Source organism: Streptomyces cellostaticus (genome assembly GCF_023630175.1).
In the GTDB taxonomy this organism is placed as follows: domain Bacteria; phylum Actinomycetota; class Actinomycetes; order Streptomycetales; family Streptomycetaceae; genus Streptomyces; species Streptomyces cellostaticus_A.
On the sequence record NZ_JALLIN010000053.1, the window covers coordinates 1 to 47,623 of the forward strand.

Genomic DNA, 47,623 nt, shown 5'->3' on the forward strand with positions numbered 1-47,623 from the left:
TCAAGGGGGACCCGGCATTGAGCCAGTCGGAGCAGGATGCGTTACCCGATTCAGTCATCCAGCAGGGCCACGACTCCATCGCACGAGCCCTGGCCCCTCTCGTGGGAGGGGACGCCCGCCAGCAGCCCCACCCCTACATCGCACGCCATCTTGCCGAGCACGCCGCTCTCGCGGGAGTCCTCGACGACGACCACCTGCCGCCCCCATTGCTGCCCTGGGTCGCCGGCGCCGCCGTTCGCCGACTGCTGCATCTGCCCCACCGCGGAGGGGACAACCGCTGGTGGCTGCGAGCCTGGGCGGCCATCGAGCCCTACATAGCGCATGCTGACCTCCCCTCGCGTTGCTCGAGCCTGCACCTCGCCCACACGACCATGCGTTTTCCCGGCCTGCCCGCGTCAGCCGTACCCCGCACCGCCCACACCTTCGACGGCTCACAACTTCGCGTGCTCTGGTCGCGCTGGGCTCCTCCCGACAACGTTCTGGCCACCCTGAACCAGAGCTGCCTTGCGCTGGCCGCATCACACCGAGGCGAGGGCGAACTGATCGCCCTAGGAGCAGAAACCGGCACCATCGACCTGCTCGATGCCTCCACCGGGGGAGTTGTCGGAGACCGCATCCGCGCTCATGACGGAGCCGTTCGCTGCCTCACCTGGATCTGGGACGACGACCACAAGACCTTGGTCTCGGGCAGCACCGACGGCAGTGTTTGCATCTGGGATGCCGGCAGCCGTCTTCTCAACCACCGACTCATCCAAACCACCTGGATCGCCGCACTGGCCTGTTGCCGCACGCCGGCCGGGGAGCTGACCGTATTCTGCATCACCGGCCAGGGTGATCTCACGTACTGGAAGGACGACGGCGAGGGCATGCGCCCGCTGGCCCTGCTGAGGCCGCATCCGGCTGAGCCCTCAGCGTTCGCTGCCCTCGTGACATGCACTGCCGACGGTCAAGACGTCCTGGTCTGCGCAGGTGGCACACTCACCATCCGCAACGCTGCGACAAACCACCATCTGGCCGAACATCCGCTGCACGCGGGAGTGCGGACCCTCACCGGCACCTCCGTTCCCGGGCAGATCGCAGCCGGCCACCACGACGGCAGCGTCACGGTGTGGACCCTGCCGGCTGCGGCGGACAAGCACCTGCCCGCCAGCGAAGAGCCGATCATCGCCCTGGCAGGGCTGGACTGCGACGGCGTGCAGCTGATGGCCGTAGGGCGCGGGAACACGATCGACCTGTGGAACCTCGGCACCTGCACCAGAGCCGGCTCCCTCACCGGCCATGCTGACACCGTCGTCGCCCTGCACTCAGTCCACGGCCCCCAGCCGACCATCCTGATCTCCTGCAGCAACGACAACACCATGCGCCACTGGACCGCAGAAGCCGTGCGCAACGCGCTCAAGGGCGCCACACCAGCCCCCGCGGCACTCGCCGCGGCGTCCATGGCCGCCCCGGGCACCGAACTGCGACTGGCCATCGCCTATCCGGCCCTTCTCCAGATCTGGCGCCCCCGCACCGGCACCAGCGAAGCAACCCTCACGCTTCCCGCCGCAGAGGCTGCCACCGCTCTCACCTGGCATCCGGACACCGACACACCTCAACTGCTCTGGTCCGCATCCGACTGCACCGTCCGCGTGTGGCAGCCACTCGCCGCGGACACCGACCCGATCGTGTTCGCCGGCCACCAGCAGACCATCCGACGTATGGCGACCTGCACCCACAACGGTGCCTGCCTGCTCATCAGCAGCGACGACTACACCGTTCGGCTATGGGACATGACAACACGCCAGCCCCTGCACATCTGGCAGCACCCCTATCGCATCAGCTCCATCACCGCCACCACGGGCCGCGACGACGCCCTCTGGATCGCCACCGGCAGCGCGGACGACCATGTCCGAATGTGGCATCCCGCACACAACGAACCCCATCGCGCTTTCCCCTGCCACCAAGGCGTCATCAACGCCGTGGCCATCGACGCGGACAATCCGCACGGCCCGCACCTGGCCACCGCAGGTGATGCCACCCTGCGCCTGTGGAGCCTCGACGACCATACGCCCATCGGCCCGCACCTGTGCGGCCACACCGACGTCATCAACGCCGTCGCCGCATGGACAAGCCCCCGACCCCGCCCCCGCGCCTACCTCGCCAGCGCCTCACGCGACGGAACCGTACGAATCTGGGACGCCACTTCCGGCCGATGCGTCCTCCAACTCGCCGTAGGAAACCATGTCCACACCCTGACCGCGCATCCCCACCCGCACGAGCCGGTCACCACGCTCACCCTGACCGGCGAAGCAGGCGTCGTTGCTGTCGAGCTCCGCATGGATGGGTGGTGAAGTCGAAGCTGCGCGCCCCTCAAATGCCGTAACGCGCCTCCAGTCATATGCCAGATCACGTCACACGGCACCAACCCAGCATCCAGAATGATCGTCCGGCAAAGGCCAAACGGGGAAAGCCCTGCCGCGGCAGACGCGCACATCCCGGGACCACGCCACCACCCAACGAGCACACACCCGGGCCTGCCCACACACCACAACGCGCGGCCCGGCCACACGGCGGGCACAGCCTCCAGCACCATGGGCCCGCCCCTAAGGAGCGGCGCATGGAGCAGGAGACGTACTTAGGAGCGCGGCTCATCCCAGCACCCGAGCGCGGCGTCTGGCGCCTGGGCAAGGCCAAGGATCCGCTCAAGTACAACCAGATCACGGCGGACGACGCCGATCGCACCAGTGGCAACCGCTGGAGCCTCGTCGGCCACGGGACTCTCTACTGCGCCTCAGAGTTCGAAGGCTGCTTCGCCGAAGCCCTTGCCCCCTTCCGTGTCCACCCCGAACTACGCAACGTCATCCAGGACGACTGGCACGAGCCCTACTACATGCCCCCAAGCCACCTGCCTCTGGACTGGCGCACGCGCCACACCCTGGTCAGGCTCATGCCCGACAAAGCCGCTCGATTTCTCGACATCGACGACAACGACACCCTCAACAGCCTCCACCAAGAACTCGAACCCGTCATGGCCCGATTCGACGTCGACAAACTCACGCACGAACACGTCCAAGGGCGCGACCGGCGGATCACGCGCAGCATCGCCGCCTGGGCGCACGAACAACGCACACTCCGCCGGGCACCCCTAATCCAGGGCATCGCCTACCGATCCCGCTTCGCTGCTCGTCAGTGCTGGGCCATCTTCGAGAGCACCCACTTGGAGGAGGTGGAGACCCAGCCCATCTGGCCCGAGACCGAGGGCCTGCGTACCGTCGCCGACGAATACGGGCTCACCATCCGATGACCAACAGCAAACCCACGCCAATCCCTACGGAAAACCGCGTAGCCCGAACGAACGAACCTGCAGTGCCCGACGACGCCACAGGCGCCGGTCGGGGAAGTAAAGGAGCACGTCAGACACCAACTGAGTGCCGAGCGGACGCCGTTGTCGTGCTGCGGGCCCTGTGCTTTGAAGCGAATCGGTGGAGAAGGCAGTGGGAAATCGGTACCGTAAAGCCACGCTAACAGGAAGGGGCCAGCGTGGATGCTCAGGCCGGCGGCTTACTGCCCAGGTCCGCCCCACCCACAGGCGACCCGCGGGAGCAACGCAGCGCTGGCCTCGTCCTGCCGTGCCTCTCCTGCCTCCAGGGCCCGCCTCCCGACCAACGCCAGTCGGGAAGCCAAGCACGCCGGCTCCCTGTTCGGTGTCCCCAGCCGCAACACGGGACGCAGCCACGCCCACGCCTCGGCCCTGACCCGACCGACGCCCCACGAGAACGACCGACCCGCTCTCCATCCACCCGCCGTCTGACCAGCGACCGCGTAGCCCCAGCCGGCGCCCCGTCACGACACCAGGGAGAAGACACCATGCCAGCCACCAAGCCCAGAAGCGACGAAGCCGCGACCAAGGCTCACCTCGTCACCGTGCGCATGTCCGTCGCCGACATCGCCAGATTCCTGCAGGACAACCTCGGTCAGCGGCTCACCGCTCGCATCGCCAACCTCAGCGATCACCGGCAGGTCGGCAAATGGGCATCAGGAGAAAACGCACCCAGGCCCGAAGCGGAAGAACGCCTCCGCGCAGCGCTCCAGGTCTTCCAACTCATCCAGGATGCAGAAAGCCTCTATACAGCCCGAGCTTGGCTGATCGGCATGAACCCCCAACTCGACGACAAGGCACCCCTCGGCGTGATCGCCGAGGGGCACTACCGCGACGTCATGATTGCAGCACGCGCATACGTCGACGGGGGTTGAGTCGTTCCCGGAGCCCCGCTCCCGGCACGGGTGCCGCTACAGAGGTCGGCAGCGCGGCCTCCCGGCTCCTGAGCGCGAACGACGTGGCCCGATCCGGTGACCGAGGCCGAGATCTTCGTCGACCGGACCGGCATCTTCGGGGAGCGTCCGCACTCGGGTCCCGGCGTGTTCGCCGTCGTGGCGGACTCGCCGCACGGCTGGCAGCCGTGCTCTTCGATCCGAGCCCGGGCACCTTCTCCTGCGGCCCAGAAGCACCTGCGCACCTTCCCGCGGACATGCGTCCGGAAGCCGTATTGATCGACATGACCGGTGAAGCGGTCGAGGCCGCGCTGATCGGACCACCGTTTCCCTGAAGCGCCGGGGCACCACCGACACGTACCCGGCGCGGACACGGGCGGCTCCTGCGCAGGGATGCTCTGTGCATTTTCGTCGACGGGACGGTTCTCGGCCCGGGAAGGCGAGGGCGGAAGAGTCCCGCCCCTACCCCACCCGCCCGGGCTGCTCTGCCCCCTGGTGGCCGGGGAGGCTCAGATGTTGCTCAGACCGCTTGCCCGGCCTCTGCCGCGATGGTCGGATCACCACGTGTTCGAGCGGCACCAGCCGTTCACCGCAAGGGGGACTCGTGGAACGTGACCGCCGAAGTCTGCCAGTGAGCGCCATGCGCGCAAAAGCCAGGACGGCAGCCGCGTACGCCGTCGCCGGCATGGTCCATCTCATGACAGCCGCGCTGTTCATCGGCAGTGTGCTGCTGATCGTCATCGGATGGCGCACGGTTGTTCAGCCGATGATGGGCCTGGCGCTTCTGGGCCTGGCTCTTGCCATGCGTCCGCGGAGCGGACACCTGAATCCCGACCTGCCCACGCTGCGAGAGGCAGACGCCCCGGCGTTGTTCGACCTGTTGGGCGGCATAGCCGGCACGTGCGGGGTGCGGCCCCCCGATTCGGTCCAGCTCACTCCGGAGTTCTCGGTCACCGTCACCCACTACGGGTTCCCCCGGAAGCGCTGCCTTGTTGTCGGCCTCCTGCTCTGGGCCGCCTACCCGCCCCAGCAACGCGTTGCCGCCGTGGCCCATGCGCTGGCCCACGGAGCTCCTCGCAACATCCGTTCCCGTGCGTTCGTCGCCACGGCCCTCGAGTCACTGACCGCCGGGTCGTGGACCATGCGAACCAACGACACCGCGTACATCTCCTGGAATGCCGATGCTCTCGCCTTCGGCGCGGACCATGTAGCGGCCGGAGCACGGAGCTTCAACATCCGGGGCAGGATCAGCGAGTGGGTGCTGTGGATCCCGAGGGCGGCCATGGCCGCGACAGCGCGCCTGCTGCTCTGGCTCACGCTGCCGGCCGCTCGGGGTGCACTGTTGGAGGCGGACGACGCGGCAGCCCGTACGGCGTCCCGCGAGGCCGCTGTCGCCGCGCTGAACGACCAGGACCTTGCTCGCCCCATCTGCGTGGAAGCGCATCGCCTGGTGATCGAGACGAAGACGCTCGCCCCCCGACGACCCACCGCAGTCCCTCAGCAGGACTTCTGGGAGAAACTCGCCCGTCAGGCGGCACGTCTGCGCGAACAACGGGGCCGTGATGCCACCCGTGGTTCTCTCGATGCTTCGCGCATGGCTCGGTTGAGCGCTGCGCCGACGCACCGGGCGGCGATCGCTCTGGACGAGCCCGGCTTGACTCGGATGGCCGAAGAGCTTCGCCTGCCCGAGAAGGCGGTGGTGGACAAGATGATGCGTGACGGCGTGGCGGAGGCACAGCAGCCCATTGCGCTGCGTTGACGGGGTCGTTCGAGCGGCAGGAGCCCGCGGTCCTCGGTACGGTGCGGCTGGTGCTGAGGCATTCATCGGCCATGGGAGTGGCCAGGAGCGCCGCCCGGGACTCCTTCCGGCTGGCGGCCCACGGCACCGAGGCAGTGGCATGCCGCGATCGGTGATCCCGGCCTCGCCTCGCTGCGGCATCCGCACGCGATGGCCACCGTAGGCCCCGGGCAGTCTCCGCGTGGGCGGAGTGGATGCCACTACGGTAACGCCCATGGCTGGCAACGGATTCTGGACCGTCCCCGCAGACCGTATGACGACCGGTGGTGGGACGCGCTACGAACTCACCGTCGTGCGGCCTCCGGTGACCGTCGATGCCGGGGACCTGCCGCCCAACGACGCCGCGGCGGCTCTGGAGTTCGCTCTCTCCCTTGACGTGATCGATGAGGTGCTGGAGGACCTCGGGTCGCGTCAGGGCAGTGACAGGCTCACCGTGCGCACGCGTGCCGACCTGGACATCGTGCGGGTGGGGGTGTGGGGGAACGTCATGTCGGTGTCGGATCCCGGCTATGCGGACGACGGCAATGACACCCCGATGCTGTATCAGGCCGAGCGCTTGCGTGAACGCTTCCCCGACGCACTCGTCGTGGGTCGAGTGGAGGTGCACTGCGGGGCCGAGCACACCGAGGACCTCGTGATGCTGCCGGGCGGCCCCATGTTCCACGCGTGCGGCTGGCCGGGCGATGAGCCGTTCCTCGTGTCGGGTGATCCGGCCGCCGTCATGGCGGCCTGCGGTGTCACCGCCGGGCGGCTGGAGGACCTGGACGTTCTCTTCGACCTGGACGACGACCCGAACCAGAACGACTGGGGGGCGCTGGCGACGGCGTGCCTGGGCGAGGCGGACCCGTGGGGGCGGTCGGCTCTCTTCTCGTCGTCGCTGCGGGTGAGGCACTCCGACGCGGCGACCAGCCGTATGGAGTCCTTGTTCTTCACCCGCTGACATACCGTCAACTCCCTCTGTGCCGTCGGGGTGCGCCGCGCGGACTCGGCCTTAACTGCTCTTAATTTGACGGCAGTTGGGGCTAGGGTGGCAGCGCGGCGCGTACATGCCACGGGGGCCCCATGGCGTCGCCCACACCCCTGGCCCCACCAGAGGGAAGACCACACTTTTGAATACAGCACTGCGCATACCCGAGCGGTGGCGCCTGGCGGGCCGCGTCCTGGCCGCGTTCGGGATCGCCTCGGCGGTCACCGTGACCGGCCTGCCAGGCGTCGACCTCACCGGCACCGCAGTCGCCGCCGGCCCGGCCGTCACCACCAAGATCCGTCCCGGTGCGAAGCGCTGCGACGAACGCAACCTGGGCAAGACCTACGGCACCACGCCGCGCGACTCCGGGTTCCCCAACGACCCACTGGGCGGTAACTTCAACGCCTCGTCCAGCCTGCCGAAGAACTTCAACTACAAGCTCCCCGGACGAGCGTACGACGGGCTCGGGCCCCCGACGGCGGCGGACAGGGCCAAGGCCATGTCCAAGTTCCCCAACGACACGGAGAAGAACTACAAGGCATGGCAGAGGGACGCCGACGCGTCCGGTGACCCCGCTGACCGGGCCATGGAGATCTATGCCCGGTTCTTCAACAACAACGAGGGCCTGACCTTCGACCACTGGTTCGAGAACAGGTACATCCGCAATCAGACCAACAACTCCAAGGGTTCCGCTTTCGAGCGCCAGCTGGTCAAGGACTTCCGTCTCATCGGCCCGGACTGGTTGTGCGAGGTCACCGTCGACCTCATCGACGCTCAGGGCAATGTGGTCGACTCGCGCCGCTACGACGCCTACAACAGGAAGTCCAAGGAGTTCAACGAGTTCAAGTCCAACAGCGAGCTGACGAACAAGCAGCTCGGCAAGGACCGCAAGATCGCCCGCCTGATGCCGGACCACAAGTTCCGCTTCACCGGCGCCAAGCCGTTCACCGGCGGCCAGAGGAAGAAGATCGACGACTTCAACCAGTACGTCTCCCGGCTGCGTCCCGGCGCCGTCAACCCGGTCCGCGGCAATCAGCGCCTGTACAACTCGATCCCGCAGACCACCCCGATCCGCGGCTACTCCCGCCACGACCGGTGGTTCGCCCCCGGGTGCCAGGGCGCCGGCACCACCACCCTCGCCTCCCTCGGCTCCGCATCCACCTGCGGAACCCGCGGCCCGCTGAACGAGCGCGTCAACAACTCCGGCCGCACCCTGAACGAAGCCAAACAGATCCAGGCCGGAGCACGCCGCTTCGACCCGCGCGGCACCCTCCCACGCGGCGGCCCGGGCGGCGTCGACTTCACCACCATGGAGCTCCGGTACGTCGGCGGCCTCGGCAAGGGCAAGGGCATGCAGTACTCCATGCGCGCCGACCAGATGCCCGACCCGGACGCCAACCCCGGCTACGGCGGTCGGACCCGCATGAACCTGTCCTCCGACGCCCTGTTCACCTGGCTGGCGCTCACCCCGGACAAGTTCTGGGTGAACCTGAACCCCGACCAGCCGGACAAGGTCATGGACGCCACGTTCGGCAGGACCGACGCCGGCCGCGTCCTCCTCGAAGCCGACCTCATGATGAAGCACGACTTCGCCGAGGCCCTCAACCCGGACAAGCACGTGGAGGGCAAGCGGTACTGGGACACCGCACCCCGGCGCAACGGCATCCCCTGCTTCCCGGGTACCCGCTTCTGGATCGAGCCCGAGCCCGCCAAGGTACGCGAGCAGGACGGCGGCATCTACATCCTCGACTCGCCGATGAAGGTCTCCGACCAGTGGCTCGACGTCGACTACCACGTGCCCGGCTCGACCGAGTGCACCGACCTGACCAAGGCCGAGAAGACCGCGATCGAGGACAGCGTCCGCCGCCACGTGATCCCGCTCATCCAGGACCGCGTGAACAAGGACCCCAAGTACGCCGACCTGCGCGCCGTCTACAACGCCCGCGTCGCCGCCGAGTACATCCGCCAGCAGGACGCGAAGTCCCCCAACGACTTCCACGGGATCATCAACTCGAACGACGTGTCCGCCTGGCCGCTGCGAGCCCCGAACCGGAACTGGAGCCGCGAGCAGGTCTGGAACCGGTACATGGACTCGATCAAGAAGGGCATCGAGTGGTTCGAGCTGAAGTACGGCGGCAAGGTCTACCAGCAGGGCGTCGGCGGCGTCGACTTCTCCAAGCAGCCCAAGCGGAACATCACCCGCGCCCGCTTCAACGTCGAGAACCGCGACCTGGACAACACCACCCGCAACTCCATCACGTCGGATGACACGTCCTACCGGGACACCGACACCCTCTACCTCGGGGGCGGCCCGGCCAAGGCCGCCGGCAGTGACCCGGGCGGCGACCCCACTCCGACGCCGACCCACACCGGCGGCGGCAAGCCCACCGGCAAGCCGACCGGCCCGGTCACCCCGCAGCCGACCCCGAGCGGCGGCGGACAGGCGCCAGCCACCTCCGCGCCGAACACGCCCGATCCGGACGGCGACCTCGCCCACACCGGCAACACCGCCCCCATCGGCCTGATCACCGGCAGTTCCGCCGCCCTCGTCGCAGCCGGAGGCACCCTGTGGTGGTGGATGCGCCGCCGCCGCACCACAGGCTGAGATCCATCACCGGCGTCCCAGCGAGCCGGCCTCGCGAAGGGGCGCCCTCCGGCTGCACGGGACGCCGCCCGTGAATCCGCCCCGCCGGATCTCATCCAGCGGGGCGGATCGGGCGTCAGTGCGCCTGTGCCTTCTGCGGTGCCGCCTCGCTCGGCCGCACGACCACGAACCCCTCGCCCTGCAGCATCAGTTGCACCGCCTCGCCCGAACCGCCGCGCAGCATCGAGCCGAGGGACTGCGAGCGGTGCAGCGACGTCTGCAGGTGCGCGGTCCAGCCGACCACCGCGTCGGTGTCGACGTACACCGGGTGCTGCGCCGACACGGGTATCACCAGCGGGTTGCCCTCGCAGACCAGGCCGAGCCGGCCCTGTCCACTGAACACGCTGTTGAACAGGCCGCCGCCGGCGATGCCCGAGCCCTTGACGGTCCTGATCTCGTACGACAGCGAGGCGTCGAAGCACAGCACGTTGCGGCCGTTGACGGTGAACCGGTCGCCCGGCTCGACCTCGACGACGAAGCAGTTCTGCGCCTCGTGCGCGAACCAGGCCTCGCCCTGGCCGCGCACGGCCATCAGCGGCAGCCCCTCGCCGGTGACCGCTCGCTTGAGCATCCCGCCGACACCCTGGCCCTTGCGCTCGAACCGGAGGCTGCCGCGGTGGGCGATCATCGCGCCCTGACGGGCGTGCATCTCGCCGTTCACCGCGTACCTGATGCACTTGGCGTTCTCGACGGTCATGCCGGCCTCGACGGCCGGCCGCACCACGTGCTCACTGGAAAAGAGGGAACCCTTCATGCGGGGCATGGTGGCCCGGACGCACTCGTTCCGCCAAGATCACGTCACGCGTCCGCCCGGTCACCCGATCCCCGCGCCGGGTCCTTTCACTGCCTCAGGTCCCGCTGCCCGGCGGCCGGGGCGCGCAGCGCCTTGCCCGTGCCCCTGCCGCAGAACGCCGACTCCAGCGTGCCCGCGAGCGCGCCGAGCACCTTGGCGTTGTTGGAGGTGTTGGCGGCGGCCGTCAGGGTCCGCCTGCCGTCCTTCGAGGCGAACGCGTAGGTGTAGAAGCCCTGGACGGCGCCCGTGTGCCCGTACACCGAGACGCCGCAGGACAGCTCGCGCCGGCGCAGCCCGAGCCCGTACGACGTGGTGGCGTCGACCCGGGTGAAGCGCTCCATCTCCGCGAGCCGGGCGGCGGAGAGCAGCCTGCCGCGCAGCAGCGCGGAGTAGAACGTGTTCAGGTCCCTGGCGCTGGAGATGAGCGCGCCGGCGCTCTGCGCCCAGGACACGGTCTGCTCGGTCGCGTCGACCAGGGCCGCGCCGGCGTCGTCCGGGGTGAGGTAGCCGTGGGCGTGCCTGCCGGGGATCCTCGTGTCCGGGTGCACGTAGAACGTGTCGCGCAGCCCGAGCGGAGTGATCAGCCGCTTCTCGTAGGCGCCGCGCACGGAACCTCCGGTGAGCTTCTCGATGAGCAGGCCGGCGACGACGTAGTTGGTGTTCGAGTACGCGTAGGCGGCGCCGGGCGCGTTGGTGCGGGGCTTCCTCAGCGACAGGGCGATCAGGTCGCGGTAGCCGAAGACCTTGTCGCGGACCGCCTCGAAGCCGGACACACTCCTGGCGAACATGTCGGTGGTGTAGTCGTACAGGCCGCTGCGGTGGCTCAGCACGTGCCGGACGGTGATCCGGTCGTCCGGCAGCAGCTTCGGCAGGTACCGGTTGACCGGGGCGTCCAGGTCCAGCTTGTGCTCGTCGGCCAGTTGCAGCAGCACGACGGCCGAGAAGGACTTGGTGACGCTGCCGATGCGGAACCGGTCGGCGGTGCTGATGCCCTGCCGGGTGCTGCGGTCGGCGAAGCCCCGGGTCACCAGGTACGCGTCGGCCCCGTCGTCGACGCGTACCAGCGCGCCCGGGGCGCCCCGGTCGAGCACCGAGCGCAGTACCGCGTCCAGGCCCCCGACGTCGGGTGCGGGCAGTGCGGCCGCCCCCCTGGCGTCCGCCTGCGGGGTCGCGGCCCGCGCCGGGACCGTGAGCAGCGACAGGACGGCCGCTGCGAGTACCGCACCCCTGCCCACCCTTGCTGAGACCATCCGGCTCCACTCCTGTCCTCGCGATCGGCGATGCGACATCGGTCACATTCCGGCCTGGAACCTAGGGGATTCCGGCAACGTCTCCACAGCCGACACACAGTTGGCCATCACGCGATCACTCTCCGGCAGGCATTTGCAAAGAATTGCCATAGAAGAGCGCGAAATGGATCATTCCGGCTTTACGTGTGCATGACTGATCCATAAGGGTTGTCCCCGGGGCCCGACCAGCCCCCGTGGCGCTCAACTCCGCCACGCATTGGGGCGGTTGGGACATCCTCCGCCTTCGAACGAAGGAACCCTGATCAGATTGCGTAGACCGCACATACGCACCGCGGCGATCGCCGTCGCGGTGGCGACCGCTGCCACGGGGCTGGCCGGTACGGCCTTCGCGGGTCCCTCCACCGGTGGGGAGCACTCCACCGCCTTCGGCACCGCAGCGACCACCGCGGCGGTGGTGAAGGCGGCGCGGGCCGCCGCCTTCGCGCACACCGCGGCGACGGGCGTCGCGCAGGGCGACGAACTCCACGTCCAGGACGTGCTCCTCGACCCCGAGGGCGGGCGCCACGTGCGTTTCGTCCGCTCCCACGACGGGATGCCGGTGCTCGGCGGCGACCTCGTCGTCCACCTGGACCGGCGGCTGGCCTACACGGGCGCCACCAGCGCGGCCACCCACGCCGTCAAGCCCACGGCCGCCAAGCCCGAGCTGACGGCCACTCAGGCCGCGGCCGAGGCCGCCCGCGCCGCCAAGGGCGAGGCCGGCGACGCCGAACTGGTGGTGGACGCCCGCGGTGGCTCCGCCGCCCTCGCCTACCAGGTCACCGTCACCGACGAGGACAGCGCCAGCACCGTCGTCGTCGACGCGGTCACCGGCAAGGTGCGCAGCAACACGCCCGTCGCCGACGAGTTCCTGTCGCCCCGGCTGCTCGCCACGATGCGCAGGAGCGGCCAGACCGCCGACCCGGCCACCGGTGCCGGCTCCGGCTCCGGCACCGGAGCCGCCCTGCCCGGCCCGGGCCTCTCCGGCGCCGTGCGCTACCCCGCGGCGGCCAAGGGCACCGGCAAGACCCTCTTCGTGGGCAAGGTCGGTCTCACCACCACGGCCACCTCGCGCCACCACTACCAGCTCAAGGACCCGCACCGGTACGGCACCGAGACCCGGGACGCCAAGGGCAAGTACACCGAGTCCTTCGGCGCGGGCGCGAAGTTCACCAACACCACGGACGTCTGGGGCAACGGCAAGACCTCCAGCCGGGCCAGCGCCGCCGCCGACGCCCAGTACGGCATCACCAAGACGCTGGACTTCTACAAGAAGACCTTCAAGCGCAAGGGCATAGCCAACAACTCCAAGGCCGCCCGCGGAATGGTCCACTGGGGCAAGAAGGTCGCCAACGCCTTCTGGGACCCGAACTGCAACTGCATGCTCTACGGCGACGGCGACGGCCAGATGTTCAAGAAGCCGCTCGTCGTCCTCGACGTCACCGGTCACGAGCTGACCCACGGCGTGGTCGAGGCGACCGCCGACCTGCAGCCGACCTACGTCGACGCCGACGGCAACCAGTACGGCGAGCCCGGCTCGCTGAACGAGTCGCTCGCCGACATCTTCGGCTCCAACGTCGAGTTCTACGCCAAGAACGCCAAGGACACGCCGGACTACCTGATCGGCGAGAAGCTGGGCCTGGAGCAGAAGTTCCTGCGCCGTCTCGACCACCCGTCGCTCGACAAGCTCGAGGGCACCATCGACTACTGGTCGCAGGACACGTACGACACCGAGGTGCACGCCGGTTCCGGTGTCTCCTCGCACGCCTACTACCTCCTCGCGGAGGGCAGCGGCGCGAAGACGATCGGCGGCGTCAAGTACAACTCGCCGACCTACCGGAACGCGTCGACCGTCAAGGGCATCGGCCGCACCAAGGCCACGGCGATCTTCTACCGGGCGCTGACCCGCTACATGGTCTCCACCACCGACTTCCACGGAGCGCGCGTCGCGACGCTGAAGGCGGCCAAGGACCTGTACGGCTCGTCCAGCACCGAGTACAAGACGGTGAACAACGCCTGGGCCGCGGTCAACGTGACCGCCGCCAACACCCCGGCCGCCCGCCACTGACGGACGTCCGTACCCGGCACCACCGGATGCCCCGCCCCGCGCGGGGCATCCGCACGTCCGGGCGCTCCCGCCCGCCGAGGTGGCGCGTCGGCGGCCGCGGCGGGACGATGACGTCCGTGGCGCACACTGACACGTTCCGGACGCTCCGCCCCGGGCGCAGCGGGTCCACCGCGGCGAGGGGGCCCCGATGACCGGCCGGTCCGCCCGGGTCCGCCGCCTGGCCGCGGCGGTGCTGATCACCCTCGCCTGCCAAGGGGCACCCGTGCGCGCCGCGGCCGGGCCCCCCGCAGCCGGCGGCCGGGCCGGCCAGGTCGTCACCTGGGCGGCCGGCGCCGACCGCCTCGGCGAGGGCGCCGCCGACCGCGGCTACCGGCTCGTCGTGCACACCAGCGTGGCCGGCAGCGCACTGCGCGTCCGCCTGTCCAACGCCTTCGGCGACCGCCCCCTGACCGTGGACAGCGTCCACGTCGGGCTGCGGCGCACGGGCGCGGCGCTCGTACCGGGCAGCGACCGGCCGCTCACCTTCGGCGGCGCCCGCTCGGTCACCCTGCCCGCCGGGACGGTCGCATGGAGCGACCCGCGGCCCGGAACCGTCCCGGCCGGGGCCGACCTCGCCGTCAGCCTGCACACCCCCGACGCGGCCGGCCCGGCCACCGGGCACGAGCTGGCGATGCAGACCTCGTACATCGGCCAGGGCGACCACACGGCCGAGACCAGCGGGGCGAACTGGACCCGGCCGACGGGCTCCTGGTGGTACCTGGACGCCGTCTCCGTGCGCCCGGCCGACCCCGCGACCGGGGCCGTGGTGGTGCTCGGAGACTCCCTCACCGACGGCTGGCAGTCCACCGCGGGGCTCGACCGGCGCTGGCCCGACTTCCTCGCCCGGCGCCTGCACGCGGCCCCGACGGCCGTCAAGGCGGTGGCCAACGAGGGCATGTCCGGCAACAAGGTGCTCAGCGACGACGCCGGGACCGGAGCCCTGCACCGGCTGCAGCGGGACGTCCTGACCCAGCCCGGGGCACGCACCGTCCTGCTGTTCGAGGGGGTCAACGACCTCAAGGCCCACACCGGGGTCACCGCGGCCGACCTGATAGCCGGCTACCGCACGATCGTCCGGCAGGCCCACGCGGCCGGGCTGTGCGTCGTCGGCGCGACCATCGCCCCGTTCGAGGGCTGGTCCGAATGGGACCCCGCCGCCGAGGCCGTACGCCAGGAGGTCAACCGGTTCGTCCGCACCGGCGGCGAGTTCGACGCGGCCGTCGACTTCGACCGCGTCCTGCGCAGCCCGCAACTGCCCCGCCGCCTGCTGTCCGACTTCGACAACGGCGATCACCTGCACCTCGGCGACGCGGGCATGCGGGCCATGGCCGAAGCCGTCGACCCGCACGTCCTCGACTGCGCGCGCTGACCGCGGGCCGGTCGCCCCTCCCGCCGTACCGGGCTCAGCGCAGGGTGTCGGCCCAGTCCGCCGGCACCCGCCCAGCCGGTCCCGGCACCGGCTGGTCGTCCGGGTGCCCGGCCGGCGGCGCGAGTTCGGGACCTTCGGTGTACAGCTCGCCCGTCTCGAAGTTCCAGAACCAGCCCTCGCCCGGCTCGAAGCTGCGGATCACCGGATGCCCGGTCGACTCGTAGTGGGCGGTGGCGTGCTTGGCGGGGGAGTCGTCGCAGCAGCCGATGTGACCGCAGGCCGCGCACCTGCGCAGGTGGAACCACCACCCGCCGGCCGCGTCGCACTCCACACAGCCCGCTCCGCTCGGCGGGACGCTCGGGTCGATGGCGGGCTCGCCGCTCATGCTGCCTCCTCGGGGTTCGTCAGGGCGGACCGCTCCTCGGGTGTCCCGGCGGTGAGTGGCAGCAGCACCTGGAAACGGGTGTCGCCGGGCTCCGACTCGACGCGCAGGGTGCCGTGGTGCTTGTTCACCACGATCCGCCAGGAGATGTCCAGACCGAGCCCGGTGCCCTGGCCGACCGGCTTGGTGGTGAAGAACGGGTCGAAGATCCGGCTCCTGATCTCCGGCGGCACCCCGGGCCCGGTGTCCCGGAACTCCACCAGCGCCTGCTCGCCCTCCAGCGCGGTCCGCACGGTCAGGGTGCCCTGTCCGCCCGCGTCGTTCATGGCGGACACCGCGTTGTCGATGAGGTTGGTCCACACCTGGTTCAGCTCGGCCGGGTAGCCGGGGATGTCCGGCAGCGCGGGTTCGTACTCCTTGACGACCTCGATGCGCGGACCGATCTTGCCGGACAGCATCAGCAGCGTGCTGTCGAGGAGTTCGTGCACACCGACGACCCGGTAGGGCGCCCGGTCGAGCTGCGAGTACTGCTTGGCGGCGTCCACGAGGTGCGAGATCCGGGTGGTGGAGTCCTCGATCTCGTCCATCAGCAGCTCGGTCTCGACGGTGTAGTTGAGCCAGCCCACCGCCCCGGGCAGGATCTCCGCGTCCACGGCGGCCGCGACCTGCTCCAGCCAGTCCACGTCGAGACCGGCCTGGACGAAGGTGGGCGCGAGCTGCCAGCCGTGGTCGAGGCCGTGGTCCTCCAGCCAGTCGGTGAGCGCGTCCTCGCGGTCCGAGGCCTCCAGCGGGCTGAGCGCCGGCGCCTTGGCGACGCGCTCGGCGGTGCGCTCCTGGATCTCGATCAGACTCGCCAGCGCGTCGCGGGAGAACGGGCCTTCGGCGATCACCGCGAGCTTGTGCCGCATCTTCGCGACCCGCTCCCGCAGCGTCGAGGTGGCCCGGACGGCGGCCGCGGCGGGATTGTTCAGCTCGTGCGTGAGCCCGGCCGACAGCGAGCCGAGGGCCAGCAGCCGTTCCCGCTGGCCGATGGCCGCCTGGGTGCTCTTCGCACCGAAGAACAGCCCTTCCAGCAGGTGCGTGGCCATCGGGAACCACTCGCTCATGACCTCGGCGAAGGTGTCCGCCGGCAGGACGAAGAAGCGCGTCGGCTCCGTCACCCGCATCGAGTTGTTGTACACCTGCCGCACCCGGTCACCCAGGTAGGCCTGCATGGCGCCCGCGTACACCCCGCGCTGCGAGGTACGGGACACCTCCACGTCGTCGCCGGCCACCCGCCGCGAGAGCACGACCGTGCCCTCGACCATCACGTAGAAACAGGTGGCGGGGTCGCCCTCGGTGTACACCGGGCCGGGCTCGAACAGCTCCACCCGGCCCTCGCTGCACAGCCGCCCGAGCTGGTCGGGGGACAGCTTCTCGAACAGGAACAGGGAGCCGATCTCCTGCGGGCTGCACGGCACCGGCTGCCCGCTCACGACTGCTCCAGATACCGGTGGACGAGCATGACGGCCATGGCTCCCTCTCCGACGGCGGACGCGACCCGCTTGGCGGACTCGGCGCGGGCGTCGCCCGCCACGAACACGCCGGGGACGCTGGTCTCCAGGTGGTACGGCGGCCGGTCCAGCTCCCAGCCGGCCGGTGGCCGCCCGTCGGCGGTCAGATCGGGTCCGGCCAGGATGAACCCCCGCTCGTCGCGCAGCACCGTCCCGCCTAGCCAGTCGGTCAGCGGGGCGGCGCCGATGAACACGAACATCCACTGGGCGTCGACGCGTTCGGTCTCCCCGCTGGCCATGTGGCGCAACGTCAGCTCCTCCAGCCGGCCCGAGCCGTGCGCCGCGTCCACGACCGTGCGGCCGCGCACCGAGATGTTCGGTGCCTCGCCGATCTGCTGGATCAGGTAGTGCGACATCGACGCGGACAGATCGGGCCCTCGCACCAGCAGCGTCACCGACTTGGCGAACCGGGACAGGTACATCGCCGCCTGCCCCGCCGAGTTGGCGCCGCCGACGATGTACACGTCGTGCCCCTGGCAGGAGGATGCCTCGGTCAGCGCGGAGCCGTAGAACACCCCGCAGCCGGTCAGGTCGGTGCAGCCCTCGGCCTGCAACTGCCGGTACTGCACGCCCGTGGCCAGGATGACGCTGTGCGCGGCGATCGCCGAGCCGTCCGCGAACCGCACCACGCGGGCCGCCCCGTTGATCTCCAGCCCCGTCACCTCGCGCGTGGTGAGGATCTCGGCGCCGAACTTGGCCGCCTGCCGCCGTGCCCGTTCGGTGAGCTGTGCGCCGGAGACCCCGTCGGGGAAGCCCAGGTAGTTCTCGATCCGGGAGCTCTGGCCGGCCTGCCCGCCGGTCGCGGACCGCTCCACGAGCACGGTCCGCAGGCCCTCCGAGGCCCCGTACACGGCGGCGCCGAGACCGGCCGGACCGCCGCCGATCACCACCAGGTCGTAGAAGTCGGCCGTCGGTGTCGTCGCCAGGCCCACCCGCGCGGCCAGCTCGGGCGCCTCGGGCTCCACCAGGGCCGTCCCGTCGGGGGTGATCACCAGGGGCAGCCGCTGCCCGTCCTGCCCGGCCGCGGTCAGCAGCCGCCGCCCCTCGGGCTCCTCCACCGAGTACCAGCGGTACGGCACCTGGTTGCGGGCCAGGAACTCCCGCACGTCGGAGGACCGGGCCGACCAGCGGTGCCCCACGACCTTGGTGCTGGCCACCGGCCTGCGGGCGCTGGTCCGCCACGCCTGGAGCAGGTCGTCCAGCACCGGGTAGAGCTTCTCCTCCGGCGGGTCCCACGGCTTGAGCAGATAGTGGTCGAGGTCGACGACGTTGATCGCGTCGATCGCCGCGTTGGTGTCCGCGTACGCGGTCAGCAGCACGCGCCGGGCCCCCGGATACACGTCCAGGGCCTGCTCCAGGAAGTCGATGCCGTTCATCTGGGGCATCCGGTAGTCGGCCAGGATCACCGCCACCAGGTCCCCGCGCAGCTTCAGTTCGCGCAGTGCCTCCAGCGCCGACGCGCCGGACTCCGCGCGCACGATCCGGTACGACTCGCCGTAGCGCCGTCGGAGATCACGGGCGACGGCGCGGGAGACCCCCGGGTCGTCGTCCACGGTCAGGATGACGGTCCGCGCTGCGTCGGCGGCCTGTGCCATGCCTCTCCCACCCCGAGCGGTCGGCTGCGCGGTACGGCGCCGCCAGGGTCGCCGCACCGACTCCCGCCCATCGTATGTTCGATCGCCCGGATCCGCCCCGCCGTGCTGCGACGTCGCCCGCCCTGGGGGACCGCTCCTTGATCTCCTCCTCCGTGGGTAGGGGGAGGGCATGATCAGCCCGTGGGGGAGACTGGCCCCGCGAACGCGGACGACGAGGAGGACCGAGGCATGACACGCCCGATCACGGCAGGGGTGGACGGTACGGAGGAGAGCCTGGCCGCGCTGGGCTGGGCGGCCAGGGAGGCGGTGCGCCGGGGGCTGCCGCTGCGCGTGGTGCACGCCTGGCACTACGCCGAGGCGATCGCCGCGGCCGACCGGGACACCCAGCGCGGCTGGGTGTCCGAGGGGGTGCGGGAGGCCGTGCGCACCGTCTCGGCCGGACACCCCGGGCTCGAGGTGGACGTGGACGTGCTCGACGAGGGCGATGTCGCGGAGGCGCTGACCGGTGCGGCCGCCGAGGCCGAGCTGCTGGTGCTGGGCTCGCGCGGGCACGGCCGGGTGATGGGCTTCCTGCTGGGCTCGGTCGGCCAGCAGGTGGTCGCCGAGACGACCCGGCCCGTGGTCCTCGTGCGGGCCGGCGAGCGCGCCGCGGCGGAGGCCGGCGGGCGGGACATCGTGGTCGGCCAGCACGGCGGCCCGGAGGACAGCGCGGCCGCGCTGCGGTTCGCGTTCGAGACGGCGGCCGTGCGCGGTGCCACCGTCCGGGCGGTGCGCGCCTGGACACTGCCGCCGGTCTTCGCCTACAGCCCGGGCTCGCTGAAGCTCCTGGACGAGGCGGGCGGTCTGGAGCCGTACGAGAAGCAGGCCCTCGCCGACGCGCTGGCCCCGTGGCGGGAACGCTTCCCGGAGGTACCCGTCGCCGAGCACATCGAGATGGGCAGTGCCGCGCAGGTGCTGCTCTCGGTGGCCGGCCGGGCCCAGCTCATGGTCGTCGGCCGGCGGGCCCGCCGCACCGCCGTGGGGGCCCGGATCGGCTCGGTCGCCCACGGGATGATGTACCACGCCGGATGCCCGGTGGCCGTGGTGCCCCACGAGTGACCTACTGGGGCGGCGTCGGCTCCAGGGTCGTACGGGCCTTCGGCAGGACGTTGTCGATGTAGTCGGCGACGGCGGTGTCCAGGCCGATGTCGTGCTGGACCCGTTCCGAAAGGTACCAGCGGTGCTCCAGCAGCTCGTGGTAGATCTCGGCCGGGTCCATGGAGCCGCGCAGCCCGGGCGGCACGGCGCGCACGGTCGGCCGGAACACGTCCCGCACCCAGCGGTGGGCGAGCACCTCCGGGCGGGCCGCGAGGGGGTCACCGGGCGCGTGGTCGTCCTGGCCGGCCATCCAGCTCTCCAGGTCGTTGAGCAGCCGCCGTGCCTGGTTCTCCTCGGCGTCGAGGCCGGTCAGCCGCAGCAACTGCCGCTGGTGGTGGCCGGCGTCGACGACCTTGGGCACGAAGGTGACCGTGTCGCCGTTGGCGGAGTGCCCGATCTGCATCTCGGCCACGTCGAAGCCGAGGTCGTTCAGGCGGCGTATACGGCGTTCCATGTAGTGGTACTTGCCCGCCGGGTAGACCGAGGTGCGGGTCAGCTCCTGCCACAGGCCGGCGTAGCGGGTGCAGATCTCGTGCCCGAACTCGACGGGGTCGACGGAGGGGTGCAGCGCCCCGGACGCCTCCAGGTCCAGCAGCTCGCCGCTGATGTTCACCCGCGCCAGGTCGAGGTCGTGGTCCCGCTGCCCCGGGCTCAGCCGGGGGTGCAGCTCGCCGGTCTCCGCGTCCACCAGGTACGCGGCGTAGGCGCCCGCGTCCCGCCGGAAGAGGGTGTTGGACAGCGAGCAGTCGCCCCAGGCGAAACCGCTCAGGTGCAGCCTGACCAGCAGCACCGCGAGGGCGTCCATCAGCCGGTGCATGGTCGCCGGGCGCATGGTGGTCTCGAACATCGAACGGTACGGCATCGAACCGCGCAGATGCCGGGTGATCAGCACCGGTTCCAGCGGGGCGCCCGCCCGGTCGGCGCGGCCGGTGACCACGGCGAGCGGGTCGACGGCCGGGATGCCCAGCCGGTCGAGGTCCCGCAGCAGCCCGTACTCGCGCAGCGCGGGCCGTTCGGCCAGCTCCTTGACGGCGATCACCTCGTCGCCGGCGCGCGCGTAGCGCACGACGTGCCGGGAGATGCCCCGGGGGAGTGGGACGAGGACTTCCTCGGGCCACTTCTCCAGGGCCACGTCCCAGGGCAGTTCGAGCAGGAGCGCGGGGTGCTCCGGGTTCGTGGCGCTGATCTGCAATGCCATGGGACGAACCCTAAGGGCTGTCCCGCGGTCTCCGGCGGGCGCACGAAGAAGGCTGCCGCGCCGCGCCGCGCCGCCGGATCGCCGGACACGTCCAGCATGAGGGCGACCCCGCGCCCTGCGACGCATCGCATCCGACGCCGTGCGACGCCGTGCGCTGATCGACCGGGGACCACGGGACGGTCCTCAGGCCCGCCCCGGGGGGCCGTCGCCGCCGTGGCCCGGCGCAGGTGTCACCGCACCCCCTGGGGTCGGAACTGGACGCTGATCCGCGGACCCGCCGCGTGGGCGGTCTTGGGCACGCAGTGCTCCCAGGTCCGCTGGCAGGAGCCGCCCATCACGATCAGGTCGCCGTGCCCGAGCGGCCGCCGGACGGCGGGGCCGCCGCCTCCCACGGGACGCAGCAGCAGGTCCCGGGGCGCGCCGACGGACAGGATCGCGACCATCGTGTCCTGACGGGCACCGCGCCCGATCCGGTCGCCGTGCCAGGCGACGCTGTCCCGGCCGTCGCGGTAGAAGCACAGTCCGGCGGTGGTGAACGGCTCGCCCAGCTCTCCGGCGTAGCGGGCGGACAGAGCGTCGCGCGCCTCGGTGAGGACGGGGTGCGGCAGCGGGTCGTGCGCCGCGTAGAACGCGAGCAGCCGCGGGACGGCCACCACGTTGTCGTACATCTTGCGGCGCTCGGCCCGCCAGGGGACGTCCGCGGCCAGTTCCTCGAACAGGGCGTCCGCGCCGCTCAGCCAGCCCGGCAGCACGTCGATCCAGGCGCCGGAGCCCAGCTCGGTCCGGCGCGACCCGTCGAGCGGGCCGAGCCGCAGCTCGTCGGTCTGGTCGAACAGGGAGCCCTGGAGGTGCGTGGCCATGGACCCAGCCTACTCCGTAATCGAAAATATGTTCCCCACGATGGGCCCGGTCGCCGGTACCGGGGTCGCCGGCACCGCCCGGAGGCTTTCGATACATCGATGTATCGGATACATTGCCGTATCGAAGGAGGGCCAGCCATGACGGCCAAGGACGACACGGCCCCGCGCGTGACCAGGCGGCGGGCCCGGACCCGGGCGAATCTGCTCGACGCCGCCTTCGCGGTCTTCGCCGCCAAGGGTTTCGGGCGGGTCTCCATCGAGGAGGTCTGCGAGGCCGCCGGCTACAGCCGGGGTGCCTTCTACTCCAACTTCGCCACCCTGGACGAGCTGTTCTTCGCCCTCTACCGGGAGCGGGCCGACCTCATCGCCGGCCAGGTGGCCGACGCGCTCGCGCAGGACGGGCCCGACCTGGACGTCCCGGCCTCCGTCGACCGGGTGACCGAGGTCCTGCTGCTCGACGTGGACTGGCTGCTCGTCAAGACGGACTTCCTGGTGCACGCGGCCCGCGACCCGGACGTCGCCCGCACCCTCCTCGACCACCGGGCCCGGCTGCGCGGGGCCGTCGCCGACCGCCTCGGCCGGGCCCGCGGCCACACCGAACTGCCCGCCGTGCTCGGCGGTGCCGAGGGGGCCGCCCGCGCGGTCGTCGCGGCCTACGACGGCGTCACGACCCAGCTCCTGCTGGACAGGGACGTCGACGCCGCCCGCGGCTGGCTGAAGCAACTGCTCACCGCCCTGCTGACCGACGGCAGCGGCACCCCGCAATGAGTCGCGTACGGAAGGACACGGAGCCCATGGCCGCCATGGACGCGGACGTCATCGTCGTCGGAGCGGGCCTCGCCGGCCTGGTGGCGGCGCACGAACTCAACCGCCGGGGCCGCACGGTGGCCCTGGTCGACCAGGAGAACGCCGCCAATCTGGGCGGCCAGGCGTTCTGGTCCTTCGGCGGGCTCTTCCTCGTCGACTCGCCCGAGCAGCGCCGGCTCGGCATCAAGGACTCCCTCGACCTCGCCTGGAACGACTGGCAGGGCAGCGCGGGGTTCGACCGGCTCGCCGACGAGGACTCCTGGGCGGTGCGCTGGGCCCGCGCCTACGTCGAGTGGGCGGCCGGTGAGAAGCGCTCCTGGCTGCGCGGGCACGGCATCGAACTGCTGCCCACCGTCGGCTGGGCCGAGCGCGGCGACCTCAGGGCCGGCGGCCACGGCAACTCCGTACCCCGCTTCCACATCGCTTGGGGCACCGGCACCGGCGTGGTCGAGCCCTTCGTGGAGTACGCCCGGCAGGCGGCCCGGGACGGGCTGCTCACCTTCCACCACCGCCACCGGGTCGACGAACTGGTCGTCGAGGACGGCGCGGCGCGCGGAGTGCGGGGCACCGTCCTCGTCGCGGACGACTCACCGCGCGGGGCCGCCTCCAGCCGCGAGCGCGCCGGCGACTTCGAGCTCACCGCCCGGGCCGTGGTCGTCACCAGCGGCGGCATCGGCGCCGACCACGACATCGTCCGCCGCCACTGGCCCGAACGGCTCGGCACACCCCCGGCCGAGATGGTCACCGGCGTCCCCGCCCACGTCGACGGCCGGATGCTCGACATCAGCGCCGAGGCCGGCGTGCGCCTGGTCAACCGGGACCGCATGTGGCACTACACCGAGGGCCTGCAGAACTGGGACCCGGTCTGGCCCGGCCACGGCATCCGCATCCTGCCGGGGCCGTCCTCCATCTGGCTCGACGCCCTCGGGCGCCGGCTGCCCGACCCGTGCCTGCCCGGCTACGACACCCTCGGCACGCTCGCCCACCTGCGCACCACCGAGGACATCGCCCGCCACGACCACTCCTGGTTCATCCTCACCCGGAAGATCATCGAGAAGGAGTTCGCGCTCTCCGGGTCCGAGCAGAACCCGGACATCACCGCCAAGGACCGCAAGGCCGTGCTGCGCGACCGGCTGCTGGGCAGGGGCGCCCCGGCCCCGGTGCGGGCCTTCCTCGACAAGGGCGCGGACTTCGTCACCGCGGGCACCCTGGAACAACTGGTCGAGAGGATGAACGCCCTCACCGCCGAGCCGCTGCTGGACGCCGCCGAGGTGCGCCGCCAGATCGAGGCCCGCGACCTGCAGATGGCCAACCCCTACAGCAAGGACTCCCAGGTCCAGGGCATTCGCAACGCCCGCCGCTACATCGGTGACCGGCTCGGCCGGGTCGCCTCCCCGCACCGCATCCTCGACCCGGAGGCGGGCCCGCTGATCGGCGTCCGGCTGCGCGTGCTGACCCGCAAGACGCTCGGCGGCATCCAGACCGACCTCGACTCCCGGGCCCTCGGCGCCGACGGCACCCCCATCGAGGGGCTGTACGCGGCGGGCGAGGTGGCGGGTTTCGGCGGCGGTGGTGTCCACGGCTACAACGCCCTGGAGGGCACCTTCCTCGGCGGCTGCCTCTTCTCGGGCCGTGCGGCGGGACGGGCGGCGGCGCGGCAGACGGGCTGACGGCGCGGCGGACGGGCCGGCGGCCCCCCGGGCGGACCCGGCGGGCCGCCGCTCAGTCCCGCACCAGCTCCGCCAGTACGGAGGCGTGGCTCTGCTCCGGCGTCCTGGACGCGGTGAGCAGCGTCACCCGGCCCTCGCGCACCGACTCGCGCAGCCCGTCGAGGAGTCCGGCGGCCTCCGGAGCGGCGAGTTCGGTCTCGTAGCGGTGACGGAACCCCTCGAAGGAGCCCTCCGGGCCGTGGAACCACGTGCGCAGTTCGTTGGACGGAGTGAGCGCCTTCGGCCACTCGTCCACCCGGGCCGCGTCCTTGGACACCCCGCGCGGCCACAGCCGGTCCACCAGGACCCGCAGTCCGTCGTCCGCCTCCGGCGGCTCGTAGATACGGCGCACGCGCACGCTCACGGTCGGGGCCCCTCTCGGGTCGCGGACGGTGCGGCGAGCCTACTGCGGCGCACACGGCCCATCAGGCGGCGACGCGGCGTGACTTGACCGGAAAGAGGGCGAAACCGGATCGACCGCGCGCCTACGCTTCTGGCGAAACGATCATTCGCCACCCCCCCCGAGGAGCGCCCGTGACACCACCGCGCAGACAGGTCCCCAGCCGACGTACCGCGGTCCTGCGCCGCGAGGCGGTCCTCGCCGCCGTCCCGGTCGCCCTGGCGGCGCTGCTCGGGACCGCCGGTCCGGCGGCGGCCGGCACGACCGGCGCCGCCGGAGCGGGCGACCCCTACTTCCCGCTCAGCGGCAACGGCGGGTACCACGTCGACCACTACGACCTGACGCTCCGTTACGACACCGCATCCCGGCACCTGGACGGCACGGCGGTGCTCACCGCGCGGGCCACCCGGCGGCTCACCCGCTTCGACCTCGACCTGTCGGGCCTGAAGGTCACCGGTGTCGGCGTCGGCGGCCGCCGCGCGGCCTTCCGCCGCGACGGCCAGGAACTCGTGGTCACGCCGCCGCGCACCCTGCGCCCGGGCCGGCGGTTCCAGGTCACCGTCTCCTACCACGGAACCCCCCGGCCGGTCACCGATCCGGACGGCTCGGCGGACGGCTGGATACCCACCGACGACGGGGCGTTCGTCGCCGGGGAGCCGCAGGGCGCGATGACCTGGTTCCCGGCGAACAACCACCCCAGGGACAAGTCGACGTACGACTTCACGATCACGGTCCCCGAGGGGCGCACCGCCGTGGCCAACGGCGTCCTGCGCGGCACGCGCACCGCGCACGGCCGCACCACGTTCCGCTGGCACCAGGCCGAGCCCATGGCCGCGTACCTGGCCACCGCCACCATCGGCAAGTTCCGGGTCGAGCGGTACACGACCCGCGACGGGATCCAGGTGTACAACGCCGTCGACCCCCGTGAGGCGAGCGCGGCGGCGCCCGTGCTGAAGAAGCTGCCGTCCGTGCTGGCGTGGGAGAGCAAGCTGTTCGGGCCGTACCCGTTCCGGGCCGCCGGGTCGGTCGTCGACCACGCCCGGGACGTCGGCTACGCCCTGGAGACCCAGAGCCGGCCCCTCTACGACTCGGCGCCCGACGTGGGCACCCTCGTGCACGAGAACGCCCACCAGTGGTTCGGTGACTCCGTCTCACTGACCGCCTGGAAGGACATATGGCTCAACGAGGGCTTCGCGACCTACGCCGAGTGGCTCTACGCGGAACAGCACGGCGGCGACAGCGCGCAGAAGACGTTCGACGCCCTCTACGCCCGCCCCGCGGGCGACCGTCTGTGGGCCTTCCCGCCCGGTGATCCCGGCAGCGGGGAGAACATCTTCGACACCCCCGTCTACGCGCGCGGCGCGATGACCCTGCACGAGCTGCGCCGGGCCGTCGGCGACCGGGACTTCTTCCGGATCCTGCGCGCCTGGGCGGCCGCGCACCGGGCCGGGCACGGCACGACGGCGCAGTTCACCCGGCTCGCCGGACGGGTGTCCGGCAAGAACCTGGACGCCCTGTTCCACACCTGGCTGTACGAGCGGGGCAGGCCGAGCCGCCCCTGAACGCCCGCACCGCCGGGGCGGACCGGCCCCGGCGGTGCGAGCGACGACAGCCGCTCCGGTTCCCCGGTGCGGGCGGGCGGGTACCGGGGAACCCCCGGCCGCCCGCCCGCACCGGCGCCCGGTTCAGCCGGAGCGTTGCCGGGAGCGGACGCGGCGCCTGAGCGCGCGCCGCTCCACCTCGGTGGTACCGCCCCAGACACCGATGCTCTGGCCCGTGTCCAGAGCCCAGTCAAGACACTGCTCCCGCACCGGACACCCCGCGCACACCGCCTTCGCCTGCTGTGCCTGCACCTGTGCGGGCCCGGTGGTGCCGATGGGGAAGAAGAGGTCGGGGTCCTCGTGACGGCACGCGGCATCTTCGCGCCAGTTGTGCATGGAAGTCTCCTCCGGTCTGAGTCGTCCGCGCCAGTCGAATGAGTGCTTCCACTTCTGGTGACCGGTCAGGACGGCATGAAACAGGGAACCGGTGACGGATCGGTCGGCGCGAGCCGCGCCCCGGTCACTGCTCGCGCATGCCCCACGGGGAGCCGTACGCGGTCAGCAGGTCGAGGAACGGGGCGGCCGGGAAGGCCTCCGGGCCGAGGACGCCCGTGCCCGACCAGGCGCCGGTGGCGAGGAGTTCGAGGGCGACGACCGGGTTGACCGCCGTCTGCCACACGACCGCCTGGCAGCCGTACTCCGCCATGGACCACTGGTTGTCGACCACGTGATACAGGTACACCTCGCGCGGCGCCCCGTCCTTGGTGCCGCGCACCCAGGTGCCCGCGCAGGTCTTTCCGCGCATCCGCTCGCCCAGCGTCGCCGGGTCCGGCAGGCACGCGGCGACCACGTCCCGCGGCGAGACCGCGACCGGTCCGTCGGGGCCCGGCACGGTCACCGGTTCGGTGCGGTCCAGCCCGAGCAGGTGCAGGGTCTTCAGCGTCTCGACGAACTCGCGGCCGAGCCCGTACTTGAAGGTGACACGGTCCGCGCCGACCCAGCGCGGCATCAGCAGCACCTCCTCGTGCTCCACGTTCACGCACTCCACCGGCCCGATCCCCTCCGGGAAGTCGAACACCTCGGGCTCGCTGAACGGGGCGGTGGTGAACCAGCCCCGCCCGGTCTCGTAGACGACCGGCGGGTTCAGGCACTCCTCGATGGTGGTCCAGATGCTGAAGGAGGGGGCGAAGTCATAGCCGTCCACGGTCAGATCGGCGCCGTCGCGCACGCCGATCTCCTCGATGGTGTCGAAGAGTTCGTCGGCCGCGTGGCGGGCGAACACGTCCGACAGGCCGGGTTCCACCCCCATGCCGACCAGGGCGAGCGCGCCCGCCTGCGCCCACTCCTCGGCGAGCGCGAACTGCTCGTCGCCCAGCTTGACCCCGCACTCCTCGTACGGCCGCTCGGGGTGCGGCCGGGACAGCGACATCGCCATGTCGACATAGGTGGCGCCGGCCGTGCGCGCCGCCCGGAACAGGGGCATGACGAACCTGGGGTCGGTGGCGTTGAGCAGCACGTCGCAGCCGTGCCGGGCGAGCAGGCCGGCCACGCCGGCCTCGTCGGCCGCGTCCACCTGTTCGGCGTGGAACCGGTCCCCGGCCCCGCCGAGGGCCGCGACCGCGGCCTCGGCCCGCGCGGGGTCGTAGTCGGCGACCACCATCAGGTCGAAGAACGGCCGCCGGGCCGCGATCCGGGTGATGGCGGTGCCGACTCCACCGGCTCCCACGAGCAGTACACGCATGACGGAAACTCCCTGCCTGACACGAACGACAACGGTCACGAACGGAACGTACGGAACGTACGGAACGTACGGAATGAACGGAACATCGGGGCAGGCGCGCCTTGCCCGGAATCCAACGCCGGACGGTGGCGTAAGGTCAATGGTGTTGGCGTAAGCGGGTCCGAGCCGGGCCCGAGCGGATCCGAGGCAGGAGGGGATCACCGTGCCCAAGCCCGTCGTACCCGAGGAGAGGCGACGCCGGCGCCGTCCGACCCGCGGCGGCACCGTGCTGTCCGAGAGCCTGATCGTCGCGACCGCGCTCAGGCTGCTGCGCGAGCACGGCAGCACCGGGCTCACCGCCCGCCGCCTCGGTCTCGCCCTGGACTGCGATCCCAGCACGCTGTACCGGTACTTCCGGGGCATGGACGAGCTGACCCTGGCCATCGGCGACGCGCTCATCGGCGAGGCGCTGGCCGGCTGGCGGCCGACCGGACGGTGGCGGGCGGACCTGCGGACGATCGGGCTGCGCATCCACGGCGTGTACGTCGCGCACCCGCAGGCGGCGCTGCTCACCGCCAACCGGGTCACCGGCCGGGCCCATGAACTGGCCGCCGACGAGGCCGTGCTGGACGTCCTGCGCTCGGCCGGGTTCTCCCTGCCGGACACGGTCCGCGTCTACCACGCCTTCATCGACCAGACCCTGGCCTTCGCCGCCCTGGACTCCGCGTCACTGGCCCTGCCCAGTGCCTCCCAGCGCGCCGACGAGGACAAGTGGCACTCCACCTACGCCCACCTGCCCCCCGACACCCACCCCCGCATCGCCGAGGCGGCGCCGCTGCTGGCCCGGCGCATGGTCACCAGCGCCTATCCGACGGCTCTGGAGATGCTGCTGGACAGCGCGGCCGGACGCCTCGGCGCCCAGCGGCCCTGAGGGCCGGGCCCGCCGTCCGCGTCCGGATCAGCGGCGCAGCGCCCGGGCCGCCGTCGCCGCCACCGCCTCGGCCAGCGCCGCCAGGGCGGGGGAGTCGAGTTTCCACTGCTGCCAGTACAGCGTGACGTCCGCGCTGCGGTCCGGCGCCAGCAGGACGAGGCGGCCCGCGGCCAGCAGCGGACCGGCCTGGGCCTCCGGCAGCATGCCCCAGCCCAGCCCCCCGGCGACCGCGTCGGCGAAGCCCTCGGAGGTGGGCACGTGGTGGCGCAGCGAACTCGCGGCCCCGTGGCCCAGCCGCCTGACGAAGGCGTCCTGGAAGTCGTCCTTGCGGTCGAAGACCACGACGGGCGCGTCGGGCAGCAGGTCCGGCAGGGGTCCGTCCAGATACCGCTCGGCGAACTCGGGCGCGGCGGCCGGCAGATAGCGCATCCGGCCCAGCGCGCGGACCGAGCAGCCCGGCACCGGATCGGGCGAGGAGGTCACCGCCGCCATCACCAGCCCCTCGCGCAGCAGCGCCGCGGTGTGGGCCTCGTCCTCCCGGTGCAGTTCGAAGCAGAGCCCGGGCGCCTGGGTGAGGGCTCCGAGGAACCAGGTCGCCAGCGAGTCCGCGTTCACCGCGACCGACACCCGCGTCGGCTCCCCGGCGCCGCTCAGCCCCAGCTCGCCGCGCGCGTCCCGCTCCAGCCGGGCCAGTTGCCGGGCGAACCGCACCAGTACCGCTCCGGACTCCGTCGGCCGCACCGGCTTGGTGCGCTGGAGCAGCACCCGGCCGGTGCGCTGCTCCAGCGCCTTGACCCGCTGGCTGACCGCCGAGGGGGTCAGGCGCAGGGCCGCGGCCGCCGCGTCGAACGTGCCCTCGTCCACCACGGCGAGCAGGGTCCGCACCTGCTCCAGGGGAAGCTCGCTCATCACGACGACTAATGCTACGTAAAAATCCTTAGCTGTACGCACGCTGATCACATGGCTAGCGTCGAGGGCATGAACCACGCCCTGACCGCCGCGGCCGCCGGATTCGGCACCGGGCTCTCCCTGATCGTCGCCATCGGCGCCCAGAACGCCTTCGTCCTGAGGCAGGGGGTGCGCCGGGACGCCGTGCTCGCGGTGGTCGGGATCTGCGCCCTGTCCGACGCGCTGCTCATCGCGCTCGGTGTCGCAGGGGTCGGCGCGGTCGTGGTGGCCTGGCCGGGCGTGGTGCGGGCGGTCGGCTTCGTGGGCGGCGTGTTCCTGCTGTGCTACGGCGCGCTCGCCGCCCGCCGTGTCCTGCGCCCCGGCGGCGGACTGCGGACGGAGGGGGAGGCGGTGGGCTCCCGGCGGCGGGCGGTGCTCACCTGCCTGGCCATGACCTGGCTCAACCCGCACGTCTACCTGGACACCGTGTTCCTGCTCGGCTCCCTCGCCGCCGACCGCGGCCCGCTGCGCTGGACCTTCGGCCTCGGCGCGGCCCTGGCCAGCCTCTGCTGGTTCGCCGCCCTCGGCTTCGGCGCCCGGCTGCTGGGCCGGTTCCTCGCCCGTCCGGCCGCCTGGCGCGTCCTGGACGGCCTGATCGCCGTGACCATGCTGGCGCTCGGCGCCGCCCTGGTCCTCGACGCCTGAGACGCGCCGGCACCCGCGCACGGTGGGCGCAACACGGTGGGCGGAAGACGCGGCCGGGCGGCCCGGCGGGTTCCTGCGACTGCGATAGTGGGCCTCGAATCGAAAGATGTATCGAGCAACCTCTGACGAGCGACCAGGAACCCCGTGGACACCAGCGAGAGCAGCGGCACCGAAGAGAGCAGCGGCACCGGACGGAAGACCACCGGCGAAGGAGCCGGGCCCGCCGATACCGGTGTCGCGGCCGCGCCGGCCCCGCCCGGGCGCGGCCGGCGCCGCTGGGCGATGGACACCCGGCCGCTGCGCTTCCCGGCCTACCGGCGCCTGTGGTCGTCGACCGTCGTCACCGCCGTCGGCAGCCAGCTCACCGCCGTCGCCGTGCCCAAGCAGATCTACGACATCACCCACTCCTCGGCCTGGGTCGGCTACGCCGGCGCGGCCGGGCTGGTGCCCATGGTGGTCTTCGCGCTGTGGGGCGGGGCGGTCGCCGACACGGTGGACCGGCGCAAGCTGCTGCTGGTCACCAACACCGGGATCGCCGTGACCTCGGTGCTGTTCTGCGCCCAGGCTGTCACGGGCCTGGACTCCGTCGTCGTGCTCATGCTGCTGCTCGCGCTGCAGCAGGCGTTCTTCGGCCTCAACTCCCCGGCCCGCAGCGCCTCCATCGCCCGCCTGGTGCCGGCCTCGGAACTGCCCGCGGCGAACGCGCTCGGCTCCACCGTGATGCAGACCGGCCTGGTCGTGGGACCGCTGCTGGCCGGTGTGCTGATCCCGGTCGTCGGGCTGCCCGGGCTGTACCTGATCGACGCGCTGGCGCTGTGCGTCACCGTGTGGGCGGTGTACCGGCTGCCCGCGCTGCCGCCGCTCGGCGGCCGGCCCGCCCGGCGGGCCGGGGTGCGCGAGGTCGTGGCCGGCTTCCGGTACATCGCCCGGCACGAGGTGCTGCTGCTGTCCTTCCTGGCCGACATCGTGGCCATGGTCCTCGGCATGCCCCGCGCCCTGTTCCCGCAGCTCGCCGCGGGGACCTACGCCCCCTGGGGCGCGGGTCTGGCGCTGGGCGTGCTGTTCGCCGCGATCCCGGTCGGCGCGGTGCTCGGCGGCCTGTTCTCCGGGGTCTTCTCCCGGGCCCGGCGCCACGGCCGGATGGTCATCGGCGCGGTCGTCGGCTGGGGGGTGGCCGTCGCGGGGTTCGGGCTGAGCGGCAACCTCTGGGTGGCCTTCGGCTTCCTCGCCGCGGCCGGTCTGGCCGACATGATCTCCATGGTGTTCCGCGGGGCCATCCTGCTGTCCGCCGCCACCGACGACATGCGCGGCCGGATGCAGGGCGTGTTCACCGTGGTGGTCGCGGGCGGACCGCGCCTGGCCGACGTGCTGCACGGCACCGCCGGTGCCGCGTTCGGCCCCGGGGCCGCCGTGGCGGGCGGGGGTGCGCTGGTCGTCGTGGTGATGGCGGCGCTGGCCGCCGCGGCGCCGGCCCTGCGCCGCTACCGGATCTGACCGGACGGGCCCCCGGGAGGCCCCGCGGGGACCGCCCCCGGCGGCTCAGAGCGGTCCACGCCGGCGGACCGCGTACTGGTCCATCAGCTTGCCCCGGGTGGTCTCCAGCCGGTGGGCGAGGATCTCGGCGACCGTCCGCACCAGCGACAGACCGAGCAGCGGGTCCTCCACGCTCAGCGCGAGCACCGACGGCCCGTCGAACTCGTAGGCCCGCACGTTGCTGAAGGCCACCGCGCCGAAGTCCCACTGGTACGGCGGGAACAGCCAGGACCAGCCGAGCATGTCGCCCGCGCCCAGCGTGGCCACGGTGACCCGCTGCCGGGAGGTGACCGGCTGGTCCAGGTGGACCGCGCCAGAGCGGATCACCCAGAAGCGGTCGGCGGTGCCGCCCGGCTCGAAGATGCGGGAGTCCTCCGGGAAGGAGACCTCCTTGGCCAGCTCCATCAGCCGCTCACGCTGCGCCTGCGGCAGGGCGGTCAGCAGTTTTATCGCTTTGGTCATGGCGCGGGACTCCTCGCCGGCGGCGGTCGGGGTGTGTTCCCCAAGCCCATTTCAGCCGCTGCCGCCGTCCCGGGCACCTCGAAGGAGCGGTGCACGGCCCCCGCACGTGCCTGCGGGCATGAGAAAGCCCTGGCTGGACGGGGGAGGCCAGCCAGGGCCGTATGTGGTGGTGAGGGAGGACGGTTCCGGTCGACCCCGTCACCACGTATGTATGAACGATAAACCATCTCGCGACCATTCGCCCAATCGGAAGCGGGTCAGGTGGCCTGTTTCACTGCTTCACCCCGCTCCGTTCCGCCGGTGCCGCGCCCGGGTCCACGATCTCCTCCAGTACACGCAGCACCGCCTCGTACGCCCCGGCCCGGACCGAGGCCTCCCGCGACCCCTCCGGATCGGTCGCCGTCAGGCTCTGCGCCTGATCCCGCCAGGCCCGTTCCTGCCCGGCCGCCCAGTCCTTGCCCCGCCTGATCCGCCGCAGCAGTTCGTCCGCGTCCACGACATCCGTCATACGGTCCGCCTACCCGCCCGGCGCCCGGTGATGACAAGGACACCGGGGTGTTTGAGGACGCCGGGAGGGGTCAGCCGAACATCAGGCCCGGTTGATCCGGGCAGCACGATGGGAGGGAAGCCATGCGCGAGACGCACAGGACCGACTCCCCGGCGGCCCCGCGGGAGTTGCGCCGGGCACTGCCGTGCCGGCCGGCGGACGCCCGCAGAACCGTCCAGCGGGCGGTCGCCGAGTGCTGCCGGGACTGCGCCGTCCGGTGCGACGACGACGCGCTGGACGACGTCCTGCTCGTCACCTCGGAACTCACCACCAACGCCATCCTGCACGGCGGGGGCATCACCGGATTCGACGTCGACGTCGACAGCGGCGGGGTGAGCGTGTCGGTCAGCGACCGCAGCGACGAGGTCCCGGTGGTCCGGGCGCCGGTGGACGAACGGGGCCGCAACCGGCTCGGCGGCCGCGGCTGGCCCATCGTGTGCCTGCTGGCCCGCGACGTCAACGTGGCCGGGCTGCCCCGCGGAGGCAAGCGGATCACCGCCGTCGTACCGCTGGCCTGAGAGCGGTAGGAGAAGTTCCGTTGGCGGCGTTTGCCGTGCATGCGCAGGGGCAGACGGAACCTCGTGCTTCGGACCGGAGGCGCGCGCCCAGCGGGATGACACATCCTCGGGCCCCCTCCGGCGGCCTGTGCTCGCATCCCGCGGCGAACCCTGACAGCACCGTTCGGGCCGGGACCGGGAACCACGGTCCGGTGCCCCGCCCGGAAACCACGTTCAGGAGCGATTCCGCATGCTGACCGACGAGTCGACAAGCCCTTCGGGCACGCCCGGCACCCCCACCGCCGCCGCCCCGGCCCCCGCGCCCGGGCGGCGGACCCATGACGACGCCCCTGCCACCGCGGACCTCTTCGCCCGCCTGGCGGAGCTGGCGGACGGGCCCGAGCGGGACGCGGTGCGCGACGAACTCGTCGCCGCCTGGCTGCCCATGGCCCACCGGATAGCGGGCCGCTTCCGGGACCGGGGGGAGTCCGTCGAGGACCTGCGGCAGGTGGCCGCGCTCGGGCTGGTCAAGGCCATCGACCGCTTCGACCCGTCCCGGGGAGCCTTCGAGAGCTACGCCGTGCCGACCATCACCGGCGAGGTCAAGCGGCACTTCCGGGACCGCATGTGGGCCCTTCGGGTGCCCCGCCGCGTCCAGGAACTGCGCAACCGGGTCCGCGTGGCCCGCCGGGAACTCACCCAGACGCCCGGCAGCCCCGAGCCCACCCCCGCCGCCATCGCGGCCCACACCGGCCTCACCGAGGAGGAGGTCACCGCGGGCACGGAGGCGCTGGAGAGCTTCAGCACCCTCTCGCTGGACGCGGAACTGGCCACCGGCGACGACGGCTACAGCCTCGCCGACGCGCTCGGCGCGGCCGACGGCGCGTACGACGTCGTCGTCGACCGCGAGGCCGCCAAGGAGGGACTGCGCCGGCTGCCCGAACGGGAGCGGGCCATCCTCTACATGCGCTTCTTCGAGGACATGACGCAGAGCCGGATCGCCGACCGGCTCGGCATCTCCCAGATGCACGTCTCCCGGCTGATCAGCCGAAGCTGCGCCCGGGTGCGCGACGAGGTGCTGGGGCCGCGCCAGGGCGTCCGCGGGTCCCGGTGACCCTCCGGCCCGGGCCCGCGGTGGGACCCTCCGGCCCGGACCCGGGCCGGTGCCGATACGGGCGCTCCGGGTGAACGCTCACCTCACACGGGGCTCGGGTGCCACACCGAGCGGACGCCCCAGGCCCGACACCGACTCGTCCAGCCGCTGCAGATGGCGCAGCACCCGGTCGGTCACCCGGCCGTAGCGCGGGCTGCGCGGGGTGCCCGGCTCCAGCAGGGACGCGATGCTGGGGCCGGTCTCGAGCGCCGCCGCCGTCCGCGGGTCCGCCACCCGGGCGGCGATCGACTCGATGTTCCGCACGATCCGCCGGCCCACCGTGCGCAGCCGCGGATCCGCCGCCATGGACGGGTGCGTGGGCAGCAACTCGGCCGTGGCCGCCAGGGAACGGGCGTGGTAGGCGCAGGTCTCCAGCAGCGCCATCACGTACCGGGCGGTGTCGCGGCGGGAGCGCAGCGGGGTGACCGGGTGGGTCAGCGGCTGGGTCGCGGCCCTCAGGTCGGCCAGCGCCTGGTCCAGCTCGCGGGCCTTGTCGACCAGGTCGGCCGGCGCTCCGCCGCTGAGCTGGTCGGCGGCGGACCGGGTGACCTCCGCCAGCCTCTCGAGAACGTCGACGAGCAGGTCGTTGGTGCGCCGGTCGGTGTGGATCGGCAGCACGACGGCCGCCGCGATCACCCCGCAGGCCGCGCCCAGCGCCGTCTCCTCCACCCGCAGCACCAGCACCGACAGGCTGTAGGTGTTCAGCAGCGTGTACAGCAGCCCCAGCATCGCCGTGACGAAGAACGACATCAGCGTGTACGACAGGGGCGCGGTGTAGAACATCGTGAAGACGAACAGCAGCACCAGCACGAACGCCGTCCACGCGTGGTTCCCGACCAGTGCGGCGAGCCCGATGCCGGCCACCACGCCGAGCACGGTGCCGAGCAGGCGCCGGTAGCCCTTCACCAGGATCTCGCCGGTGGACGCGGTGTTGATGAACACGATCCAGCAGGTCAGCACCGCCCAGTACCAGCGCTGGCTGGACAGCAGTTCGCCACCGGCGATGGCGAGCGCGGAACCGACCGCGACCTGCACGGCGGCCCGGGTGGTGGGCCGCCCCAGCCCGGTCGGCTCCGGCTTGGCCTCGTCCTCCTCGCTGACCTCGATGCCGACGTCCTCGGCGTCCAGTTCCTCGCGGGAGCGGGCCGTGGCCGGGGTGTCGTCGGACTCGTCCTGCGGCCCGTCCAGGGCGATGCGCAGTCCCAGTACGGCCCGGCCGGCCTCGCCGACGCCCCGGAAGACGTCCTGCACGGCCGGTGAGGCCTGCGGCAGGTTCTCCTCCTCGCGGTAGCCGAGCAGCCGGTTGCGCAGATGCGCCAGCGCCGTCCCCGAGGCCTCACCGGCCGGCCGCATCGCCAGCAGGCGCAGTGCCGCCAGATCCCGGCGGAGCTGATCGGTGGCCCCGTCGCGCACCGGCAGTTCGCCGCCGGACGGCAGGTGGGCGCCGGGCAGGTGCAGGGTCAGGGTGTCGGTCCGTTCGGCGCTGCGCGCGGTGAGCAGCAGCAGCCCGAGCCGCTCGGCGGCGATCTCGGCGTCCGCGATCCGGCGCTGCAGCAGCCGCGCCGCCGCCTCGTCGGCGGTGCCGTCGGCGAGCCTGCCCTGGATCATCAGCGCCGTCTCGTGCAGCCGCGCGGTACGGGTGCGCAGTTCCCGCAGCACCTTGTCGGCGTCGTCGGGGCCGGCGTCCAGCAGTTCGAGCTGGGTGGCGAAGAGCTGGCCCAGCCGGGCGCGGAACGCGCGCCGCAGCCGGTCCAGGGTGCCCGCCGGGGTCTGCGGCAGCAGGACGAAGCGGGCCAGGGCGGCGCAGCCGAACGCCACGGTGATCACGACGTACAGGGCGGGCAGCGCGGCCGGGGCCGCGCCCACGAACAGCGAGAGGAAGTAGACCTGGAAGCCGACCAGGCCCAGGGCCGTGCCGCGGTCGCCGAACCTGCGGCCGTAGACCGCGCCGAAGATGAGCACGACGAAGAACAGGTCCCCGACGAGGACCCGCTGGTTGAGGTACGCCCCCAGGGAGACCGAGGCGAGCGCCACCGGCAGGCCCAGCGCCAGGGTGACGGCCTGCCGGGGGCGCTGCTTCTCCCGGATGGCGAAGGTCGCCGCCATCGCCGCGATGGCCCCGGCGACCAGTTGCGGCACCGGGAACCGCAGCACGGCCAGCACCACCAGGGTCAGGGCGATGGCGCTGACCGTGCGCAGGCCCGCGGTGAGCCTGAGCAGTCCGGGATCGGACGCGGCCAGCCGGTCCCACATCCCTGCCCACCCCGACCGAACCGCTTCCCTCACGCGCCGCGCTCTCTCCCGTGCCCGTACTTGATCCACTCACCAGCATGGCACGGGAGCCCGGACTACCTGCCCTCGGCGAGCGTGTGCGCCACCAGGGCGTTGGCGTGGCCGTGGCCGAGCCCGTGCTCGTCCTTCAGCCAGGCGACCAGCTCCATGTGCCGCGTCAGCGGCGAGGAACGGATCAGCTCCTGCCACTCGCCGACCGGACGGCCGTACTTCTTCTCGATCGCGGGGAAGTAGCTCGCCGGGCCCTTCACGGTCTTCGCGGTCATGCCGGTGTCCCTTCGTGTGACGTCCTCTGGTCACCGTGGAAGACCGCCGGCCCGCTGGAAAGTGATCGGCGGTCCCCGGTGATCCCGGTCACATCAGGGGCTGCCGGCGGTCTGCCCCTCCACCCGGGCGCGCACCTGCTCCGGGGTCAGATAGGAGTCCGTGTACTCGAAGTCCTTCAGCCGGGCCGGCTTGCGCGCCTGGAAGCCGGTGCGCACGAAGTCGTCACCGGCGATCGCGTTCAGCAGCCAGTTGGTCACCACCCGCGTCTTGGCGACGTTGGTGCGCAGCGCCCCGAGGTGGTAGCCGCGGGCCACCGCCTGGGCCGGGACACCGCGCAGCTCGACGCCCAGCGGCTTGGACACGGCGTCCTTGCCGCCGAGGTCGACGACGAGTCCGAGGTCGTGGTGCACGTACGGCTCGAGCGGCTGGTCGCGCAGGGCCGCGATGACGTTGTCGGCGACCTTCCTGCCCTGCCGCTGGGCGTGCTGGGCCGTGGGCGGGCAGACCGCGCCGTCGCCCTTGGCGACGTCCGGCACGGCCGCCGAGTCGCCGAGCGCGAACACCCCGTCGTGACCGGGCAGGTTCATCTCGGCGTCGACCGCGAGCCTGCCCCGGACCGTCTCCGCTCCCAGCGTGGCGATGAGCGGGCTGGCGACCACACCGGCCGTCCAGATCAGCGTGTGGGTCGGCACCACCCGGCCGTCGGTGAAGGTGACCTCCTCCGCGCCGGCCTTGTCGATCGACACGCCCAGTGAGACGTCGATGCCGCGCCGTTTGAGGATCTCCTGCGCGCTGCGGCCGAGCTTGTCGCCCAGCTCCGGCATGAGCCTCGGCGCGATGTCGATCAGGTGCCACTTGATCAGGCCCGGGTCCAGCCGCGGATAGCGCTGCACGGCCGCGTGCGTCAGCCGCTGCAGGCAGGCGGCGGTCTCCGTGCCCGCGTAGCCGCCGCCGACCACCACGAACTGCAGCCGCGCCGCCCGCTCGGCCGGGTCGTCGCTGGCGTCCGCGAGGTCGAGCTGCGAGATGACGTGGTCCCGGATGTACGCGGCCTCGGCGAGGGTCTTCATGCCGAAGGCGTGCTCGGTGAGCCCCGGGATGTCGAACGTACGCGTCACGCTGCCGGGAGCCAGCACGATGTAGTCGTAGCGCTCGTTGACGAGCTTGTCGGTGATGGTGCGCACGACGCAGACCTTCGACTTCAGGTCCACGCCGACCGCCCCGCCCGGGATGATCCGGGTGCGGTACTTCCTGCTGCGGCGCAGCGACAGGGCGATCGACTGCGGCGTGAGCACGCCGGAGGCGACCTGGGGGAGCAGGGGGAGGTAGAGCTGATAGGCGACCGGCGTCACCAGGGTGACGTCGGCCTCGTTGGGGGTGAGTTTCCGCTCCAGGCGGCGGACGCACTCGACTCCGGCGAAGCCTGCGCCAACCACCAGGATCCTGGGTCGTGTCACGGTGTCCATCCCTCTCTGCGGCTCCAGGCGGTCCGACTTGACGTCGTACGCCTGCCCCGGATCGCTGCGACCATCTCGATCCCATCGCGACTCGGGCCGCTCCGCGAGCCGGCTGCGGCAGGCAGACGAACGCGTGGGAGGCACGGGCGTGCCCCCGCGGAGCCGGAGTATCCGGATCCCGCCCGGCTACACGTCACCACCACGATCCGGCCCGCCGGGCCTGTCACCAGGGCAGGAACACATGAACGTCCTTGCCCTCGTCCTGGACCACGACGCTCACCTGGTCGCACAGCGTGTGCACGAGGTGCCAGCCGATGCCGCCGCCCCCCGCGTTCGGGTGGAAGGGCCGCGGCTCGGGCCGGGTGGTGCTGGAGTCGTGCATCGTCACGTGCACCCCGTCGAAGGTGCGGCGCATGTGCAGGCCGAACGGCCCGGGAGCGTACTGGATGACGTTGGCGGCCAGCTCCGTGACCACCAGCAGGATGTCGTCCCAGTACTCCGGAGCGGTCGGCGGGGCGTTCCGTGCCAGGTCGCACAGGAACTCCTCGGCGGCCAGCCGGGCACCCGTGACATTGCGCAGTTCACCCGGGAAGGAGTACGTGCGCTCGTACCTCTCCTCCGAAGGCGGTGTTTCGTCCCAACGAGGCTCCGTCGACATCTCGCATTCCCCGGCCCCGGCGGCGGGGGCCGGGCGGCCCCTTCCGACCAGGGCGGTCGTCGTTGCTGATCACTCCCAAGCTGCGGGTTCCCACAGCCGCCGCGGATATCCGCGGATATTGGTTCCCCCTCGCGCCTGCCGTGCTCGGGACGGGCGTCCCCGCCCGTCGCACCGCGCGAGTACGTCCAGGACGCGGGCGATGCTCCGCGGTGCCGCGCACCGCACCGCACCGGACGCCGCGAGCTCTCCGGCGAACCCTCCCGGTCACGGCACTAGCGGAAGACGTCGTCCACCTCGTCCCAGTCGGCCGGCTCCTGGACGGCCGGCCGCCGCGCCGGCCGGGGCCGGGCCTCGTACATCGCGTCGATCTCGGCGGCGTAATGCCGCGCGATGGCGTCGCGGCGCAGCTTCAGCGACGGCGTGAGCAGACCGTTGTCCGGGGCGAACGGCTCCGGGAGGACACGGTAGACCCTGATGGACTCGCCGCGGGAGACCGCGCTGTTGGCCGAGGCGACGGCCCGCGCGATCTCCTCCATGAGCGCGTTCTCCTCACGGGCCTCCCGGGCGGCCGACTCGCCCTGCAGTGTCAGCGCCGCCCGCCAGTGCGCGAGGAACTCCGGGTCCAGGGTGATCAGGGCCCCCACGCAGGGCCGGTCGTCGCCCACCACCACCGCCTGGTGCACCAGCGGATGCAGCCGCAGCCGCTGCTCCAGCGGTGCCGGTGCCACGCTCTTCCCGCCGCTGGTGATCAGGACGTCCTTCTTGCGGCCGGTGATCGTGAGATACCCCTCGGAGTCCAGCCGGCCGATGTCCCCGGTGGCCAGCCAGCCGCCGCGCAGCGCGCCCCGGGTGCGCCGCTCGTCGCCGACGTAGCCCTGGAACACCGACGGTCCGTGCACCAGGATCTCCCCGTCGTCGGCGATCCGGACCTCGGTCCCCGGCAGCGGACGGCCCACGGTCCCGGACTTCTCCCGGCCGATCGGCTGCATGGTGATCCCGCCTGAGCTCTCCGTCAGGCCGTAGCCGTCGTGGATGCGCAGGCCGATGCCCTCGTAGAACAGGGACAGTTCGCGGCTGAGGGGCGAGCCGCCCGAGCTGCCCCGTGCCGCCCGGCCGCCGAGCGCCTCGCGCAGCTTGCGGTACACCGTCCGCTCGTACAGGGCGTGCTGCAGCCGCAGGTCCAGTCCCGGGCCGGGTCCGCGGCCGAGCCGCCTGCGCTCCTGGGCATCGGCGAAGTCCCGCGCGGTCTGCGCCGCCCGCTCGAACAGGGCGCCGCGGCCCGCCTCGTGGGCCGTCCGCAGGAACGTCTTGTACAGCTTCTCGAACACCGACGGCACCCCGTACAGGTACGTCGGCCGGAAGCTGCGCAGCGCCGACGCGAGAGCGGCGCCGGTCATCTCGGGCTCGTGGGCCATCAGCACGCCGCCGCGCAGGCACATCTGCTGGATCATGATCCCGTACACGTGGGAGAAGGGCAGGAAGGCGAGCACGGACGCCTGCTCGCCCGGCGGCGCCGCCGTGTGTCCCCAGCCGGCCAGCAGGGTGTCGCACGGGTAGGCCAGGCCGCGGTGGCTCAGCGCGCAGCCCAGTGGCCGGCCCGAGGTGCCCGAGGTGTAGGCGATGGCCGCCGTCGCGTCCGGCAGCACGATCCGGCGCAGCGAGTCCACCGTGGTCAGCGGTACCGGCGCACCCTGCTCGGACAGCCGGGGCAGGGCTTCCGCGTCGAGCTGCCAGACGTGCCGCAGGCGCGGCAGCCGCGTGCACACGGTGCCCACGGTCATCGCGCCCTGCTCGTCCTCCACCACGATCGCCACGCAGCCCGCGTCCCGCAGGATCCACTCCACCTGGTCCCGCGAGGACGTCGGGTGCACCGGGACGACCTCGGCGCCGACGGCCCACAGCGCGTGGGCGAACACCGTCCACTCGTACCGGGTCCGGGACATCAGGGCCACCCGGTGCCCGGGCGAGATCCCGGCGGCCACCAGGCCCTTGGCCAGGTCGGTCACCTCGTCCCGCAGCTCCACCGCCGTCACCTCCTCCCAGCCGCCGGGCACCGCGTCCGAACGGCGGGCCAGGACCGGCAGGGCCGGTGACCGTTGCGCGGTCTCGAAGACGCTGTCGGCGAGCCCGCCGGTCAGCGGGCGTGCGGCTGCCGGAGCGAGGGCGTCGTCGCGCATGCGCTGCTCCCAGGGTGTACGGAGGGTGACTCCGCCGGTCGGCTCTGTGCCGGCGGTGCTCGAATCTAGCCCAGGCAACCGGTTTCGGGACCCGGATCAGGCAAGTCGTGACCGGGTGATGATCTGGGCGTGTCCGGGGGGAGGGGGGAGGCACCACCCCGCGGACCTCGGTCCGCGGCAGGAGCGGACCACGGGGCCGTGCCCCGGAGGCGGAGTCCCGCCCGGCGGACTCCGCCTCCGGGGCACGGCAGACCCGGGACCGGGGCCCGGGGAGGCCTGATCCGCCCAGGGGCCGGGCCCATGCGCCGACGCCGCCGGTCCGCCTCGCCCCGAGGGCCGTCCCGTGGTCCCCGGTGGGCGCACGACGACGGCCGAGGCGCCTCGCCGCGTTGTCGTACCGCCCGGGTACGCCCGGTGCGAGGACGGCCCCCGCCTCGCGGCGCACCGCGTCCGGCACCGTGCGCCGGTCCACCGGGATCGCGGGACGGTCCTCGGAGGCCGTTGCGAGAGTCCCGTCATCCGGCCGCGGGGCGGGGGGGGGGACTTCCGCAACCGTCTCCGGCCCGGATCGCGCCGCTCCTCGCGCCGCTCCTCGCGCCGCTCCTCGCGCCGCTCCTCGCGCCGCTCCTCGCGCCGCTCCTCGCGCCGCTCCTCGCGCCGCTCCGGTGACTGACCGGCGCCCGGGCGCGGCCGGCCGGGGGCGGACGACGTCAGTCCTGGGTGCGGCGCACACACTCCGTGACGACGTCCCGCAGACTGCCGCCGCTCTCCACCAGCAGCCGCTGCTCGCGGGCGCCGTTGCCCCGGCGCAGCAGCACCTCGACGGCCTCCGCGGCCCGGGTCGCGTCCCCGCTCTCCCGCAGCGCGTCCGAGGTGTGCTCCAGCAGTGCGCGCACCACCTCGGCGGCGGGGCGGGGCCGCAGGACGCCGGGGTCGAGCAGGTCTCCGTCCAGGCCGGACCGGGCGGCCTGCCAGGCGGCCAGCCTCAGCAGGCTCACGCTGTGGTCGGCCGGCGGCCGGCCGTCCCGCCACTCCCGTGCCGCCGTCTCCACCAGGGCGCGGACCAGCACGGCGACGAGGACGGCGGTGTCCGCGCGCAGGCACACGTCCGCGACCCGCACCTCCACGGTCGGGTAGGTCGCGGACAGCCGGGCGTCGAAGTAGACCATCCCCTCGTCCAGGATGACCCCGGTCGCCACCATGTCCGCCACCCGCCGGTGGTACCGCTCGGCCGAGCCGAACAGCTCCGTCGGCCCCGCCGACGGCCAGCGCCCCCACACCTGGCTGCGGTAGCCGGCGTAACCGGTGTCCCGGCCCTGCCAGTAGGGCGAGTTGGCGCTCAACGCGGTCAGCGCCGGCAGCCACGGCCGGATCCGGTCCAGGACCGCGACACCTTCCTCGTCGGACGCCACCGACACATGCACATGGCACCCGCACACCAGTTGGTCCCGGGTGGCGATGCCGTACTGCCCGGCCATCCACTGGTAGCGGTCGTTCATGCTGATCGACGGGCTGACCGGGAGCGGGGAGCCGGCGAGCGCGGCGACCGCGCAGCCGATCTCCCCGGCGTGCCGTGCCGCCTCCTTGCGGCAGCGCACGATCTCCGCGCCGAGAGCCGCCATGTCCGACTGGGGATGGGTGGCGAACTCCAGCATCTGCCCGAACAGCTCCTTCTCGAAGACGTTCTGGCCGGGGTCGTCCTGAGCGGCGCGTGCCAGGACGGCGGCCGACAGAGCCCGGGGGTCGCCGCTGTCCGGGTCGACCAGAAGGAGTTCCTCCTCCACTCCCACCGTGCGCAAGGTCGTGCCGTCCTTCCGTCCGTGCCCCCGGGGGCAGCCGCGAGTCCGTACGAACCCGACTGCCCCCGGGGCGGCGGTCGACACCCGCGGCTCAGCTCCCGGGGCTCAGCCAGACCGTGGCGAGCGGCGGCAGGGTGAGCCGCAGGAACCCGTCCTCGGGCCTGAGTGCCCCGGGCGCGCCGACCCCGACGCCGCCGCCGCCGTAACGGACGTCGTCGGTGTTCAGCGCCTCCGTCCAGGCGGGAACCTCCTCGGGCACCCACAGGCGGTAGTCGTGCCGGACGACCGGGGAGAGGTTCGACACCGCCAGCAGCGGGACCCCGGCGGCGTCGAACCGCAGGAACGCGAAGACGTTGTCCTCGGCGGCGTCGCACAGCACCCAGCGGAATCCGCCCGGATCGGTGTCCCGCTGCCACAGCGCGGGGGTGTCCCGGTACCGCGTGTTCAGGTCCCGGACCAGGTCCCGCACGCCGCGGTGGTCGCCCGCCGCGCAGTGGTCGGCGTCCAGCAGCCACCACTCCGGCCCGTGCGCCTCCGACCACTCCGCTCCCTGGGCGAACTCCTGCCCCATGAACAGCAGCTGCTTGCCGGGGTGGGCCCACATGAAGCCGAGGTAGGCGCGGTGGTTGGCCCGCCGCTGCCACCAGTCGCCCGGCATCTTGGACACCAGCGCCTGCTTGCCGTGCACGACCTCGTCGTGCGAGATGGGCAGGACGTAGTTCTCGGTGTAGGCGTACACCATCGAGAAGGTCATCTCGTTGTGGTGGTACTTGCGGTGCACCGGCTCCTTCTGGATGTACTCCAGCGAGTCGTGCATCCAGCCCATGTTCCACTTCAGCCCGAAGCCGAGCCCGCCGCCGTCCGTCGGCCGGGTCACCCCGTCCCAGGCGGTGGACTCCTCGGCGATGGTCACCACCCCGGGGCAGCGCCGGTAGACGGTCGCGTTCATCTCCTGCAGGAAGGCCACCGCGTCCAGGTCCTCGCGCCCGCCGAACACGTTCGGCGTCCACTGCCCGGAGTCGCGCGAGTAGTCCCGGTAGAGCATCGAGGCGACGGCGTCCACGCGCAGTCCGTCGATGTGGAACTCCTCGCACCAGTACACCGCGTTGGCGACGAGGAAGTTCCGTACTTCGGTACGTCCGTAGTCGAACACGAACGTGCCCCAGTCCGGATGCGTCGCGCGCCGGGCGTCCCCGGGCTCGTACAGCGGGTCCCCGTCGAAGCCGGCCAGCGCCCAGTCGTCCTTGGGGAAGTGCGCCGGCACCCAGTCCATGATCACGCCGATCCCGGCCCGGTGGCAGGCGTCCACGAAGTACCGGAAGTCGTCCGGCGAACCGAGCCGGGCGGTCGGGGCGTAGTAGGAGGTGACCTGGTAGCCCCAGGAGGGGCCGTAGGGGTGCTCCATCACCGGCATCAGCTCGACGTGGGTGAAGCCCAGGTCCTTGACGTACGCCGGGAGCTGCTCGGCCAGTTCACGGTAGGTCAGCCCCTTGCGCCAGGACGGCAGATGGACCTCGTACACGGAGAACGGCGCCTGGTGCACGGGGGTGTCGGCGCGGTGCGCCAGCCACTGTCCGTCGCCCCACTCGTGGTGCGCCGCCGTCACCACGGAGGCCGTGTCGGGCGGCGTCTCGGTACGGCGCGCCATCGGGTCCGCCTTGAGGAACCGGTCGCCGTACCGCGAGGTGATCTCGAACTTGTACCGCGCCCCCTCGCCGACGCCGGGCAGGAACAGCTCCCACACACCGCACGCGCCCAGCGAGCGCATCGGGTACTGCGTGCCGTCCCAGTAGGTGAAGTCGCCGGCGACGCGCACGCCCTGGGCGTTCGGCGCCCAGACGGTGAAACGGGTGCCCGCCACGTCGTGGTGGGTCATGGGCTCGGCACCGAGTGCCCGCCACAGTCGCTCGTGCCGGCCCTCGCGGATCAGGTGGAGGTCCAGCTCGCCGAGCGCGGGCAGGAAGCGGTACGGGTCGTGCGTCTCCTGCTCGCCGTCGTCGTAGACCACCCGCAGCGTGTAGGACGGGATCGCCTCGTACGGCAGCACGGCGGCGAAGAGGCCGCCGCCCTCCGAGACGAGGTCGTGCCGTTCGCCGTCGACCACGACGCGCACGGCGCGGGCGTTCGGGCGCAGCGCCCGGAACAGGACGCCGCCCGGCACGGGGTGGGCACCCAGCAGAGCGTGCGGGTCGTGGTGGGCGCCGCCCAGCAGCCGGTCGCGCTCCGCGGGGTCGAGCGGCGGGGCCGCGACCGCGTCGGGTCCGGCGGACTCGGGAAGCACGGTGTCGCGCAGTGCCATGACGTCAGCCTCCCCACACGGCGAGCCGCTTGATCGCCGCCATCGGTACCGGCAGCCAGTCCGGCCGGTGTCTCGCCTCGTACAGCACCTCGTAGACCGCCCTGTCCGTCTCGTGCGCGCGCAGCAGCGCGTGCTTCTTGCGTGGGTCCCAGCCGGCGCGGGCCGCGTAGCCCGCGCAGAAAGCCTCCCGGCAGCGGCGCGCCCACTCGGGACGCCAGGGGCGGCGCTGCCGGGCCGCGTAGTCGAAGGAGCGCAGCATTCCGGCCACGTCCCGCACCGGGGACTGCGGGACCCGCCGCTCGGCGAGCGGCCTGGACGGCTCCCCCTCGAAGTCGATGACGAACCAGTCGCGCCCGGCGCGCAGCACCTGCCCGAGGTGCAGATCGCCGTGGATGCGCTGGGCGGGCGGCCCGGTGTCGCAGGTGGCCAGCGCGCCGAAGGCGGCGCGCAGTCCGGGGACGTAGGGACGCAGACCCGGTACGGCGTGCGCGGCGGCGTCCAGCCGTGCGCACATCGCCTCCGCCGTACGCCCGTTCTCGCCCGGCCCGGCGGGCGGGAAGGCCTCGGCCAGGGCCAGGTGCACCTCGGCCATGGCCCGTCCCAGTCCGCGGGCCTCGGCGGTGAAGTCCTCGCCCGCGGCGAGCGCGTGCAGGGCCAGCGTCCAGCCGTCGGTCGCGTCGGGCAGGAACGGCTGCAGCACGCCCAGCGTGGCCGGCCGGGGAGCGGTCGTACTGAACCAGGCGACCGGGGCGGGCACCCGGGCGCAGCCCTGCGCGGCCAGCGCGCCGGGCACCTCCAGGTCGGGGTTGACGCCCGGCTGGACACGGCGGAACAGCTTCAGGATGTACGCGTCGCCGTAGACGATGGAGGAGTTGGACTGCTCGGCGTCCAGCAGCCGCGGCGGCAGGCCGCCGGGCAGTTCCACCGCCGGGGCGGTCTCGAAGCGCAGCGGTCCCGCCGACCCGGGGCGGCGCAGCCGCTCCAGGAGCAGATGGGCCGAACGCGGGTCGTGCAGGGCGTCGTAGACGGCGAGTCCGGTCAGCGGCCCCTGTCCGGCCCGCCCGATGAACGCCCGCTCCAGCCGCGGGACGACGTGCTCGCGCAGCCCGAGCAGGAGCTGGTAGCAGTCGCCGGGCGGGGGAGTGCCGCCCGGTGTGGGCACCGGCGCGTGCGTGGCGTGCACCAGCAGGTGCAGGCACCCGGGGAACAGCTCGGTCACGGACAGCACCGACAGATCGGTGACCGGCCGGTCCTTGCCCGCGAACCAGCGTTGCTCGGGCAGCCATTCGCGCAGCAGTCCGCCCAGCGAGGCCAGTGGCCGGTCGGTTCCGGCCGTGGTTCTCGGCCGGAGGGTGATGGTCTTCGGCATGGTGACGCGTCCTTTCCTCGGTGCCGGGCGCTCAGCGGCGGCGGCCGATGCGGGATGCGACTCGGGTGAGCCGGAACCAGTAGAAGCCGTGGCCCGCGAGGGTCAGCAGGTACGGCAGTTCGCCGATGGCCGGGAACCGCACCCCGCCGATCAGCTCCACGGGATGCCGTCCGTCGTAGACCCGCAGGTCGAGTTCGGTGGGCTGGGCGAACCGGGAGAAGTTGTTGACGCACAGCACCAGGTCGTCGCCGTACTCGCGCAGGAACGCCAGGACCGCCGGGTTGGACGACTGCAGTTCGGTGTAGGACCCGAGCCCGAAGGCGGGGTTCTGCTTGCGGATCTCGACCATGCGGCGGGTCCAGTGGAGCAGCGACGAGGGCGACGACATGGACGCCTCGACGTTGGTGACCTGGTAGCCGTGGACCGGGTCCATGATGGTGGGCAGGAACAGGCGCCCCGGGTCGCACAG

General features: G+C 72.3%; 39 protein-coding genes. 17 read left to right on the plus strand and 22 right to left on the minus strand.

Annotation, left to right across the window (positions count from 1 at the left end; translation table 11 throughout):
* The 6 genes from MXD57_RS27055 to MXD57_RS27080 form a co-directional block, all read left to right on the plus strand.
* The coding region (locus tag MXD57_RS27055; protein WP_250404656.1) for a WD40 repeat domain-containing protein at positions 1 to 2,333 on the plus strand (2,333 nt) is incomplete at its 5' end.
* 266 nt (positions 2,334 to 2,599) lie between these two features.
* The gene (locus MXD57_RS27060) at positions 2,600 to 3,286 is read left to right on the plus strand and encodes an RES family NAD+ phosphorylase (RefSeq protein WP_250404657.1); all 687 of its coding nucleotides are present in this window, start codon (positions 2,600 to 2,602) and stop codon (positions 3,284 to 3,286) included.
* 563 nt (positions 3,287 to 3,849) lie between these two features.
* Complete coding sequence (locus MXD57_RS27065) at positions 3,850 to 4,236, plus strand: XRE family transcriptional regulator (protein ID WP_250404658.1); 387 nt, start codon at positions 3,850 to 3,852, stop codon at positions 4,234 to 4,236.
* 649 nt (positions 4,237 to 4,885) lie between these two features.
* Positions 4,886 to 6,013: a hypothetical protein gene (locus tag MXD57_RS27070; RefSeq protein ID WP_250404659.1), complete on the plus strand. Its 1,128-nt coding sequence runs from the start codon at positions 4,886 to 4,888 to the stop codon at positions 6,011 to 6,013.
* 253 nt (positions 6,014 to 6,266) lie between these two features.
* The gene (locus tag MXD57_RS27075) at positions 6,267 to 6,992 is read left to right on the plus strand and encodes a DUF6333 family protein (protein WP_250404660.1); all 726 of its coding nucleotides are present in this window, start codon (positions 6,267 to 6,269) and stop codon (positions 6,990 to 6,992) included.
* 169 nt (positions 6,993 to 7,161) lie between these two features.
* On the plus strand, positions 7,162 to 9,624 hold the full coding sequence (locus MXD57_RS27080) for a hypothetical protein (protein ID WP_250404661.1): 2,463 nt from the start codon (positions 7,162 to 7,164) through the stop codon (positions 9,622 to 9,624).
* A 115-nt stretch (positions 9,625 to 9,739) separates the two neighbouring features.
* Here MXD57_RS27080 and MXD57_RS27085 read toward each other — a convergent pair whose 3' ends face one another.
* Both MXD57_RS27085 and MXD57_RS27090 read right to left on the minus strand, forming a co-directional pair.
* On the minus strand, positions 9,740 to 10,417 hold the full coding sequence (locus MXD57_RS27085; protein WP_250404662.1) for an AIM24 family protein: 678 nt from the start codon (positions 10,415 to 10,417) through the stop codon (positions 9,740 to 9,742).
* Between the two features lie 86 nt (positions 10,418 to 10,503).
* Positions 10,504 to 11,706 (minus strand): serine hydrolase domain-containing protein, encoded by a 1,203-nt coding sequence (locus MXD57_RS27090; RefSeq protein WP_250404663.1) that lies wholly within the window; start codon positions 11,704 to 11,706, stop codon positions 10,504 to 10,506.
* A 307-nt stretch (positions 11,707 to 12,013) separates the two neighbouring features.
* Here MXD57_RS27090 and MXD57_RS27095 point away from each other — a divergent pair, with 307 nt between their 5' ends.
* Positions 12,014 to 13,810: a M4 family metallopeptidase gene (locus MXD57_RS27095; protein ID WP_250404664.1), complete on the plus strand. Its 1,797-nt coding sequence runs from the start codon at positions 12,014 to 12,016 to the stop codon at positions 13,808 to 13,810.
* Between the two features lie 187 nt (positions 13,811 to 13,997).
* The gene (locus MXD57_RS27100) at positions 13,998 to 15,218 is read left to right on the plus strand and encodes an SGNH/GDSL hydrolase family protein (protein ID WP_250404665.1); all 1,221 of its coding nucleotides are present in this window, start codon (positions 13,998 to 14,000) and stop codon (positions 15,216 to 15,218) included.
* 34 nt (positions 15,219 to 15,252) lie between these two features.
* Here MXD57_RS27100 and MXD57_RS27105 read toward each other — a convergent pair whose 3' ends face one another.
* The 3 genes from MXD57_RS27105 to MXD57_RS27115 are packed head-to-tail and all read right to left on the minus strand — an operon-like array spanning position 15,253 to position 18,748.
* Complete coding sequence (locus MXD57_RS27105) at positions 15,253 to 15,603, minus strand: UBP-type zinc finger domain-containing protein (protein ID WP_250404666.1); 351 nt, start codon at positions 15,601 to 15,603, stop codon at positions 15,253 to 15,255.
* The gene (locus tag MXD57_RS27110; protein WP_250404667.1) at positions 15,600 to 17,075 is read right to left on the minus strand and encodes an ATP-binding protein; all 1,476 of its coding nucleotides are present in this window, start codon (positions 17,073 to 17,075) and stop codon (positions 15,600 to 15,602) included. Before MXD57_RS27110 ends, MXD57_RS27105 begins: the two co-directional genes overlap by 4 nt.
* On the minus strand, positions 17,072 to 18,748 hold the full coding sequence (locus tag MXD57_RS27115; protein ID WP_250404668.1) for an FAD-dependent oxidoreductase: 1,677 nt from the start codon (positions 18,746 to 18,748) through the stop codon (positions 17,072 to 17,074). The genes MXD57_RS27110 and MXD57_RS27115 overlap by 4 nt, the downstream gene beginning before the upstream one ends.
* A 228-nt stretch (positions 18,749 to 18,976) precedes the next feature.
* Between MXD57_RS27115 and MXD57_RS27120 the strand changes: the two genes are divergently transcribed.
* Positions 18,977 to 19,846: a universal stress protein gene (locus MXD57_RS27120; protein ID WP_250404669.1), complete on the plus strand. Its 870-nt coding sequence runs from the start codon at positions 18,977 to 18,979 to the stop codon at positions 19,844 to 19,846.
* A 1-nt stretch (position 19,847) separates the two neighbouring features.
* Here the strand turns inward: MXD57_RS27120 and MXD57_RS27125 are convergent, their stop codons facing one another.
* Both MXD57_RS27125 and MXD57_RS27130 read right to left on the minus strand, forming a co-directional pair.
* Entirely contained in the window at positions 19,848 to 21,083 is a 1,236-nt protein-coding gene (locus MXD57_RS27125; RefSeq protein WP_250404670.1) for a DUF4032 domain-containing protein, read from the minus strand.
* Positions 21,084 to 21,313: 230 nt separating this feature from the next.
* Positions 21,314 to 21,943, minus strand: coding sequence for an alpha-ketoglutarate-dependent dioxygenase AlkB (locus MXD57_RS27130; RefSeq protein WP_250404671.1), 630 nt, complete (start codon positions 21,941 to 21,943; stop codon positions 21,314 to 21,316).
* A gap of 138 nt (positions 21,944 to 22,081) precedes the next feature.
* Here MXD57_RS27130 and MXD57_RS27135 point away from each other — a divergent pair, with 138 nt between their 5' ends.
* Positions 22,082 to 22,711, plus strand: coding sequence for a TetR/AcrR family transcriptional regulator (locus tag MXD57_RS27135; RefSeq protein ID WP_250404672.1), 630 nt, complete (start codon positions 22,082 to 22,084; stop codon positions 22,709 to 22,711).
* 35 nt (positions 22,712 to 22,746) lie between these two features.
* Positions 22,747 to 24,420 (plus strand): FAD-binding dehydrogenase, encoded by a 1,674-nt coding sequence (locus tag MXD57_RS27140; protein WP_250404693.1) that lies wholly within the window; start codon positions 22,747 to 22,749, stop codon positions 24,418 to 24,420.
* 52 nt (positions 24,421 to 24,472) lie between these two features.
* Here MXD57_RS27140 and MXD57_RS27145 read toward each other — a convergent pair whose 3' ends face one another.
* Positions 24,473 to 24,823, minus strand: coding sequence for a DUF488 domain-containing protein (locus tag MXD57_RS27145; protein WP_250404673.1), 351 nt, complete (start codon positions 24,821 to 24,823; stop codon positions 24,473 to 24,475).
* Between the two features lie 170 nt (positions 24,824 to 24,993).
* On the opposite strand from MXD57_RS27145, the gene MXD57_RS27150 reads away from it, so the two are divergent.
* Positions 24,994 to 26,421 carry a M1 family metallopeptidase gene (locus tag MXD57_RS27150; RefSeq protein ID WP_250404674.1) on the plus strand — a complete coding sequence of 476 codons (1,428 nt, stop codon included), beginning with the start codon at positions 24,994 to 24,996 and terminating at the stop codon, positions 26,419 to 26,421.
* A 123-nt stretch (positions 26,422 to 26,544) separates the two neighbouring features.
* Here the strand turns inward: MXD57_RS27150 and MXD57_RS27155 are convergent, their stop codons facing one another.
* Positions 26,545 to 26,796, minus strand: a complete 252-nt coding sequence (locus MXD57_RS27155; RefSeq protein WP_250404675.1) for a WhiB family transcriptional regulator — start codon at positions 26,794 to 26,796, stop codon at positions 26,545 to 26,547.
* 124 nt (positions 26,797 to 26,920) lie between these two features.
* Positions 26,921 to 28,141 carry a saccharopine dehydrogenase family protein gene (locus MXD57_RS27160; protein ID WP_250404676.1) on the minus strand — a complete coding sequence of 407 codons (1,221 nt, stop codon included), beginning with the start codon at positions 28,139 to 28,141 and terminating at the stop codon, positions 26,921 to 26,923.
* A 202-nt stretch (positions 28,142 to 28,343) separates the two neighbouring features.
* Between MXD57_RS27160 and MXD57_RS27165 the strand changes: the two genes are divergently transcribed.
* Positions 28,344 to 29,051 (plus strand): TetR/AcrR family transcriptional regulator, encoded by a 708-nt coding sequence (locus MXD57_RS27165; protein WP_250404677.1) that lies wholly within the window; start codon positions 28,344 to 28,346, stop codon positions 29,049 to 29,051.
* A 27-nt stretch (positions 29,052 to 29,078) separates the two neighbouring features.
* Here the strand turns inward: MXD57_RS27165 and MXD57_RS27170 are convergent, their stop codons facing one another.
* Positions 29,079 to 29,963: a LysR family transcriptional regulator ArgP gene (locus MXD57_RS27170; RefSeq protein ID WP_250404678.1), complete on the minus strand. Its 885-nt coding sequence runs from the start codon at positions 29,961 to 29,963 to the stop codon at positions 29,079 to 29,081.
* 66 nt (positions 29,964 to 30,029) lie between these two features.
* Here MXD57_RS27170 and MXD57_RS27175 point away from each other — a divergent pair, with 66 nt between their 5' ends.
* Together MXD57_RS27175 and MXD57_RS27180 are read left to right on the plus strand one after the other, a co-directional pair.
* On the plus strand, positions 30,030 to 30,644 hold the full coding sequence (locus MXD57_RS27175) for a LysE/ArgO family amino acid transporter (RefSeq protein ID WP_250404694.1): 615 nt from the start codon (positions 30,030 to 30,032) through the stop codon (positions 30,642 to 30,644).
* Between the two features lie 144 nt (positions 30,645 to 30,788).
* A complete protein-coding gene (locus MXD57_RS27180; RefSeq protein WP_250404679.1) occupies positions 30,789 to 32,138 on the plus strand; it encodes an MFS transporter in 1,350 nt (449 codons plus the stop codon).
* Between the two features lie 45 nt (positions 32,139 to 32,183).
* On the opposite strand, the gene MXD57_RS27185 is transcribed toward MXD57_RS27180, so the two are convergent.
* Complete coding sequence (locus MXD57_RS27185) at positions 32,184 to 32,639, minus strand: cyclic nucleotide-binding domain-containing protein (protein ID WP_250404680.1); 456 nt, start codon at positions 32,637 to 32,639, stop codon at positions 32,184 to 32,186.
* A 271-nt stretch (positions 32,640 to 32,910) separates the two neighbouring features.
* Positions 32,911 to 33,147 (minus strand): hypothetical protein, encoded by a 237-nt coding sequence (locus tag MXD57_RS27190; RefSeq protein WP_250404681.1) that lies wholly within the window; start codon positions 33,145 to 33,147, stop codon positions 32,911 to 32,913.
* A 122-nt stretch (positions 33,148 to 33,269) separates the two neighbouring features.
* On the opposite strand from MXD57_RS27190, the gene MXD57_RS27195 reads away from it, so the two are divergent.
* Positions 33,270 to 33,704 (plus strand): ATP-binding protein, encoded by a 435-nt coding sequence (locus MXD57_RS27195; RefSeq protein WP_250404682.1) that lies wholly within the window; start codon positions 33,270 to 33,272, stop codon positions 33,702 to 33,704.
* A gap of 229 nt (positions 33,705 to 33,933) precedes the next feature.
* Positions 33,934 to 34,797: a SigB/SigF/SigG family RNA polymerase sigma factor gene (locus tag MXD57_RS27200; protein ID WP_250404683.1), complete on the plus strand. Its 864-nt coding sequence runs from the start codon at positions 33,934 to 33,936 to the stop codon at positions 34,795 to 34,797.
* A gap of 78 nt (positions 34,798 to 34,875) precedes the next feature.
* Here MXD57_RS27200 and MXD57_RS27205 read toward each other — a convergent pair whose 3' ends face one another.
* The 9 genes from MXD57_RS27205 to MXD57_RS27245 form a co-directional block, all read right to left on the minus strand.
* Complete coding sequence (locus tag MXD57_RS27205) at positions 34,876 to 37,089, minus strand: FUSC family protein (protein WP_250404684.1); 2,214 nt, start codon at positions 37,087 to 37,089, stop codon at positions 34,876 to 34,878.
* 95 nt (positions 37,090 to 37,184) lie between these two features.
* Positions 37,185 to 37,394 carry a DUF4287 domain-containing protein gene (locus MXD57_RS27210; RefSeq protein WP_250404685.1) on the minus strand — a complete coding sequence of 70 codons (210 nt, stop codon included), beginning with the start codon at positions 37,392 to 37,394 and terminating at the stop codon, positions 37,185 to 37,187.
* A gap of 93 nt (positions 37,395 to 37,487) precedes the next feature.
* Positions 37,488 to 38,861, minus strand: coding sequence for an NAD(P)/FAD-dependent oxidoreductase (locus tag MXD57_RS27215; RefSeq protein WP_250404686.1), 1,374 nt, complete (start codon positions 38,859 to 38,861; stop codon positions 37,488 to 37,490).
* A 214-nt stretch (positions 38,862 to 39,075) separates the two neighbouring features.
* Positions 39,076 to 39,510 carry an ATP-binding protein gene (locus MXD57_RS27220; RefSeq protein WP_250404687.1) on the minus strand — a complete coding sequence of 145 codons (435 nt, stop codon included), beginning with the start codon at positions 39,508 to 39,510 and terminating at the stop codon, positions 39,076 to 39,078.
* Positions 39,511 to 39,782: 272 nt separating this feature from the next.
* Complete coding sequence (locus tag MXD57_RS27225; RefSeq protein WP_250404688.1) at positions 39,783 to 41,687, minus strand: AMP-dependent synthetase/ligase; 1,905 nt, start codon at positions 41,685 to 41,687, stop codon at positions 39,783 to 39,785.
* 710 nt (positions 41,688 to 42,397) lie between these two features.
* The gene (locus tag MXD57_RS27230) at positions 42,398 to 43,486 is read right to left on the minus strand and encodes a glutamate--cysteine ligase 2 (protein WP_250404689.1); all 1,089 of its coding nucleotides are present in this window, start codon (positions 43,484 to 43,486) and stop codon (positions 42,398 to 42,400) included.
* A gap of 91 nt (positions 43,487 to 43,577) precedes the next feature.
* Positions 43,578 to 45,785 carry a 1,4-alpha-glucan branching enzyme gene (glgB, locus tag MXD57_RS27235; protein WP_250404690.1) on the minus strand — a complete coding sequence of 736 codons (2,208 nt, stop codon included), beginning with the start codon at positions 45,783 to 45,785 and terminating at the stop codon, positions 43,578 to 43,580.
* Between the two features lie 4 nt (positions 45,786 to 45,789).
* Entirely contained in the window at positions 45,790 to 47,154 is a 1,365-nt protein-coding gene (locus MXD57_RS27240; protein ID WP_250404691.1) for a maltokinase N-terminal cap-like domain-containing protein, read from the minus strand.
* Positions 47,155 to 47,185: 31 nt separating this feature from the next.
* Positions 47,186 to 47,623, minus strand: a 438-nt coding sequence (locus MXD57_RS27245) for an alpha-glucosidase C-terminal domain-containing protein (RefSeq protein ID WP_250404692.1), incomplete at its 5' end; no start/stop codon positions are given.

Bases quoted from the DNA above. Each gene is read 5' to 3' on its own strand.
- MXD57_RS27060 (WP_250404657.1), top strand. From the start codon at position 2,600: ATGGAGCAGGAGACGTACTTAGGAGCGCGGCTCATCCCAGCACCCGAG.
- MXD57_RS27065 (WP_250404658.1), top strand. From the start codon at position 3,850: ATGCCAGCCACCAAGCCCAGAAGCGACGAAGCCGCGACCAAGGCTCAC.
- MXD57_RS27075 (WP_250404660.1), top strand. From the start codon at position 6,267: ATGGCTGGCAACGGATTCTGGACCGTCCCCGCAGACCGTATGACGACC.
- MXD57_RS27085 (WP_250404662.1), bottom strand. From the start codon at position 10,417: ATGAAGGGTTCCCTCTTTTCCAGTGAGCACGTGGTGCGGCCGGCCGTC.
- MXD57_RS27090 (WP_250404663.1), bottom strand. From the start codon at position 11,706: ATGGTCTCAGCAAGGGTGGGCAGGGGTGCGGTACTCGCAGCGGCCGTC.
- MXD57_RS27100 (WP_250404665.1), top strand. From the start codon at position 13,998: ATGACCGGCCGGTCCGCCCGGGTCCGCCGCCTGGCCGCGGCGGTGCTG.
- MXD57_RS27105 (WP_250404666.1), bottom strand. From the start codon at position 15,603: ATGAGCGGCGAGCCCGCCATCGACCCGAGCGTCCCGCCGAGCGGAGCG.
- MXD57_RS27115 (WP_250404668.1), bottom strand. From the start codon at position 18,748: ATGGCACAGGCCGCCGACGCAGCGCGGACCGTCATCCTGACCGTGGAC.
- MXD57_RS27120 (WP_250404669.1), top strand. From the start codon at position 18,977: ATGACACGCCCGATCACGGCAGGGGTGGACGGTACGGAGGAGAGCCTG.
- MXD57_RS27125 (WP_250404670.1), bottom strand. From the start codon at position 21,083: ATGGCATTGCAGATCAGCGCCACGAACCCGGAGCACCCCGCGCTCCTG.
- MXD57_RS27130 (WP_250404671.1), bottom strand. From the start codon at position 21,943: ATGGCCACGCACCTCCAGGGCTCCCTGTTCGACCAGACCGACGAGCTG.
- MXD57_RS27135 (WP_250404672.1), top strand. From the start codon at position 22,082: ATGACGGCCAAGGACGACACGGCCCCGCGCGTGACCAGGCGGCGGGCC.
- MXD57_RS27140 (WP_250404693.1), top strand. From the start codon at position 22,747: ATGGACGCGGACGTCATCGTCGTCGGAGCGGGCCTCGCCGGCCTGGTG.
- MXD57_RS27155 (WP_250404675.1), bottom strand. From the start codon at position 26,796: ATGCACAACTGGCGCGAAGATGCCGCGTGCCGTCACGAGGACCCCGAC.
- MXD57_RS27160 (WP_250404676.1), bottom strand. From the start codon at position 28,141: ATGCGTGTACTGCTCGTGGGAGCCGGTGGAGTCGGCACCGCCATCACC.
- MXD57_RS27175 (WP_250404694.1), top strand. From the start codon at position 30,030: ATGAACCACGCCCTGACCGCCGCGGCCGCCGGATTCGGCACCGGGCTC.
- MXD57_RS27185 (WP_250404680.1), bottom strand. From the start codon at position 32,639: ATGACCAAAGCGATAAAACTGCTGACCGCCCTGCCGCAGGCGCAGCGT.
- MXD57_RS27190 (WP_250404681.1), bottom strand. From the start codon at position 33,147: ATGACGGATGTCGTGGACGCGGACGAACTGCTGCGGCGGATCAGGCGG.
- MXD57_RS27195 (WP_250404682.1), top strand. From the start codon at position 33,270: ATGCGCGAGACGCACAGGACCGACTCCCCGGCGGCCCCGCGGGAGTTG.
- MXD57_RS27200 (WP_250404683.1), top strand. From the start codon at position 33,934: ATGCTGACCGACGAGTCGACAAGCCCTTCGGGCACGCCCGGCACCCCC.
- MXD57_RS27205 (WP_250404684.1), bottom strand. From the start codon at position 37,089: ATGTGGGACCGGCTGGCCGCGTCCGATCCCGGACTGCTCAGGCTCACC.
- MXD57_RS27210 (WP_250404685.1), bottom strand. From the start codon at position 37,394: ATGACCGCGAAGACCGTGAAGGGCCCGGCGAGCTACTTCCCCGCGATC.
- MXD57_RS27215 (WP_250404686.1), bottom strand. From the start codon at position 38,861: ATGGACACCGTGACACGACCCAGGATCCTGGTGGTTGGCGCAGGCTTC.
- MXD57_RS27220 (WP_250404687.1), bottom strand. From the start codon at position 39,510: ATGTCGACGGAGCCTCGTTGGGACGAAACACCGCCTTCGGAGGAGAGG.
- MXD57_RS27225 (WP_250404688.1), bottom strand. From the start codon at position 41,687: ATGCGCGACGACGCCCTCGCTCCGGCAGCCGCACGCCCGCTGACCGGC.
- glgB (WP_250404690.1), bottom strand. From the start codon at position 45,785: ATGGCACTGCGCGACACCGTGCTTCCCGAGTCCGCCGGACCCGACGCG.
- MXD57_RS27240 (WP_250404691.1), bottom strand. From the start codon at position 47,154: ATGCCGAAGACCATCACCCTCCGGCCGAGAACCACGGCCGGAACCGAC.